Origin of the sequence: Bacteroides intestinalis DSM 17393 (genome assembly GCF_000172175.1) — a bacterium.
GTDB classification, from domain to species: domain Bacteria; phylum Bacteroidota; class Bacteroidia; order Bacteroidales; family Bacteroidaceae; genus Bacteroides; species Bacteroides intestinalis.
Window position 1 is genome coordinate 1,038,085 of sequence record NZ_ABJL02000007.1, and the last position, 57,671, is coordinate 1,095,755.

At 41.5% G+C, this 57,671-nt stretch carries 55 protein-coding genes, 1 tRNA gene and 1 pseudogene (2 of these 57 only partly in view); 25 read left to right on the top strand and 32 right to left on the bottom strand.

What is annotated here, in order from left to right; genetic code table 11:
- The 12 genes from BACINT_RS07635 to BACINT_RS07690 form a co-directional block, all read right to left on the bottom strand.
- Window positions 1-678: the 5' portion of an HlyD family secretion protein gene (locus BACINT_RS07635; protein ID WP_007661992.1), read on the bottom strand. Its footprint begins 621 nt before the window's first position; 678 of the gene's 1,299 nt are visible here — the first part of the coding sequence; it begins with the start codon at window positions 676-678; its stop codon lies beyond the left edge, outside the window.
- A gap of 34 nt (window positions 679-712) precedes the next feature.
- Window positions 713-2,899, bottom strand: coding sequence for a peptidase domain-containing ABC transporter (locus tag BACINT_RS07640; RefSeq protein ID WP_007661993.1), 2,187 nt, complete (start codon window positions 2,897-2,899; stop codon window positions 713-715).
- Window positions 2,896-4,086 carry a TlpA family protein disulfide reductase gene (locus BACINT_RS07645; protein WP_007661994.1) on the bottom strand — a complete coding sequence of 397 codons (1,191 nt, stop codon included), beginning with the start codon at window positions 4,084-4,086 and terminating at the stop codon, window positions 2,896-2,898. The genes BACINT_RS07640 and BACINT_RS07645 overlap by 4 nt, the downstream gene beginning before the upstream one ends.
- Before the next feature lie 47 nt (window positions 4,087-4,133).
- Window positions 4,134-4,340: a hypothetical protein gene (locus BACINT_RS07650; RefSeq protein WP_007661995.1), complete on the bottom strand. Its 207-nt coding sequence runs from the start codon at window positions 4,338-4,340 to the stop codon at window positions 4,134-4,136.
- An 89-nt stretch (window positions 4,341-4,429) separates the two neighbouring features.
- On the bottom strand, window positions 4,430-5,956 hold the full coding sequence (locus BACINT_RS07655) for a vitamin K epoxide reductase family protein (protein WP_007661996.1): 1,527 nt from the start codon (window positions 5,954-5,956) through the stop codon (window positions 4,430-4,432).
- A gap of 19 nt (window positions 5,957-5,975) precedes the next feature.
- Window positions 5,976-6,365, bottom strand: coding sequence for a DUF3244 domain-containing protein (locus BACINT_RS07660; RefSeq protein ID WP_007661997.1), 390 nt, complete (start codon window positions 6,363-6,365; stop codon window positions 5,976-5,978).
- Between the two features lie 135 nt (window positions 6,366-6,500).
- Complete coding sequence (locus BACINT_RS07665) at window positions 6,501-7,967, bottom strand: tetratricopeptide repeat protein (protein ID WP_232288753.1); 1,467 nt, start codon at window positions 7,965-7,967, stop codon at window positions 6,501-6,503.
- 341 nt (window positions 7,968-8,308) lie between these two features.
- Complete coding sequence (locus BACINT_RS07670) at window positions 8,309-9,859, bottom strand: vitamin K epoxide reductase family protein (RefSeq protein ID WP_007661999.1); 1,551 nt, start codon at window positions 9,857-9,859, stop codon at window positions 8,309-8,311.
- Window positions 9,860-9,898: 39 nt separating this feature from the next.
- On the bottom strand, window positions 9,899-10,294 hold the full coding sequence (locus BACINT_RS07675) for a DUF3244 domain-containing protein (RefSeq protein ID WP_007662000.1): 396 nt from the start codon (window positions 10,292-10,294) through the stop codon (window positions 9,899-9,901).
- A 121-nt stretch (window positions 10,295-10,415) separates the two neighbouring features.
- Window positions 10,416-12,116: a tetratricopeptide repeat protein gene (locus BACINT_RS07680; RefSeq protein WP_007662001.1), complete on the bottom strand. Its 1,701-nt coding sequence runs from the start codon at window positions 12,114-12,116 to the stop codon at window positions 10,416-10,418.
- 143 nt (window positions 12,117-12,259) lie between these two features.
- Window positions 12,260-13,768 (bottom strand): sensor histidine kinase, encoded by a 1,509-nt coding sequence (locus BACINT_RS07685; protein ID WP_021967229.1) that lies wholly within the window; start codon window positions 13,766-13,768, stop codon window positions 12,260-12,262.
- Between the two features lie 47 nt (window positions 13,769-13,815).
- A complete protein-coding gene (locus BACINT_RS07690) occupies window positions 13,816-15,489 on the bottom strand; it encodes a nucleoside kinase (RefSeq protein ID WP_007662003.1) in 1,674 nt (557 codons plus the stop codon).
- A gap of 81 nt (window positions 15,490-15,570) precedes the next feature.
- Here BACINT_RS07690 and BACINT_RS07695 point away from each other — a divergent pair, with 81 nt between their 5' ends.
- Window positions 15,571-17,268, top strand: coding sequence for a Na/Pi cotransporter family protein (locus tag BACINT_RS07695; protein ID WP_007662004.1), 1,698 nt, complete (start codon window positions 15,571-15,573; stop codon window positions 17,266-17,268).
- On the opposite strand, the gene rd is transcribed toward BACINT_RS07695, so the two are convergent.
- Window positions 17,265-17,426: a rubredoxin gene (rd, locus tag BACINT_RS07700; protein ID WP_021967231.1), complete on the bottom strand. Its 162-nt coding sequence runs from the start codon at window positions 17,424-17,426 to the stop codon at window positions 17,265-17,267. The genes BACINT_RS07695 and rd overlap by 4 nt on opposite strands.
- Before the next feature lie 112 nt (window positions 17,427-17,538).
- Here rd and BACINT_RS07705 point away from each other — a divergent pair, with 112 nt between their 5' ends.
- From BACINT_RS07705 to BACINT_RS07755, 11 genes are all read left to right on the top strand, one after another.
- Window positions 17,539-18,834 (top strand): PAS domain-containing sensor histidine kinase, encoded by a 1,296-nt coding sequence (locus BACINT_RS07705; RefSeq protein WP_044154831.1) that lies wholly within the window; start codon window positions 17,539-17,541, stop codon window positions 18,832-18,834.
- A gap of 74 nt (window positions 18,835-18,908) precedes the next feature.
- Window positions 18,909-21,593 (top strand): calcium-translocating P-type ATPase, PMCA-type, encoded by a 2,685-nt coding sequence (locus tag BACINT_RS07710; RefSeq protein ID WP_007662007.1) that lies wholly within the window; start codon window positions 18,909-18,911, stop codon window positions 21,591-21,593.
- Window position 21,594: 1 nt separating this feature from the next.
- On the top strand, window positions 21,595-22,212 hold the full coding sequence (locus tag BACINT_RS07715) for an HAD family hydrolase (protein ID WP_007662008.1): 618 nt from the start codon (window positions 21,595-21,597) through the stop codon (window positions 22,210-22,212).
- 25 nt (window positions 22,213-22,237) lie between these two features.
- Window positions 22,238-23,155 carry a bifunctional riboflavin kinase/FAD synthetase gene (locus BACINT_RS07720; protein ID WP_007662009.1) on the top strand — a complete coding sequence of 306 codons (918 nt, stop codon included), beginning with the start codon at window positions 22,238-22,240 and terminating at the stop codon, window positions 23,153-23,155.
- A gap of 325 nt (window positions 23,156-23,480) precedes the next feature.
- Window positions 23,481-24,260, top strand: a complete 780-nt coding sequence (locus BACINT_RS07725) for a type II CAAX endopeptidase family protein (RefSeq protein ID WP_007662010.1) — start codon at window positions 23,481-23,483, stop codon at window positions 24,258-24,260.
- The gene (locus BACINT_RS07730; protein ID WP_007662011.1) at window positions 24,257-24,913 is read left to right on the top strand and encodes a DUF2975 domain-containing protein; all 657 of its coding nucleotides are present in this window, start codon (window positions 24,257-24,259) and stop codon (window positions 24,911-24,913) included. The genes BACINT_RS07725 and BACINT_RS07730 overlap by 4 nt, the downstream gene beginning before the upstream one ends.
- Window positions 24,914-24,926: 13 nt before the next feature.
- Window positions 24,927-25,532 carry a DUF2975 domain-containing protein gene (locus BACINT_RS07735; RefSeq protein ID WP_007662012.1) on the top strand — a complete coding sequence of 202 codons (606 nt, stop codon included), beginning with the start codon at window positions 24,927-24,929 and terminating at the stop codon, window positions 25,530-25,532.
- Between the two features lie 26 nt (window positions 25,533-25,558).
- Window positions 25,559-25,768 (top strand): helix-turn-helix domain-containing protein, encoded by a 210-nt coding sequence (locus BACINT_RS07740; RefSeq protein ID WP_007662013.1) that lies wholly within the window; start codon window positions 25,559-25,561, stop codon window positions 25,766-25,768.
- A gap of 264 nt (window positions 25,769-26,032) precedes the next feature.
- On the top strand, window positions 26,033-26,620 hold the full coding sequence (locus BACINT_RS07745) for a hypothetical protein (protein WP_007662014.1): 588 nt from the start codon (window positions 26,033-26,035) through the stop codon (window positions 26,618-26,620).
- Between the two features lie 64 nt (window positions 26,621-26,684).
- Window positions 26,685-26,936 carry a hypothetical protein gene (locus tag BACINT_RS07750; RefSeq protein ID WP_044154832.1) on the top strand — a complete coding sequence of 84 codons (252 nt, stop codon included), beginning with the start codon at window positions 26,685-26,687 and terminating at the stop codon, window positions 26,934-26,936.
- A gap of 13 nt (window positions 26,937-26,949) precedes the next feature.
- Window positions 26,950-28,116 carry a 6-bladed beta-propeller gene (locus tag BACINT_RS07755; protein WP_007662016.1) on the top strand — a complete coding sequence of 389 codons (1,167 nt, stop codon included), beginning with the start codon at window positions 26,950-26,952 and terminating at the stop codon, window positions 28,114-28,116.
- A gap of 76 nt (window positions 28,117-28,192) precedes the next feature.
- Here BACINT_RS07755 and BACINT_RS07760 read toward each other — a convergent pair whose 3' ends face one another.
- The 3 genes from BACINT_RS07760 to BACINT_RS07770 are packed head-to-tail and all read right to left on the bottom strand — an operon-like array spanning window position 28,193 to window position 30,607.
- Complete coding sequence (locus tag BACINT_RS07760) at window positions 28,193-28,621, bottom strand: SufE family protein (protein WP_007662017.1); 429 nt, start codon at window positions 28,619-28,621, stop codon at window positions 28,193-28,195.
- Window positions 28,622-28,652: 31 nt separating this feature from the next.
- On the bottom strand, window positions 28,653-29,648 hold the full coding sequence (locus BACINT_RS07765) for a M28 family peptidase (RefSeq protein WP_007662018.1): 996 nt from the start codon (window positions 29,646-29,648) through the stop codon (window positions 28,653-28,655).
- Window positions 29,645-30,607 (bottom strand): S66 peptidase family protein, encoded by a 963-nt coding sequence (locus BACINT_RS07770; protein WP_007662019.1) that lies wholly within the window; start codon window positions 30,605-30,607, stop codon window positions 29,645-29,647. Before BACINT_RS07770 ends, BACINT_RS07765 begins: the two co-directional genes overlap by 4 nt.
- A gap of 244 nt (window positions 30,608-30,851) precedes the next feature.
- On the opposite strand from BACINT_RS07770, the gene BACINT_RS07775 reads away from it, so the two are divergent.
- Window positions 30,852-31,766, top strand: a complete 915-nt coding sequence (locus BACINT_RS07775; RefSeq protein ID WP_007662020.1) for a phosphate acyltransferase — start codon at window positions 30,852-30,854, stop codon at window positions 31,764-31,766.
- A 62-nt stretch (window positions 31,767-31,828) separates the two neighbouring features.
- On the top strand, window positions 31,829-32,911 hold the full coding sequence (gene buk, locus BACINT_RS07780; RefSeq protein WP_007662021.1) for a butyrate kinase: 1,083 nt from the start codon (window positions 31,829-31,831) through the stop codon (window positions 32,909-32,911).
- A gap of 319 nt (window positions 32,912-33,230) precedes the next feature.
- On the opposite strand, the gene BACINT_RS07785 is transcribed toward buk, so the two are convergent.
- The 6 genes from BACINT_RS07785 to pnp form a co-directional block, all read right to left on the bottom strand.
- The gene (locus BACINT_RS07785; RefSeq protein WP_007662022.1) at window positions 33,231-34,856 is read right to left on the bottom strand and encodes a SusD/RagB family nutrient-binding outer membrane lipoprotein; all 1,626 of its coding nucleotides are present in this window, start codon (window positions 34,854-34,856) and stop codon (window positions 33,231-33,233) included.
- Between the two features lie 12 nt (window positions 34,857-34,868).
- Complete coding sequence (locus BACINT_RS07790; protein ID WP_007662024.1) at window positions 34,869-38,294, bottom strand: TonB-dependent receptor; 3,426 nt, start codon at window positions 38,292-38,294, stop codon at window positions 34,869-34,871.
- Window positions 38,295-38,481: 187 nt separating this feature from the next.
- The gene (locus tag BACINT_RS07795; protein ID WP_007662026.1) at window positions 38,482-39,417 is read right to left on the bottom strand and encodes a FecR family protein; all 936 of its coding nucleotides are present in this window, start codon (window positions 39,415-39,417) and stop codon (window positions 38,482-38,484) included.
- Window positions 39,418-39,551: 134 nt separating this feature from the next.
- Entirely contained in the window at window positions 39,552-39,740 is a 189-nt protein-coding gene (locus tag BACINT_RS07800; RefSeq protein ID WP_021967541.1) for a hypothetical protein, read from the bottom strand.
- 89 nt (window positions 39,741-39,829) lie between these two features.
- Entirely contained in the window at window positions 39,830-40,390 is a 561-nt protein-coding gene (locus BACINT_RS07805; protein WP_007662030.1) for an RNA polymerase sigma-70 factor, read from the bottom strand.
- Between the two features lie 168 nt (window positions 40,391-40,558).
- Window positions 40,559-42,703 carry a polyribonucleotide nucleotidyltransferase gene (pnp, locus tag BACINT_RS07810; protein WP_007662032.1) on the bottom strand — a complete coding sequence of 715 codons (2,145 nt, stop codon included), beginning with the start codon at window positions 42,701-42,703 and terminating at the stop codon, window positions 40,559-40,561.
- Window positions 42,704-42,907: 204 nt separating this feature from the next.
- On the opposite strand from pnp, the gene BACINT_RS07815 reads away from it, so the two are divergent.
- The 3 genes from BACINT_RS07815 (at window position 42,908) to BACINT_RS07825 (ending at window position 45,154) form a co-directional block, all read left to right on the top strand.
- On the top strand, window positions 42,908-44,059 hold the full coding sequence (locus tag BACINT_RS07815) for a TlpA disulfide reductase family protein (protein ID WP_021967544.1): 1,152 nt from the start codon (window positions 42,908-42,910) through the stop codon (window positions 44,057-44,059).
- A 184-nt stretch (window positions 44,060-44,243) separates the two neighbouring features.
- Entirely contained in the window at window positions 44,244-44,708 is a 465-nt protein-coding gene (greA, locus tag BACINT_RS07820) for a transcription elongation factor GreA (protein WP_007662037.1), read from the top strand.
- A gap of 53 nt (window positions 44,709-44,761) precedes the next feature.
- On the top strand, window positions 44,762-45,154 hold the full coding sequence (locus tag BACINT_RS07825) for an HIT family protein (RefSeq protein ID WP_044154835.1): 393 nt from the start codon (window positions 44,762-44,764) through the stop codon (window positions 45,152-45,154).
- Window positions 45,155-45,263: 109 nt separating this feature from the next.
- Here BACINT_RS07825 and BACINT_RS07830 read toward each other — a convergent pair whose 3' ends face one another.
- Entirely contained in the window at window positions 45,264-46,349 is a 1,086-nt protein-coding gene (locus tag BACINT_RS07830) for a mannose-1-phosphate guanylyltransferase (RefSeq protein ID WP_007662040.1), read from the bottom strand.
- Between the two features lie 157 nt (window positions 46,350-46,506).
- On the opposite strand from BACINT_RS07830, the gene BACINT_RS07835 reads away from it, so the two are divergent.
- The 8 genes from BACINT_RS07835 to BACINT_RS07870 all read left to right on the top strand — a co-directional run bounded on the left by BACINT_RS07835 (window position 46,507) and on the right by BACINT_RS07870 (window position 52,460).
- Window positions 46,507-46,590, top strand: a tRNA-Leu gene (locus tag BACINT_RS07835).
- Window positions 46,591-46,828: 238 nt separating this feature from the next.
- Window positions 46,829-47,737, top strand: coding sequence for a hypothetical protein (locus BACINT_RS07840; RefSeq protein WP_007662042.1), 909 nt, complete (start codon window positions 46,829-46,831; stop codon window positions 47,735-47,737).
- A 124-nt stretch (window positions 47,738-47,861) separates the two neighbouring features.
- Window positions 47,862-48,149, top strand: a complete 288-nt coding sequence (locus tag BACINT_RS07845; RefSeq protein ID WP_004310673.1) for a helix-turn-helix domain-containing protein — start codon at window positions 47,862-47,864, stop codon at window positions 48,147-48,149.
- A gap of 5 nt (window positions 48,150-48,154) precedes the next feature.
- Window positions 48,155-49,228: an AAA family ATPase gene (locus BACINT_RS07850; RefSeq protein ID WP_044154949.1), complete on the top strand. Its 1,074-nt coding sequence runs from the start codon at window positions 48,155-48,157 to the stop codon at window positions 49,226-49,228.
- Window positions 49,229-49,391: 163 nt separating this feature from the next.
- Window positions 49,392-50,315: a toprim domain-containing protein gene (locus tag BACINT_RS07855; protein ID WP_007662053.1), complete on the top strand. Its 924-nt coding sequence runs from the start codon at window positions 49,392-49,394 to the stop codon at window positions 50,313-50,315.
- A gap of 145 nt (window positions 50,316-50,460) precedes the next feature.
- Window positions 50,461-50,844: a MobC family plasmid mobilization relaxosome protein gene (locus tag BACINT_RS07860; protein WP_007662055.1), complete on the top strand. Its 384-nt coding sequence runs from the start codon at window positions 50,461-50,463 to the stop codon at window positions 50,842-50,844.
- On the top strand, window positions 50,810-51,736 hold the full coding sequence (locus tag BACINT_RS07865; protein WP_007662057.1) for a relaxase/mobilization nuclease domain-containing protein: 927 nt from the start codon (window positions 50,810-50,812) through the stop codon (window positions 51,734-51,736). The genes BACINT_RS07860 and BACINT_RS07865 overlap by 35 nt, the downstream gene beginning before the upstream one ends.
- A 4-nt stretch (window positions 51,737-51,740) precedes the next feature.
- Window positions 51,741-52,460, top strand: coding sequence for a hypothetical protein (locus BACINT_RS07870; protein WP_007662059.1), 720 nt, complete (start codon window positions 51,741-51,743; stop codon window positions 52,458-52,460).
- A gap of 52 nt (window positions 52,461-52,512) precedes the next feature.
- On the opposite strand, the gene BACINT_RS07875 is transcribed toward BACINT_RS07870, so the two are convergent.
- The 9 genes and pseudogenes from BACINT_RS07875 to BACINT_RS07910 all read right to left on the bottom strand — a co-directional run.
- Window positions 52,513-52,845 (bottom strand): helix-turn-helix domain-containing protein, encoded by a 333-nt coding sequence (locus tag BACINT_RS07875; protein ID WP_007662061.1) that lies wholly within the window; start codon window positions 52,843-52,845, stop codon window positions 52,513-52,515.
- 121 nt (window positions 52,846-52,966) lie between these two features.
- Window positions 52,967-53,386: pseudogene (locus tag BACINT_RS07880) on the bottom strand (hypothetical protein).
- Window positions 53,340-53,579, bottom strand: a complete 240-nt coding sequence (locus BACINT_RS24525) for a hypothetical protein (protein WP_230372598.1) — start codon at window positions 53,577-53,579, stop codon at window positions 53,340-53,342. The pseudogene BACINT_RS07880 and the gene BACINT_RS24525 overlap by 47 nt, the downstream one beginning before the upstream one ends.
- A gap of 98 nt (window positions 53,580-53,677) precedes the next feature.
- Window positions 53,678-53,968, bottom strand: coding sequence for a hypothetical protein (locus BACINT_RS07885; protein WP_007662067.1), 291 nt, complete (start codon window positions 53,966-53,968; stop codon window positions 53,678-53,680).
- Between the two features lie 14 nt (window positions 53,969-53,982).
- Window positions 53,983-54,405 (bottom strand): SecDF P1 head subdomain-containing protein, encoded by a 423-nt coding sequence (locus BACINT_RS07890; protein WP_007662070.1) that lies wholly within the window; start codon window positions 54,403-54,405, stop codon window positions 53,983-53,985.
- A gap of 16 nt (window positions 54,406-54,421) precedes the next feature.
- The gene (locus BACINT_RS07895) at window positions 54,422-54,835 is read right to left on the bottom strand and encodes a hypothetical protein (protein ID WP_004294812.1); all 414 of its coding nucleotides are present in this window, start codon (window positions 54,833-54,835) and stop codon (window positions 54,422-54,424) included.
- A gap of 155 nt (window positions 54,836-54,990) precedes the next feature.
- The gene (locus tag BACINT_RS07900) at window positions 54,991-55,575 is read right to left on the bottom strand and encodes a Crp/Fnr family transcriptional regulator (RefSeq protein WP_007662072.1); all 585 of its coding nucleotides are present in this window, start codon (window positions 55,573-55,575) and stop codon (window positions 54,991-54,993) included.
- 170 nt (window positions 55,576-55,745) lie between these two features.
- On the bottom strand, window positions 55,746-56,885 hold the full coding sequence (locus tag BACINT_RS07905; RefSeq protein WP_007662073.1) for a PDDEXK nuclease domain-containing protein: 1,140 nt from the start codon (window positions 56,883-56,885) through the stop codon (window positions 55,746-55,748).
- Window positions 56,886-56,910: 25 nt separating this feature from the next.
- On the bottom strand, window positions 56,911-57,671 hold the 3' portion of the coding sequence (locus BACINT_RS07910; RefSeq protein ID WP_007662074.1) for a site-specific integrase. Its footprint extends 463 nt past the window's final position; 761 of the gene's 1,224 nt are visible here — the last part of the coding sequence; its start codon lies beyond the right edge, outside the window; it ends in the stop codon at window positions 56,911-56,913.

Genomic DNA, 57,671 nt, shown 5'->3' on the forward strand with positions numbered 1-57,671 from the left:
ATTCAGATAGGTTTGTTGTGCTTCTTCATAATCAGCTTTCGATATTAATCCTTTGTCGAAGAGTTTCTTTTCCCGGCTATGGGTAGCGGAAGCTATCTGTACCTGTTCTTCATCAAGTTCTGCTTGTTTATTCAGATGCCGGATGTACTTCTGATACTCTTGCAGTTCTTTGCAGGCGGCCTGCTCTTTCTGGGCGTAGAGGTCTATCGACAGAAAATTACGATAATCTGTCAAGCATTTGATGAAAGAGGCATAAGCATTCTGAATGTTTCCGAGTTCCGGTTTCTCTGGAAACACGGTTTGGCAGATACAACTATCCGTCAGAATGAAAGAAGTAATCCTTTCTTTCAGTTCCAATACATGGGCAGTGATGGCAGGATTCTCCAGTACAGCTATGATATCTCCTGCTTTTATGGTTTCACGGTCTTTTCGATATACCTCCTGAATTTTTCCACTTCCTCTTGCCACGATCCATACGGGCGGATGCTCTGTGGTGATGGTGATTCCGGCACTTACTATATCCGGGTATTTGAAGAAAGAGCCGCCGATGAAAAGCAGTGCCAATACCCCGAAGAATACGGTTATTCCCCACCTGATCAATGCGTGTGGCGGTCGCGTCAATATCTCCTGCACCTCCTCACACCTCAATTCTATGTCCTTTTCTTCTTGTTTCTTCATAACTCTCAACTCTCCATTTTCAACTCTCCACTTATTAAAGTTCCAATTGGTTCTTCACCAGCTTGTAATATCTTCCTTCCAGAGCAATCAGCGCTTCATGCGTTCCGGTCTCTGCTATCCTGCCCTGTTCTATGACGATGATTTGTTCCGCATTCCTTACGGTGCTCAACCGGTGGGCTACCACTACGGATGTCCTGCCTTTGAAGAAGGTTTGCAGGTTGTTCATGATAGTGCGTTCGTTGTTGGCATCCAGTGCATTGGTTGCTTCGTCGAAGAAGATGAATTCCGGGTCTTTGTACACGGCGCGGGCTATGAGTATGCGTTGTTTCTGTCCCTGACTTAATCCGTGCCCTTCCTGTCCTATCTTAGTATTGTATGCTAAAGGCAATTCTTCTATGAAATCGTGTATATTTGCCACTTCAGCAGCATGGCGCAGACGTTTCTTGTCGATATGCTCTACTCCGGGTGCAATGTTACCGGCAATACTGTCGGAGAAGATGAAACCATCCTGCATTACTACGCCGCACCGCTTGCGCCACTCGCGAATACTGTAACTTCCCAGTGGAGTATCCCCGATGAAGATATCGCCGCTTGCGGGCGGGTAGAATCCTAACAGTAGTTTAACGAGTGTTGTCTTTCCGCTTCCGCTCATACCCACGATGGCCGTTTGCTTGCCCGGCGGAATCACTAGGTTGATGTCGTCCAGCGTCGGGTATTCGCTTAGCGGATCATATTTGAAGTTAAGGTTTTGGAGTCTTATTTCTTTTCCTTCCGGTATTTCCCGCAGTAATTCGCGGGTGGGGTCTTCTTCATCCGGCTTGTCGCGCACTTCGCTGAGGCGGTCCATGCTGAGCCGTGCGTCCTGCATATCGCGGGCAAAGGCGATGAGCTCATTTACCGGACTGTTCAACTGTCCGATGATGTATTGCACGGACAGCATCATACCCAGTGTCATTTCCCCTTTCACTACCAAGCTCGCTACGAGTGCGGTAATCAGCAAGTTCTTGCTTTGATTAATCAGCACCGCTCCCGAATCCTGATACTGTCGCAAGGCAAGGCTCTTAATGTTTACTCTGAATAGTTTAGCTTGTATCCGCTCCCATTCCCAACGTTTCTGTTGCTCGCAGGCACTGAGCTTTATCTCCTGCATGCCGTTCACCAGTTGCACTACCGTACTTTGGTTGGCACTTTGCTGGGCGAAACGCTTGTGGTCCAGTTCGGCGCGCTTCTTCATGAAGAGCCAGACGTATGTGACGTACAGGGTGCTTCCTCCCATGAAAATAAGGAATATCATGCCGCTGTACACCAGCAGCACAATGCCGAAGATGATAATATTGAATACGGAAAAGATGACGCTGAGGCTGCTTCCCGTCAGGAAATCCTGTATGCGTTTGTGGTCGTTGATGCGTTGCAGGATGTCTCCTGTCATTTTGCTGTCGAAGTAGGCGATGGGCATCTTCATCAGTTTGATAAGGAAGTCCGATATGAGGGCGATGTTGATGCGTGTGCCCAGATGCAGCAGTATCCAACCCCGTATAAAATCTACGGCGCTGCTGCTGAAAGACAGCATCAACTGGGCAATCAGTACCAGATAGATAAAACCGAGATTCTGGTTATTGATACCAAAGTCTACTACAGATTGTGTGAGGAAAGGTAACATGAGTTGTATCATGCTGCCCAGTAGCAGACCTAGAAGGAGTTGTCCCACCAGCCCCCGGTACGGGCGGAGATAGGAGTAGAGGAAGCTAAAACCTTTGCGATTCACTTCGTCTCCCTCGTCTTCTATTGTATAAAATTCCGGTGTGGGTTCCAACAATAATGCTACTCCTGTGTCTTCTTCGTTCTTTCGGGAACTCAGCCAGCAATTGCAGAATTCTTCTTTGGTGTATTTCAGCTTTCCTGCTCCGGGATCGGCCACCCAAACATGCTTGTCGTTGAGCTTATATACCACGACAAAGTGTTGCTGGTTCCAGTGTATGATGCAGGGTAGAGGAGCTTCTTGTAACTTTTCATACCCCACTTGTACGCAGATACTGCGAAAACCAATCTTTTCTGCCGCTTCACTGATGCCAAGCATGGATACCCCCTCACGGGTGATGAATGATTTTTCCCTTAATCCTTCCAGCGAATAGCGTTTGCCGTAGTAGGCGGCCACCATGCGGAGGCAGGTGGGGCCGCAGTCCATGGCGTCGTGCTGGATGTAGTGAGGGAAGTGCTTCATTGTTTTGTTAAACTATCTAAGGTTTGCATCAGTTGTTCATCGTGCAAATCTTTTGCAATAATTCTGCAATTACGGTCTAATAGAAAATTCCTCGGAATCCTTTCTATTCCCAATACTTCAACAGATCGCACATTTCTACGATCCTGATCTGTTCCTATTACATGAATGAATTCTTGTGTCTGGTCTTTTTCTATTGCATTCCTCCAGGTATTATGTCCTATATCGATAGAAACGGCATAAATTTTAATGTCGTTTGGATATTTTTTTAAAACTTCTTTTATATATGGTATTTGTGCTCTACATGGTTTACACCAACTGGCCCATATATCTACAAATATGAATTTGCTTTTTAAATCGGAAAGTGATATTTCTTCTTCTGTTATAGAGGGTAATTTTAGTGATAATTTACTTCCAATTTGAGTACTCTGTTTGGTTCTTTCATATTTTTCTCTTTTTATGTCTATTTCGTTTAGTCTTCGTCGGGTATATTGGGTTCGTTCACTTTGGACAGGGGCATTCTCATAAGTCAATGCTGCTGCAGGATAGTTCGGGAACTTTAGTGCAATATATTCTCTCAAAGCCTGTAGACTATCAACTGTTAAAGAATCTTTGAAGAACATTTTAATCATTGCGCAACTCATTTTAGCAAGTTCTTGGTGGGGGTTGTTATAGATGTTTCTAATATAGAATTCCTTTAGTAAACGATTGTAGTATGAAATACTATCTTCCGATGCTTCTCCTATTTTTACCCAATAACTTCTCGCTTTTTTTTCAAAATCAGTGCAAATATTATGATATTTACCTTTTATGGCATTTTTCCATAATGTATTTCTATCTTTGGCGGTGAGAGCAAGTTCAACAGTATCATTAGGAAGTGCATGGATGTATAAACTTTGTGGACCTTCCTTGGAAAAGGCGAGTCTTAATGTATTACCATAAGGGACAAATCCATGAAGTCTGACTGTTTTTTGACCTTTCTCTATTTTGGCTGAGTCCCAAAATGCCTGTTCTGAACCAGATATCCACGAACAGAAGGACCAAAGATATACTTCTTGTTCCTCTTCTGTCATGTCATCATCTAAATGTAAAATGACTTCTATGTTTCTTTTCCCTTCATCTATTATTGAAGAGTAGAGTATGCTTAAACTACATAATATAGCGGTGAGTGGTAGAATGATTTTCATCATATAACGGTATTGTAGGAGCTCTTTTAGAGAGCTCCTGTTTTAAAGATTTAAACCTTTATGACTTCTTCACATATAGCCTTACCTTTGCCCCAAGCTGCATCTGCACCAGCTTGTGCGTCTTCAACACTTGTGTTTTCAAAAGTAGCTTCTTTCTCTCCGTTAAAGGTAGTACAGTAGACTTCAGCACCGCCAGTGATTTCATTCATTTGAGTCTTACTCATCTTGAATGCTTCAAAATTTTCAAAATTCTTCATGCTTTTAAAGAATTAAGGTCAATAATAATGTTAACAGTGGGAAGCTTAAAGTATCACCCTATTGACTTCTGTTTTGCAAAACAATATCTTTATGTCAATACATATTTCAACTCTTTTAGTTGATAGAATTCCGGTACATAATATCCGTCAATAATTATAGAAGGCGTTTGACTGATATGTTGTTGCGAACAATAGATTTGCTGTTGTTTCCATATCCTTTGTTCTTCTACAGTGATAGCATATTTGTCAACTTCTTTTATATTATGATTTTTGTACCATTCTTCCAATGCTGTTATTGCTTGCTCCCATCCGTCTGTACGGTAAGTTGCGATAATGGTTTTGGCTACTTTCTCTCCAATCCCGTCTTTTGGAAAAGTTAGGAGTACTAATGATATAGAAACATTGGAGGCAATTTCTTTGATGTGCGAATGCATTCTGGCGCAATTCTTGCAGTTGGGATTAGTTACAATCATCAACTGTGTTGTGCTTGAAATCTGGTTATGCAATGCTATTTCTTTATTGACCATTGCTTCAATCTGAGTTTCTGCAAACAATAGCTTCTGAAAGCTATCAGGATTCAATAGTTTTGAAAATTGTACTTTTAACTGCTTCCTTTCTTCTTTTACCTTTAATAGGGCTCTGATTTGTAACCACCCGGCTAAACAAATACAGGCGATTGCTATAAAAGAGAGCATGGCAGAGAGTGAAAATTCCCTATTGAATTGTCCTTGTAGAATATAAAGTGTTACGCAACTGCTCCATACAGTCAGATTAATAAGCATGCAGAGCATACATCCTTTGCGAATAATGAATAGCTGATAGATTACAGAATAGAATGTAAATCCTATTGCGATAATATTGCATGTTACGCTAATGCCGTAAAATTCATACGGACAGATAAGGGCGAATAACAATAAAACACTGAAGTAGAGTAGCGATAATTCTCCCAACCCCATTCCTATGATATGAGAACCTTTGGAATGTAGAACTTCATTGCAATCAATCATTTTGCCAATATGACAGAAACGATGCAAGAACCTACTGTTGACAGTTTCTTTATATAGTATTGCGGAAGATACAAGGACCCCTATGCATAATGTAAGCAAATAGGGTGATATTCCTGTTGAGTAATTACGCTTTGTGCTGTATAATATCAATAGAATGGCAATGATACCGGCTAACAATAGTTGGTGGCGTTGAATCCACATTGTTATATTTTTCAGCTTGCAGTTCTTCTCCTGAATGGTACTTTCCGTTACTTCTCCCACTAATACACTGCCTGTCCATTTCTGTAAGAACTGCTGTTTGCTTACTCTCAGGCGTTGGCTGTGGGATAGGGTGATATGCGTTTCTTCTATTTTTTCAATCAGGCAAAAGGGGGAATCGTTATCATTCATGATGACAATACATGGAGCTTCCAATTCATCCAGAAATTCTTTGGGAAGTTGATATGCCGCATTGTTGATGTGGAGTGAGTCCAGTGCATCACTGATGCCCCGCATGCTGTTGCCTAACGGTGTGTCGAGCAAACGGTATACGGTCGTTTTACTCACTTTTACGTGTAATGCATGTAAATAGTGGTAGAGTACTTTACCGGCGTTATCAACTTCCAACATAATGTTTCTCTTTTAATACTTAAAGTATAAATTCACCTTTTAAATAGGTCTCATCTGAAATAATTTCGATATGGTATGTATCTGAATCTTGCATATTTAAGTCAATAGAGACTACTGTCGGATTTATATATTCTTGTGAATAAACAGTTTCACCAATAGATTCTATGGTAATTTTTATGGTGACTATCTGCATTACTTCTTCAAAAGATATGGATATTACTTTATTATATAAATAGGCGTGTGCAACTTGCGGAATAATACTTCTACTTATAGGTTTGTCCGGTTTGAAATCCTTTAATGGAATTTCTCTTTCTGTATTGTTATATTCTATCATACTTCCATTTTCTTGTGCCTGAATGGAACAAATACTAATAAATACAGTACTTAATATGATCAAAAGTGTTTTCATAAAATTATTTTTTATTATTATGTGATATGTGCAAATTAAGAGATTGTTTTTTATAAAAACAACCCTAAATGTGTGTAGTTTTTGTGTAGTTTTGCCTTGTCGAGTGTAGTTTCTGTGTAATATGAGATATCTTTTTCAAATAGAAGTGATAGCTTTGACGAAATTATCATTTTTATTGAGTTTCATTTTCTTTTCAAGAATACCACTTCGTCTTTTATATATGCTATTAGGGGTTCTGTTCAAAATGATTCCAAGTTCCTGTATCGAAAAATCTGACAAGTGAATGCAACAAAAGAAAATGTCTTTATCATTCAGTGCCGGGAAGTTCTTTCTCAAGTGTGAAGTATATTCAGGAATCAAACAATTGATTTCCTTTATTAACAACTTCTGGTCATCGTTTGTTAATTCTGGTTTTTCTGTTGATTTAGGACTTATCTCATCTTGATGATTCAATATGCTTTTGGCTTTCCCATAGAAAGTCGTTTCTTGCAATTGACCTTTAACTTTTTCGATATCTATTTCTATAGGCTTTATGCTATATTTCTCTCTATCTGATGATACTTTTTTATATCGTTTTATAAGTAGATAGCACCCCGTTATAAGTATGCATATGCTGATATATGATACCCATCTTTTCAAGGGAGAATCAGATTTAGATTTGGGTGGAGTGGGAGAATAAAATATATTTGTTGGCGATATAGAGAGAAATTGATTGTGCGCGCTATCTCGATATGCTGAATAAAGTCTCTCGAGCTCTAGTGATTCTTCTAATTTATTTAATTTCTTGGCAATATCGGCAAGGCGCATATAAGCGTTGGCTTTGGTGATGTATTCTTGGGTATGCAAGGCTTTATTGAAATAGAGATGAGCAGAATCATATAGCCGAGCTTTGTAGTAGACGTCTCCTAATAAAAGATAACCTTTGGCATATAATACAGTATCAGTTAAGAGGGTGAAATTTTCTTTAGCGTATTTTATAGCCTCTTTATTTTTTTGCATTCGACTGTACAGGGCACTTAAAGAAGATGCAATGTCAGCTTTCAACATATTGTTGGAAAAATGTCTTGCTAGTTCTGAGGCTTGTAATAGTAAGGATTCAGCTTGCTGGTAATGTGCTTTTCCTTTTTCTATATTTATACTTCCGCGTTTGGATAAGGCTTCAACCAAGTTGATTGTGTCTTTCTGCAAGGTCGCTTGCTGCTGCATCAACTGATATATGGAATCCGCATTGTTATAATGGTTTTCTTGATAGTAAATGTTGCCAATATTATTATATATCAATGATAATAGTTTTGACCTTTCACTGTTCTTAGCATAATAGCTTGCATTTACATATAGGTTTAGTGCATGAGAATAGTTCCTTTGATCCCTTAAAACTCCTCCCCAATGGTAATACGCTTTCGCCTGCATCTGTACATCTCCAATAGAATCATAATACTGCACAGCCGTCCGTATCAGTGAATCATCTGTTTGTACAATGTAGTTTTTGTCTCTGGCTTGTGTCAGTAGCAGAGCATAGTAAGCGCGATCCGCGTGTACTGTCAGTTGTTGAGATTCTATGCTTTCCAGAATATGCAATGCACTGTCTGGATATTCTTCCATTAACGAATCTGCTTGTACTAACAGTATATTGTGATTGTGCTGTCGTGTACATGAGTTTAGTAAAAGAAAACTTATTAGCCATATTGTAACATAAATGCCCTGCTTCATTTTGATGAGTATTTGGTTAGTAGTATACAAAGGTATCTCTTTTGAGAAATATTACCAAGGCAACTGTATGTTTTTTGAGTTCTCTTTCTTCTTATCTTTCTCAACACGTTGAGAATCTTTTCTCACATAATTAAGAGTTTATTCTCATCGTATTGAGAAGAAACTCTCACCATATTGAGAAAAGATTCTCTATAAAGGGAGAATACTTTCTTTATAAAGCTTCTATTTGCTTCTTATCTGTTATCCGAGGATACTAATAAATACTTCAATTCGGCCAATTGATAAACGCTTGGCATATAGTGTCCGTTGACAATAACCGCTGGTGTATGACTGATATTATTTCGCTCACAATATTCTTGTTGCTGTCTCCAAAGTAGCTGTGCAACGTCATTGATGTAGTATTTCTCTACACCCGGTATTTCCTGAATCTCGAACCATTCCTCCAGTAAATAAGTAGCCTTTTCCCAACCTTCGGAGAGATAGGCGGAGAGAATTGTCTGTGCAATATGTGCTCCCAGACGATCATTGGTGTATATGACTAATGAGATGGATATATCCGCTGAGATCTCCCGAATGTGGTGGTGAACTTTGGCGCATGCCTTGCAGTTGGGATTCACAACTACCATCAGTCTGTCTTTTGTATGATCGGCAGAATTGTGTAAAGCTATATCAGGATGGATCATCGTTCTGACTTTAGGCTTTAACGCCAGTAGCTTCTGGAAAGTGATTGGATTGAGTAGACCGGATAATTTGACCTTCATGAAACGCTTCTCCTTGTCTGAAGAAACAAGTGCTTTTGCCTGTATCCAGAATATCAGGCAGATAACGCTGACTGCAATCATAGAAAAGAGAATCCGGATGGAAAATCTCCATTCAAAGTTATTCCGTATGATATAAAGCGATGCTGCTGTCAGCCAGACCGAGAAGGTGGTGAGCATACAAAATAGACAGGCTTTATGAATAAAGAATATCTGATATATAATAGAGTATAGCGTAAATGCAATTGCTATGAAAACAGACAGGGCAGCCAAAAAATGAAACTCTTCGGGACAGACGGCTGTGAAGAAGAACATAGTGGTGAAATACATCCACGATAGCTCTCCAATTCCTATTCCTGCAATACTTGCACCCTTGGATTTGAGTACTTCATTGCAATCTATAACTTTACCTATATGGCAGAAACGGTGTAGAAAATGATGGTCTACCATTTCTTTGTATAGGATTATAGTAGAAATGAGAATACCGCAAGTTAATGCAGAGAGATAGAGTGGTAATCCGGGGGGATAATTTCTGCTCCAGATTGAAGAGAAAACTAAGAGGACAGATATGATCCCGGCAATTAGTATTCTGTGTTGCCGACACATATAATTAATATTTTTGATCAGGCAATGAGATTCACAGATGGTTTCCCGAGTGGTTTCACCCAACAGGACAACTCCTGTCCATTGGTGAATAAATAATTTTCTACTTATGGGCATGTGGCTGACTTCGGAAGTAGTGATAATGAGCCGATCCTGTTCTATCTTTTCAACAAGACAGAATGTAGAATGGCTTGTTTCCAATTGGGTAATGAACGGGCCGTGCAGCTTCTCCAGATATTGGGGTTGAAGTTGGTAAACTACGTTCTTTACATGAAGTGCATCTAAAGCGTCACTAATACCTTGCATGGTGTTGCCCAACGGATTGTCGAGCAGACGGCATATAGTAGTCCTGCTCACTTTTACGGTCAATGACCGTAAAAAGTGATGGACTACTTCACTGGTGGCATAATCATCTCCCAGCATAGTCTGAATTTATAGTTAAAGTTTAGGTTAGGTTCTTTGTTAAAGAGTAAAGTATCCGCTTAAGCGAATTTCATCTGATACAATCTCTATCTGATATTCTCCGGAATTTTCTGCACTTACATTGATTGTGATAAGTGTAGGCATGGAATAAATCTCAGAATAAACGACTGCTCCTGTAGAAACATTTGTAATGGTAATACTTGCAGAAGGCAAATCCTTGTTGAAAACTACAGTGACTATATCACTATTAACATAGGCACTGGCGGGTTGGATGATGATGCTCCGAGCTATAGGACCACCTTCTTTAGATCCTACCGGGTCTAAGGGAATCTCCCTTTCATCATCATCGGCAAATGAAAAACGATCCTGGGCTTGCAATGAAATACTGCCCAATACTACAGTTAATACAAAAAATGCAAATAATAACTTTTTCATAAGATATACTTTTAATTTGTTACGACGGCAGCAAATTTAGAGAGAAATTATCCAATGAGAGTGTATAAAAAGTGTAGAAATGTAGGGAAAAGGTTCTATAATCTGGAATTTGCTCTTATTTTTATAGAAGTTTCTCCAGAATATCACGAAGTGACATTGATTTATCGGTGTATTTCATTTTCTGTTCTAATATTTTCTTAGTCTTTTTATATATGGCATCTCTGCTACATTCCATAATATATCTGAAATGGCTGGTAGGTATGTCTGTCAGATATAGACAGCAAAGGTGTATTTCATCTTGCGACAGGGGATATTTTGTAGCAAGACGGATAGTTATGTTATTCCAGCGTATATCAGTTTCTGCAATTAGCTGCCTCCAATCTTCTTCATCGAAATACTCGCTCGATTTATCTGTTTTCTTATATGATTGGATGATTCGTTTCATTTTTACATATACTTCAGAGTGTTCATAGGATTCTTTAAGTAATGCTTGACGTTCTGTTTTTAAAGTGTATAGTTCTTCTTCTAGGATTTGTTTTTCTGTTTGGCTGTAGTTATGTAGGGCGATCTCTTTTTGTAGAAAGTTGATTTGCTCATTTTTCTGTTGAAGCAGTTCTTCTGTCTGCTTGTTTATTTCTATTTCTTTTCGTTTGAAGTTGATTACTTCTTTTTTGTGTCTTTTCCATAATGCGAGAAATAGTGTCAAGAAAATCACTATTCCTATGGCTATATAATAATAAACTTGATCTAAGTTTGCTTTGAATTCTGATTGTTTGCGCTGTATTAGTATATTTTTCTCAGCTGTAACGATTTCAGCACTCTGTTGCTTTTGTTGGGCGCTATCCAGATAAGAAGAGTATTTTCTTTCCATCTCAAGTGCCTTTTCCAATAATCCCTGCTTTTTGGCAATATCAGCTAAACGCATATAGGCACCTGCTTTGGTATAGTGGTCTTCGCTATGAAGGCTTTTATTTAAGTAAATTGAGGCGGAATCATATTGAGATATTTTGTAATAAGCGTCACCCAAAACCAGATAGGCCCTGTCCAGTGCATTTGAATTATCTTGATTGTTGATATTGAGTTTTGCGAATTCAACAGCTTTTTCCCCCATGTTCATACGTCCGTATAATAGACTTAATGAATAAGCTGTTTTGGCTATCATACTTCTTTGATTCATGTTACATGAAATATTGAAAGCATGGAGTATTTTTTCTTCTGCTTTTTGATAGCATTCTCTTCCTTTTCTTATGTTTATCATCCCTCGTTGGGATAGTGCATCAGCCCAAAGGATAGAGTCTTTCTCCAATATTGCTAATTTTTCTGTTATTTGATAGATTGAATCGGCTTGTTCATTTAATCTTTGTAAATAGTATAAATAGGCTATATTGTTGTATATATGCCCTGTTAAACTATTGTCAAAGATTCTTTTTGAATAGGTTATGGCTTTAAAGAATTCTTTTAGAGCTTCTGGATGATCGTCTTTGTTTCTCCAAATGCATCCTAAATAATAATGTGCCCTTGCCTGCATGACTGTATTTTTAGTGGAATCATAATATTGCACTGCAATACGTATTAGAGAATCCTCAGTTTGATGGATGAAATTCTTGTCTTTGACTTGTGTCAATAATAGTGCATAATATGCGCGGTCGGCTGCTAAGTGTAATCCCTTTGGTTGAATACCCTGTAAGAAATGTAAAGCGCTGTCAGGGAACTTTTGTATGAGAGAATCGGCTTGTACAAGTTGGATGTTCGGGCTGGAACGAGTACAAGCCGCTAATATACAAGATGCAAGTAATAACATAGCTAAGATAGTGGTTTTCATTGATTTATCATTTGTTGTTGCAGCCTGCAAAAGTACCCGTTTCTGGTGATAAAACAATGTAATGTAGGTGTGGAAAATAAACAACCCCTATTCCTGAAAATAAATCAGAAATAGGGGCTTATTAATTTTAGGTGTATTTTTTATCAGGTATGTAGTTCCAATACAAAACGGCACCCCTTGGTATAACTGCTGTCCAGCGTCAGGCTACCATTCATTTTAGTAGCAATTAGAGAACAGATAGGTAGTCCCAAACCGTCACCTTCTGTAAGGTCTTTCACTTTAGTGAAAGGCTTGAATAGGTCTGCTTGTTCTTCTTCGGCAATGCCGGTTCCTGTGTCGCTTATGATGAACTGATGAGTGTGTGCTCCACGTTTTTTGAAGTCCAACCAGATTTTACCACCTTCGGGAGTAAACTCGGCGGCATTGTTCAGCAAGTGGAGAAGAATGCGTTCAAGTTGTTCCGGATTCGTTTTTACACTGAGCTTCGGTGCATTGACGGCAGTAGTTATGTCTGGTTTCAAGCCGCTTTTAATCTTATCCATAACACTTTCGCAGAAAGTATTGATGCTGATTTCACGCATTTCGTAAGCCTCTGATAAGGTGTTTTCCAAGTCAGACAGCTCTTGAATGTGTTCTGCAAAACCCTTCAGGGCACGAACGCCCGGTTGCGTTCCATCCAGAGTATTCAGGGTTGGCTCCATTTGTGCTGAGATATTCTGGATAAACTGGGTTTTCAGTTCATTGTGCTCGTTCGCAATCTGGATGGCTTTCTTTTGCTTCCGGGTAAGGAGAACGAAACGCAGCAATACGATGCCGGCCAGTACTAATACAGCAGCAAGGAGTCCGGCGAGGATGCAAAGACCAATGATGATGTACTGCTTGGCGGAGAGAGAGCTGTCTTTCTCTTCGATAGTTTGCAGGCTCTCGTCATACTTCCGTTTCAGAACATTCAGTTCATCCTGGGCGGTAAGTGCTTTTACAGAATCCGTCCAAAGAATGTACTTGTCATAAGTGCGGGCCACCAGTCCGGCATTATTTGCTTTGCGGGCAATGTCGATCAATGTCTTATAAGACTCGTCTACTTTAGCGTAGTTTTTCTGTTCCTTATATTGACCGATCAGGCGGTTGATATAGGCATCTCCTTGCGAATTCATGCCGAAAGTATAATAATAATTGGCCTGAGTATAGAGCAAATCATTATTGAGAGAGTCATTTTTGGCTGCTTTAGCAGTTTCTTCCAGCTTGGTCAGTTGCTCTTTGGCTCGGGCAGGGTTCTTAAGGTTGATGTACATTTGCAGGCGCTCCTTATTGATACGGAAGCGCAGATCCGGCATAGCCTTGCCACTTTTCTGTTCGCCTCCTGTAACCAATAGTTCCGCACCGCGCAACAGCTCGAAAGCTTCCTTATAATAGTTTTCCCGATGATAGAGGGCACTGGCGTTAACACCGCACTCTACAGCTTTGTCATACTTTTCTTGCGAGGAGAAAGCATTGTAAGCTTGCAGGAAAAGGTAACGGGCTTTAATATATTCTTTTTGTTTCAGGTTAGTTTGTGCCTGTTGCATTAGCTCATCGGCGCGGCTGGTGCTTTGCGCGAAAGTCACTGTGCTTAAACACAATACGAGAGATAGAATGAAAGCAAATTGTTTCATGAGCATAACTATTTATATGAATTTGCAAGCAAAAGTAAAATAATCTTTTAGTATTTGAAACTACTTCCGCCTAAAAATTCACGTAATAATGAGGTAAACGGTATTTCTTTGTCTTGTATGGGTGTAAAATATTTGATGAACTTCAACAAACGGTACGCTTCGGCATACTCAGGGCAGTTGCGAGGCACACTGGTCAATATGGGTTCGGCATGGCAGCGCAGTACGGCAAATTCAAACAACAGTGCGGAGTTGAACATCACATCAGCATTTTCCTGATAAGGGAATATCCATTTGTCTTCTCCGGCTCGTACACTGGGCCAGCGGGAAATGGTTTCCCGTGCCGAGTAGCCGCGGTAGTTGAAGTCTCGGATAATACGGCGCAACAAACGGTTGTCCGTAGTGGGAATCCAGTTATGGTCGTCCAGGGAAATAGTAGTCAGGGCGGACACATAGATTTTGTATTTATTCTCTGCCGGTATTTGCGGGGTGAGTTCAGGATTCAGTGCATGAATACCTTCCAGAATAAGGATGGTATGCTCGTCTATCCGTAACTTGTCACCTTTATATTCACGCTGCCCGGTGGTGAAGTTGAAACTCGGCAAGTCTATTTCTTCACCTCTTAACAGAGCTTTCAGGTCTTCCTCAAACTTTTTGAGATCGAGTGCGTAAAGTGATTCGTAATCATAATCGCCATTCGCATCTCTTGGGGTATCTTCCCGGTTCACAAAGTAATTATCCAAGGCTATAGGATATGGGCGAAGTCCGTTCGTCATAAGCTGTACGGAAAGACGTTTGCTGAAAGTGGTCTTACCCGAAGAAGAGGGACCGGAGATAAGTACCAGTTTCACACGATTGCCATTTTCACCACGGTGATAAATATCATCGGCAATTTGGGCTATCTTTTTTTCTTGCAGTGCTTCGGCTACGTTGATCAGGTCGGTGGCATGCCCCTGTTCACAGGCAAGATTGAAGTCTCCTACATTGCCCAATCCCATGATGTAGTTCCAACGGAGATGTTCTTTGAAGACATCGAGCATTTTTTCTTGCTTGACAACTTCTTCCAAAACATTGGGATTTGCTTTGTTGGGTATGCGCAGTAACAAGCCATCGTAGTATTTTACGATATCGAACAGCCAGATAAAACCGGTACTGGGTAACAGGTTACCATAATAATAGTCGATGGTGTCGCCTAACGAATAATAATAGGTATAGATAGAACCTGAGGTTTCCAGTAGTTTCACTTTGTCCGTCATTCCCCGTTCATTGAAGATGCGTACTGCTTCGGTGGTATGACATTCTGTGCGGCGGTATGTGATATTTTCATCTATGATTTCCTGCATACGCTTTTTAATGGCGGATACATCTTCCAGGGTAATTGGGCGTCCGATGCGGAGATTGCAAAAATATCCTTTGGAGACAGGGTGTTCCACAAAAAGTTTGCCATCGGGAAACAGTTCGCTGACAGCTTTATAAAGTACGAAACAAAGGCTGCGTACGTATGTCCGCAAGCCGGATGAGTCGCGTATATCGAGGAATTCTACATCTTTATTATTATATACCCGGAAATTCAATCCTTCGGACCGGTTATTAACTTTCGCACTGACAACCTGATAGGGAAAATTAAGATTAAAACCGTAATAAATATCCAAAAGTGAACTCCCGATGGGGAATTCTTTAGAAATATTATTATTTTTGCAACAAATTTGTAACATGTGTTTCATGACGTCTCCTTTTTAGGTGATTAATACGTTAAATATAGATATAATAACAGATGTGGCATAAAACCTTCTAATTAATTAAAGATGGAATATTCTTTTTATGATTTTTTAAAGCTGCTTGGCTCACTGGCATTATTCTTGTACGGAATGAAGATAATGAGTGAAGGACTTCAAAAGTTTGCCGGCGACAGGCTCCGGAAAATTCTAACGGCAATGACTACCAACCGGGTAACCGGGGTGCTGACGGGTGTGCTGATCACAGCACTGATTCAATCTTCTTCTGCAACTACCGTTATGGTGGTGAGTTTTGTAAACGCCGGACTACTCACTTTATCCCAATCCATTGGTGTAATAATGGGAGCCAATATCGGTACTACCGTTACAGCATGGATTATCTCGGCATTAGGCTTCAAAGTTGATATAGCCGCTTTCGCACTTCCTCTACTTGCCTTTGGCATCCCTCTTCTCTTCTCTCAAAAAAGTCATCGTAAGTCTATCGGTGAATTTATTTTCGGTTTCTCTTTCCTTTTTATGGGACTTTCTATGTTACAATCCAATGCACCGGATTTGAAAGCAAATCCGGAAATGCTGGCTTTTGTACAGAGTTATACCGATATGGGATATATTTCTATTCTGTTGTTTGTGTTTATTGGTACTATTTTGACTATGGTTGTGCAGGCATCGGCAGCGACGATGGCTATTACGCTTATCATGTGTGCCAATGGATGGATAAGCTTTGAATTGGGGGCGGCATTAGTATTGGGTGAGAATATCGGTACTACTATTACTGCCAATCTTGCTGCTTTAACCGGTAATACGCAGGCGAGGAGGGCTGCATTGGCTCACCTGGTATTCAATGTCTTCGGTGTTATCTGGGTGCTTTGTCTTTTCACTCCGTTTACGAGTGCCGTATCGTGGTTTGTGGAAAACGTGATGGGAACGAAAGACCCTGCCGTAGCAGTTTCATTTAAGTTATCAGCATTTCACACTTGCTTCAACATCTGCAATGTATTGTTGTTGATCTGGTTTGTGAAATTGATAGAACGTACGGTTTGCGCCATTATTCCGCAGAAAGAAGCCGACGAGGAATATCGTCTTCGCTTTATTTCCGGTGGTATGCTTTCTACAGCGGAGCTTTCCATATTGCAGGCACGTAAAGAAATTCATCTGTTTGCAGAGCGTACTCATCGTATGTTCAATATGGTACAGGACCTGTTGCATACGGATAAGGATGATGATTATAATAAGCTGTTCAGCCGTATCGAGAAATATGAGAATATCAGCGATAATATGGAATTGGAGATAGCCAATTATCTGAACCAGGTGTCCGACGGACGTTTGAGTTCAGAAAGTAAGCTGCAGATTCGTGCCATGCTTCGTGAGGTCACGGAAATTGAAAGTATTGGTGATAGTTGCTATAATCTTGCTCGTACTATCAATCGTAAACGTCAGACCAATCAGGACTTCACAGAAAAGCAATATGATCATATTCACTTTATGATGAAACTGACGGATGATGCGTTGGCACAAATGATTGTCGTTGTGGAACGCTCCGACCACCAAAGTATTGACGTGAATAAGTCATTCAATATTGAGAATGAAATTAATAACTATCGCAATCAGCTGAAGAATCAGAATATTCTGGATGTAAATAATAAAGAATATGATTATCAGATGGGCGTTTACTATATGGATATTATCGCAGAGTGCGAAAAGCTGGGCGATTATGTGGTAAATGTAGTAGAAGCAAGTAGTGATGTAAAAGAAAAGAAAGCGTCTTAAGACGCTTTCTCAAATTCTTCTTTTCCGACTCCACATAGCGGGCAAACCCAATCTTCAGGAAGGTCTTCAAACGATGTTCCCGGCTCAATGCCGTTTTCCGGATCGCCCATTTCGGGATCGTAAACGTAGTCACAAACTGTGCAAATGTACTTGTCCATAAAACTATTTTTTAGGTTTTCTTTATAAATAACAATAAATACCGCTCTTTTGTTTCCGGTTTTGATTTGAAAGAGATATATTTGTTTCGTTTTTATTGTAAATGAACTCTTTATGACGATACTAATTCTGATCGGTATGGCGGTACTTGTGGGAGTATTGCTATTGTATGTGTTTGAACTCGGTAGAAGTAGACGTCTGCTGCTTAAAGCAGGAAACGCCAGAAAAGCATTGCGCAGCTCAGAAGAACTGTTTCGTTCCATTATGCAAAATGTTCATGCTTTTATTCTTTTGATAAACAGGGATTTTGTTGTTACCCGGACAAACTATTATGATATCACCAAAGCCCGTAAGCCGGAAGGTAGATTACCCCGTGTAGGAGATTTGCTGCGTTGTAATAACGCATTGTCCGCCGAAGGAGGATGCGGAACGCATGAACTTTGCGGCAGTTGCCCTATCCGGAGAAAGATAGAAGAGACTTATCGTGCAAAAAGTAGTTTTACAGACTTGGAGGCTACACTCGATATACGGGATAGGCGAGGAGAGGTATCTGAATGTGATACGTATGTTTCCGGCGAATATATGGAGATAGATGACAAGGAAGGCATGGTAATTACTGTACATGATATTACACGCTTGAAGAAAGCAGAAGTGGAATTGCATAAAGCTCGTGAAAAAGCGGAGAATGCAGATCGTTCCAAATCTGCTTTTCTTGCTAATATGAGCCATGAGATACGTACGCCACTGAATGCTATCGTCGGCTTTTCCGAATTGCTGGCTTCTGCCAGTACGGAAGAGGAGAAGACACAGTTTTTGGAAATAGTTCATTCTAATAACGAGTTATTGCAGCAATTGATTGCTGATATTCTTGACCTTTCTAAAATAGAAGCAGGTACATTGGAGTTTACGTTCTCTGAGGTGGACGTCAAGCAACTGATGCTTGATATAGAACAATTGTTCCGTATGAGACTGGAAGATAAAGCTGCTGTTATCCAGATTATCAGAGAAACTCCTGCGGATGAATGTATTATGTATACAGACAGAAACCGTTTGCAACAGGTCGTTTCCAATTTCATGACCAATGCTGTGAAGTTTACAGATGAGGGTAGCATTACTTTTGGCTATAACCGTTGTGCTGAAGGTCTTTATTTCTATGTGAAAGATACCGGTAGCGGTATTCCGGAAGACAAGGTTAATCATATTTTTGAACGCTTTGTTCGGGTGGAACAGAATAAAAAAGGTACTGGTCTGGGATTGGCTATTTGTGAAATGATTATCCGTAAACTGGGGGGGAAGATTGGTGTGGAATCTGAATATGGTAAGGGATCTACATTCTGGTTTATACTTCCGATCAATGGTCGTCAGATTAAGGAACAGGGCACAGAGATTGATGGTAAGACTAACCTATAAAAAGATTTAATAACATTCGGTATCCCAAATTAATATTGTACTTTTGTGGCTCTTAATTAAAGCTAACAATTTGCATGACTGCAATGAAGGATGATTTTTATCATGGCGGACTTACTGACGACGAAGTAAGAAAAAGCCGCGAGAAGTACGGAGTCAATCTGTTAACGCCTCCCAAGCGTCCCTCCCTATGGAAGTTATATCTTGAAAAGTTTGAAGACCCTGTTGTCAGGGTGCTTTTAGTTGCTGCACTATTTTCTTTGATCATCTCGATCGTAGAGAATGAATATGCCGAAACAATCGGTATTATTGCCGCCATATTGCTGGCTACCGGAATCGGCTTCTTCTTTGAATATGATGCTAATAAAAAATTTGATTTGCTGAATGCGGTCAATGAGGAAACTTTGGTGAAAGTTATCCGTAATGGTCGCGTGCAGGAGATTCCCCGGAAAGATGTGGTAGTAGGAGATATTATCGTTCTGGAAACAGGAGAAGAAATTCCTGCTGACGGTGAACTGCTGGAAGCTATTTCTTTGCAAATCAATGAATCCAATCTGACTGGTGAACCTGTAGTTAGTAAAACGACTGTAGAAGCAGATTTTGATGAAGAAGCTACATATGCTTCCAATCGTGTGTTGCGTGGTACTACGGTTGTAGACGGTCATGGAACAATGCGGGTGCTTAGTGTGGGGGATGATACGGAAATCGGAAAGGTAGCCCGGCAGAGTACGGAACAGAGTACGGAGCCTACTCCGCTGAACATACAGCTTACCAAGCTTGCCAATCTGATTGGTAAGATCGGTTTCTCGGTAGCCGGATTGGCATTTGCCATTTTCTTTATTAAAGATGTAATACTGGTATATCCTTTCTCTACTTTCCATACTTTTGCAGACTGGCTTCCGGCATTGAAAGCTACCTTGCAATACTTTATGATGGCAGTAACCCTGATTGTGGTTGCAGTGCCCGAAGGGTTGCCGATGAGTGTGACATTGAGTCTGGCATTGAATATGCGCCGTATGCTTTCTACCAACAATCTGGTTCGGAAAATGCATGCTTGCGAGACGATGGGTGCCATCACTGTGATTTGTACGGATAAGACAGGTACATTGACTCAAAATCTGATGCAAGTTTATGAACCGAGTTTCTATGGTTTGAAAAATGGCGGAGAAGTCGGTGAAGATGATATCAGCAAATTGGTGGTGGAAGGTATTAGTACCAATTCTACAGCTTTTCTGGAAGAGATAGCCGAAGGTGAAAAACCGAAAGGAGTAGGGAATCCGACAGAGGTAGCCTTGCTTTTATGGTTGAACAGCAGGAACAGGGATTATCTGGAATTACGTGAGAATGCTCCGGTTGTGGATCAGTTGACTTTCTCTACCGAACGTAAATTCATGGCGACTTTGGTGAAGTCTCCTTTGATGGGTAAGAAGGTATTGTACGTGAAAGGTGCTCCTGAAATTGTTTTAGGCAAATGTAAAGATGTTATTCTGGATGGCAAACGGGTCGATGCGGTAGAGTATCGCTCTACGGTAGAAAAACAATTGCTGGGTTATCAGAACATGGCGATGCGTACCCTTGGTTTTGCTTTCAAGATCGTAGAAGATACGGATACAAGAGATTGTGTGGAATTGGTTGCCGATCATGATTTGTCATTCCTGGGTGTGGTTGCTATCAGTGATCCTATTCGTCAGGATGTGCCTGCGGCGGTATCGAAATGCCAGTCGGCCGGTATCGATATCAAGATTGTAACGGGAGATACACCGGGTACGGCTACGGAAATTGCACGCCAGATTGGTCTGTGGAAACCGGAAGATACGGAACGTAACCGGATAACAGGTGCTGCCTTTGCGGAACTGGCAGATGAAGAAGCACTCGACCGTGTGATGGATCTGAAAATTATGTCGCGTGCGCGGCCTACAGATAAGCAACGCCTGGTACAGTTGTTACAACAAAAAGGTGCGGTGGTAGCCGTAACGGGAGACGGTACGAATGATGCCCCTGCATTGAACCATGCACAGGTGGGTCTGTCTATGGGTACGGGAACGTCAGTGGCCAAGGAAGCCAGTGATATAACTCTGCTTGACGATTCTTTTAATAGTATCGGCACTGCCGTGATGTGGGGACGTTCGCTGTACAAGAATATCCAACGTTTCATCGTTTTCCAGTTGACTATTAATTTTGTGGCCTTGCTTATCGTTTTGCTTGGCTCCTTGATAGGTACGGAATTACCGCTTACTGTAACTCAAATGTTATGGGTAAATCTTATTATGGATACTTTTGCCGCTTTGGCTCTGGCTTCTATTCCGCCCAGCGAGAGTGTCATGCAAGAGAAGCCTCGCAGTAGCAATGACTTTATTATTTCGAAAGCCATGCGCTCCTATATTTTAGGTGTAGGTGGTGCTTTCCTGATTATACTCATGGGAATGTTGTACTGGTTTAATCATGCCGAGGGCGGTATGACACCGGAACGCCTGACCATATTCTTCACATTTTTCGTGATGCTGCAATTCTGGAACCTTTTCAATGCGCGTGTGTTTGGTACTACAGACTCCGCTTTCAAAGGGATTTCCAAATCGTATGGTATGGAACTGATAGTACTTGCTATCTTAATAGGACAGTTCCTTATTGTACAATTCGGTGGTGCCGTATTCCGTACTGTGCCGCTTGATTTAGTCACTTGGGTGATTATTATTGCTTCCACTTCACTGGTATTATGGGTGGGTGAGGCGATACGTTTCATCCGACGTTTAACTCAGAAGTAAAATGAAAGAAAAAGGAATTAAAAACCTTATTATTGATTTTGGCGGTGTGTTGATCGACTTGGACCGTCAGCGTTGTATCGAGAATTTTGCAAAGTTAGGCATGCCTAATGTAGAGGCTATGCTTGATGTTTGTCATCAGCAAGGTTTCTTCTTGCAGCATGAAAAAGGATTGATTACCAGTGCGGAGTTCCGGAATGAGATCCGCGAGCAAATAGGGAAGATTGTGACCGATGCCCGTATAGATGCTGCCTGGAATAGTTTTTTGGGAGGTATTCCTACCTATAAATTGGATTTGTTGTTGAAACTGCGTGAGAAATATGTGGTCTATCTGTTGAGCAACACCAATGAAATTCACTGGAAGTGGTCGTGTAAGCATGCTTTCCACTACAAGGCTTTCCGGGTAGAAGATTATTTTGAGAAGATTTTCCTTTCTTATGAAATGAAGATGGTAAAGCCGGACGTTGCTATTTTTGAGAAACTGTTGGAAGAAACAGGCATAGATCCGAGAGAGACTTTCTTTATAGATGATTCTGCCGAGAATTGCCGTGTGGCGGAAACATTGGGTATTTCTACCTATACGCCGAAAGCATGTGAAGACTGGAGCCATTTATTCAATTGACAATTGATAATTAATAATTAAAGTAGTGCAGTTGCTTCGTAACATACCGGAAGTGCTTCCTCAGCCTTGTGTTGCTACCATAGGCTTTTTTGACGGAGTGCATCGAGGACATCGCTACCTGATAGAACAGGTGCGTGAAGCAGCTGTTGCATGCGGTTTTGCTTCGGGGGTGGTGACTTTTCCGGTGCATCCGCGCAAAGTTGTGCAGCCGGAGTATCGCCCCGAACTACTGACTACATATGAAGAAAAGGTTTCCTTACTTGCTGAAACCGGTTTGGATTACTGCATGATGCTTGATTTTACTCCTGAAATTGCTATATTGTCGGCACGGGAGTTTATGCTTTTCCTTCGTAATCATTATAACATACGTGCTCTTGTCATAGGCTACGACCATCGTTTCGGACACAACCGTAGCGAAGGGTTTGATGACTATGTGCGCTATGGACAGGAATTGGGGATAAAAGTTATTCTTGCGCGTGCATATATAAATAAGGAGACTACGGTAAGTTCCTCTGTCATCCGCCAACTGTTATTGGAAGGTAATGTTTCGGAAGCGGCCGATTGTCTGGGTTATGATTACTTTTTGAATGGCTCGGTGGTAAGCGGTTATCGCGTCGGACGTAAAATAGGTTTCCCCACCGCAAATCTTCGGGTGGATGATCCTGATAAATTGGTTCCTTCCGATGGGGTATATGCTGTCCGTGTCATTGTTGCGGGGCAGACTTATGGCGGTATGCTTAGTATCGGCTACCGTCCTACAATGGCTAATGGCACCGACCGTAGCATTGAAGTGAATATCTTTAATTTCCATTCGGACATTTACGAACAGCATATTCGCCTTTTTTTTGTCCGCTACCTGCGCTCCGAATTGAAGTTCGATTCCATAGACGAACTAATTGCTCAGCTCCATAAGGATGCTGAAAATGCTTCCCGCTATCTTTAATATCCGTAAAGAATAGTCTTTTACCTCTATATTTTTTGCATTATTATCGAAAAACGTACTTATTTTATTGTTTTTCGATAAATATTTTCTGTTTTTCTTGTTAGTCTCAAAAAATACCTTTTTATTTGCATATCGAAAAACGATAAATTATTATTGAATAACAAAACATATAAAGGTTGACGATTATGAAAAAGGCATTTATGAGTATCTCTTTGTTAGTGATTTCCCTCTCCATGTTGATGGCAGTTCTTTGTGGTATAGGAGCTACAGTTTGATGGTTTAATAGAGAAAATATATCTTTGTAGACTCTAAAAGGACAACAACGATGAAAACTGCAATAAAACTGGCTTTTATCTACTTGGCGATGCAAATTCTCGGGGCATTGGCAGTGGGGCCGTTTACTATGATTTATGCGTACGTAAAATACGGTACTATAGACAGAGCAAATGAATTTGCTTTAGCTCCTACTCTGCTGGCAGGATTTGTTTTTATGCTGATCTATTTATGGAAAAAAGGTTATCTGACGAAAGATAAGCAATTGTATTCACCTGTGTCTGCAAGCTATTTATTCTGGAGTGCCATAATGGGGATTTCCATGATTTACCTGATTGACTTTCTAATGTCTCATCTCACATTTTTGCCTGACTGGCTGAGTAATACTTTTGACTTACTGCAATCCGGTTGGCTAGGTATTCTTTGTGTAGCTATATTGGGACCCATTTTGGAGGAGCTGCTATTTCGTGGAGCAGTCACTAAAGTTCTTTTGAAAAAGTATAATCCGTTGACAGCTATTCTGATATCCGGTTTGATATTCGGTATCTTTCATATGAATCCGGCACAGGTGGTAGGAGCGACGCTGATCGGTTTTATTCTTGCATGGATCTATTACAAGACACATAGTCTGATACCTTGTATCTTGATTCACATTATGAACAACAGTCTTTCTGTTTATCTTGCTCTCAAATTTCCGGATGTGGAATATAGCAGTGAATTGATTGGAGAAAAAGCTTATCTGACAGGTCTCGTAATTACTTTCCTTTTGTTTATATTGTCCTGGCGAATGATGAATTCCTATAAATTATCTAATACAACTATTGAAGTATGAAAAGAAGATTGAATATTCTTTGCGTGATCGTATTACTTGTGCTGGGTTATTCGGTTTTAGAGACTACTTATTATGTCGGCTTGGGAATTAAAACCGGGATCGAGAAAGGTATTGACTCCAAGATTGATGCAAAAGCTAAAGAAGAGATTAGCAATGTGCAAGTCGTGCAGCTGGTACCAAAAGATTTGGGTGGAGATATCTTGATTGACTCTGTTTACAATGAGAAATCCGGTAAATATGTGCCTGCTGCTTACGGACAAATGATTGTAAGTGTGAATACTCAACCGAGTGTCTTATCAAGAATTGTTTCTCTCCTGATTCTTATTGTAAACTATGTTGCTATTGTCTGGGCTGTAGTACTTTTTATCCGTCTTATTGTGTCAATTAATAAATCCGACATATTCAACTGGAAGAATGTCCGCCGGCTTAGACGTTTAGGAGTACTGCTTATTATTGGTTTTGTATGTACCTTCCTTCTTGCGTTTCTGAGTTTTCATAACGTGGAAAAGGTCTTTTCAGTGACAGGTTATTCATTGAGTATGGCAGATATGGTGCATATTACTTCGCTGGTATTGGGGATTTCGGCCTTGATTGTGGCAGAAGTATTTGCTATTGGACTGAAGATGAAGGAAGAACAGGATTTGACGATTTAAATAAAGGTAAGTTATGAAAAAAATTAGAATATTAGCTTTATTGGTGATAGTAGTGTTCGTTGCCGAAGTGATAATGTCAAACGGAACAGCCGATTTCAGACGTGGCTGGAACAGTGCAGGTAATAGTAGGGAACTTAAATTCTCAACCGTAGATATTTCGATTAAAGCTGAAAAAACCATAGCAGTTGATTCCTTGTTTAATAGTGTCATTCAACAGAATGTACCTTGCAGGATGTCTTCTCTGGAGACGGAAATACAACCGTCATTTATTAATAAACTGATTTTGATGTTGGCTTTTCCTCTTGTACTTTTTGCTCTTTATGGATTTTATTGTATGATTAGGGTGGTTATTTCAGTGAGCCGTGGGAAGGTATTCACACGCGAAAATGTAAACCGCATGCATCTTTTTGTCTATTCGATAATACTCCTCGGCATTTGTATGGAGACTTACGAATATCTTCTGCACAAGGATGCTGTATCCCAGATTCAGTTTAGTGGTTATGAGCTGACATCTTATGCGTTAACGTTCTCTTGGTTCTCGTACTTGATACTGGCATTGTTTACCGAGATATTTGCCGTGGGTGTGAAGATGAAAGAAGAACAAGACCTGACCATTTAATCCTAACCTTGATAAAAGTGATTTATATGATTATAGTAAACCTTGATATAATGATGGCTCGGCGAAAGATATCTTTAGGAGAGCTGGCCGAAAAGGTGGATATTACACCCGCTAATTTATCTATTCTGAAAACGGGAAAAGCGAAAGCTATCCGTTTTTCTACACTGGAGGCTATTTGTAAAATTCTGGATTGCCAACCGGGAGATATTCTGGAATATCAGGAAGGAGACGAATAAAATAGCATTTTAGGACTGATATAGGTGTTTGTTAAATAGAAGGAGGATTTGGAATTTCTGAATCCTCCTTCTATTTATGTATAGCTAGTGTCAGTTTATACTATTTTGTGGGTGTATTTGTCCACCATAATTATGGTGATAAACTTGTATTTGATTGATATATAAAAGATTGTGTTATAAGTATAAAAGAGAATTTGTCCATCTTGATAATGATGATTTATTGAGGAGAGATACCTATGTTTGTAATTTATAAATAGTAAATGGATGAGAATAAAGAAGAATAGTATTCTAATTACATTATTGTTTGTTCTTTCAATAGGGCTGATAGTAATGATTAGAAATAACTATCAAATTAATAGTAAGTTAAAGGAGTGCAATCTGAAACTGTTGGAGAAAAAGATTGCATTGGGTTCTGCTATTTGGGCAATAACTCAATGTCATAAATACACTAATGAGAGAATTAAAGATTTAGATCTGATAGTTGATAGGCAAAAGCGACCTTTTAGTCTTGAATTGAATGATGGATATAAGCTTTTCTATAAATTTTCTCTTTCGGATTGCAGTAGCTGTATTGAATCCGAATTGAAGAATATTAAGGGAAAAATGAAGTCTGTTAATATTCTTATTGAGACTCAAAGTTTGAGAGATTTTAAGGCTTTCATAGCCATTAATCATATTGATACAGCTAAAGTATTTCAAATAGAAAAACCAATATTGGAAGAGGCGGAATTGCCTTTCTATTTTGTTACGAATAGAGAATTATATATTAAGGATCTTTTTTTCCCGATGTCAGAATTACCAGATTTGGCAGTTGAATTTTATCAAATAGTACAAGATAAATACCTGAATTAATGTTTAATTTTAAATTTTAGTTATTATGAAAAAGAAGGTTGTTGTTTTATTTACAATTTGTTTTATGTTCGCATTTCTGCAACAGTATTTTAATCGGAACTCAGAGTTGGCGGATTTTATTAATTCTACATTGGCGAGTGTAGAGTCTCTTGCGCAGGATGAGATCGGACCTGATGATTGTTGGCTACAACCTGAAACAAAACGCTGCACACTTCAATTGGGAGGTGGCTGGTTTACAAGTAGTGTAGAAAGGGTTTGTGTGTTTTGTGCGGTTCCTTATTCCTGCACTCCTGTACAATGTGGAGAACGGTTCTAGTTTGTAATCCATTATGAAACATATCTATTGTATTATAATACTCCTTATTTTCTTTTATTCCTGCCAAAGCAAGAGTAAAAAAGAATATGGATTGTCTCAAATAGAGAATATCGTTACAGAGAATCTGCAAACTATAGTGGTGGAAGTAGAAGATTTTGATTTTGAGAAATTAGGAAATTTTCTTGAGACCACTTCTTATATTCAACTGGCTGCTGAACCGTTACTTACCTCCATACAGGAAGTGCAAATTAAAAACGAGAAAATTTACGTGCATGATAGACTTTCCAGAATTATCTGTTATGATATGCAAGGCAATGTTATTTATATAATAGATGCTAAAGGAGCCGGTCCTGGTGAATATACGAATGTTAATGCTTTTGTTGTCAATGAGCAAAATAGAGAATTAGTCATATTTGATAATTTCAGGCAATCTCTTTTTTATTATGATGCAGATAATGGAGCATATATTAAAATGCAAAAGCTTGGGAAACCTGATCCTACAGCAATGGCTTCATTGAGAGGAGTTTATTATTATGATAATAGATATCATAATAATTATGCGAATGATACGACTCTTTATTATTCCTTATTGATATCGAAAGATGGTACTCGTATGGGGCAACGTTATTTTCCGCATAATGAAGCAGAGTCTTCTTATCATTTTACTCCGGGGCAACCATTTAGTTATAATGATTCAGTATTGTATTATTGCAAAGCCTTTGATTCGGTGGTCTATGAATTAAGTCCGGAGGGCTTGAAAGCTCTGTATGAGATAGAATTGCCTAATCCTTTGCCCTTTTCTAAAATAGAGGATAAAGCGGATGAGTGGAACTTAATGAAATCGGAGTATTCTATAGGATTAGAGAAAATATGCAGGTGTAATGATCTTCTTTATTTTCAATTTTCTAAAGATGGCTTCTTACAGTTAGGGCTCTATGATTTAGCTCAGAAAAAACAAATCTATTGTGGTAAAAGGTTAACGGATAAAGTTGGTAAGTCAGTCCCTGTTTTTCGCTTAATTGATGGGGTATATAAGGGTAAATTTTGGGGGATTATCACTCCTGAAACTGTTGATTATGCCTTGTCGGAAGAACCGAATAAGGACTATCCTGATATAATTCGTAATTATAATCCCGATACAGATAACCCGATTATCGCGTTCTATAATGTGGCTAAATGATTGTGCTAGGCTATTAATGAGATTGCCTGAATATACTATATAGTTATTCGGGCAATCTTTTATTTAGGTTTTCACTTTATTTACTGCTATCTTTCGCCTTGAAAGCCAGCGCATACATTCGCATCTGCTTCACCATAGACAGCAAACCATTGCTACGAGTAGGTGAAAGATGTTCTTTCAATCCTATCTTATCAATAAAATAAAGATCGGCATTTAGAATTTCGTCCGGTGTGTGCCCGGAAAGGACTTTCATCAGCAACGAAATGATACCTTTCACAATCAAAGCGTCGCTTTCTGCTTTGAAGATCACTTTTCCATCTTCTTCATCAGCTTGTAACCATACACGGCTCTGACACCCTTCAATCAGATTCTGTTCCGTTTTATATTTTTCGTCGAGCGGTTCCTGCTCGTTTCCTAAGTCTATGAGGAGTTGATAGCGATCCATCCAGTCGTCAAAGTCGCTGAATTCGTCAATCACCTCGTCTTGAAGTTCGTTGATACTCATGCTTTGTGAATTATGAATTATAAATTATGAATTATTTCTCGTTGTAGATGACTTGCATTACTGTTTGTCCTACTGCTTGCAATGTAGCCTTATCAATGGCATCCATGTCATCTTTCACGGTGTGCCAATGCTCAAAGAAATCACCTTCAGGATAATAAGGAACAATATCAATGGTCGGGACTTTGGAATATTTGTTGATGAATGTATGGTCATCTGTTACGAAGCCACCTTCTTTCTGTGCAAAATAACGTCCGAAGCCTAAAGCATTGGCCGTTTTCCAGACTTTTTCATTCACGTTAGGAGCCACATTATGAGACAAACTTTCATAGCGGAACTCCGGGTTCTTGCCTCCTACCATATCCAGCAGTATACCGAAGCGTGCAGTATATCCTTGCACATGTGGATTGCGTGCCCAATATTGTGAACCGAGCGCCCAGTATTCCTCTTTATGCGGACCGTTGTAAGCACGGTGTGTCCCATAATCTTCAGCATCTACAAAAATGATATCGATACCCATTTCCGGTAACTGTTTCTGCAAATGGCGTGCTATTTCCAATAATACGCCTACACCGCTGGCACCATCATTAGCACCTAAGATCGGAGTATTATGATTTTTAGGATCCGGATCAGCGTCCGCCCATGGGCGGCTGTCCCAGTGAGAAAAGAGGGCGATACGCTTTTTCGTATCCGGTTTGTAGGAACCAATAATATTCCGGGCTTTTAGTAACGTACCGGTATAGGCAGGTAAGTCTACATATTGGTTAGTAACCTTTGCACCGAATTCGGTCAGTTTGTCTGCCAGATAATTGCCACAATCCACATGTGCCTTCGTATTGGGAACGCGTGGTCCGAAGTCAACCTGTGCTTTTACATACTGATAAGCACTGTCTGCATTGAACAGTGGGACCTTGACTGCGTTTTCGGCAGTTGCTTCCGTGTCGTCACTTGCCTTCTTGGTGTTGTTGCTGCATGCTATGAATGCAAGCAATACCAGGCATAAAGGGATGAGAGTATAATTCCGTTTCATTCTTTATCTAAATTAATACTTAGTTTCACTTCTTTTTTTCCGGTCTCCAACGTAACTTCTGCTCCGTTTATCATGGGTAGGTTCATACTGACATGCCCTACCGGGAAATTAAAGCAGACGGGGTAATCGTACTCTTTTACAAGATCGGCAATGGCACCATACAAATCCTTACCGAGCGACTTATTTTCTTCATATTCCGTAAACTGGCCTATGATGAGTCCGGAGAGTTTTTCTAATATACCGCCCAATTTCAGGTTGTAGATCATACGTTCTACCGCATGCGGACGTTCGCCTACATCTTCTATAAAAAGAATGGTTCCTTTGGCAGGAATATCGTAAGGTGTGCCGCGCAATCCATAAAATACGGACAAGTTACCACCTCGTAAAATACCGTTGGCAGTTCCTTTGTGATTTAGTTTATGTCCCGGACAAATATAGTTGAAGCCATTTTCCAAGGTTTCTACAGATTCTGCTGTTTCCGGATTAAAATGTCCAAACAGAATATCTTTGAGTGCCAGTGCACAGAAATCATCTTCGGGTTCCACCGTCAGATGGCGTGCCATCAGCGCATGGAGTGATGCGAAACCTTCTTTCTGCAGTACATTGTGCAATGCAGTGATATCACTAAAACCAATCAGCCATTTGGGATGTTTACGGAAACGGGTAAAATCAAGTTTCCCTAACAAGTGCACTGCCCCGTATCCACCACGGCTACAGAGAATGATTTTGGCTTTTTCATCATCCAGGGCATCCTGCAAGTCCTCCACCCGTTGCTTGATGCTACCCCCATACGTTCCGTGTGAACTACCGGCATGTTTAGCCATTACTACTTCCAGTCCCCAGGACTTCAAACGTTTTTGGGCTCCTTTCAAAAAAGACTTGTCTATCTTGCTGGAAGGAGAAAGGATGATGACGCGATCACCTTTTTGTACGTATGGTGGAAAAATAAGGCTGCTCATAATTCAATATTTTGCGTATGGGGACAAAAGTACATAAAATAACTCAAAACGAAATTTAGTTTACACTACAGATTACACAGATTAACACAGATTTATTCTAATAGTGGGAAAAAGTGATAATCTGTGTAAATCGATGTAGTCTGTGATAAAAACTATCAAAATGAAATTGAGATTATGAAATTTCCAAGGATGTTATGCTGTATTTCTCGACATTTTTTCAGATATTTGCTAAAAATCTAACGTTATGGAACCTATTCGAAGCTTTGATCAATTAACCTCACACTTGAAATCCTTAAACAAGAGGAAACGTATTGCCGTAGTTTGTGCCAATGATCCCAATACGGAATATGCCATTGCCCGTTCTCTGGAAGAAGGAATTGCGGAATTCCTGATGATCGGTGACTCTGCTATTCTTGAAAAATACCCTACATTGAAGCAATATCCCCAGTACGTCAAGACGGTGCATATAGAAGATCCCGATGAGGCGGCGCGTGAGGCTGTCCGCATTGTACGCGAGGGTGGGGCTGATATCCTGATGAAAGGGATTATCAATACCGATAACCTCTTGCGTGCTATTCTCGACAAAGAAAAGGGTTTGTTGCCTAAAGGTAAAATCCTCACCCACCTGGCTGTGATGCAGATTCCTACGTATGATAAGTTACTTTTCTTTTCGGATGCCGCCGTAATTCCACGGCCTACTTTGCAGCAGCGCATAGAGATGATCTGGTATGCCATACATACCTGCCGCCATTTCGGTATCGAACAACCTCGTATCTCTCTTATCCACTGCACGGAAAAGGTGAGTGCCAAGTTTCCTCATTCGTTAGATTACGTCAACATCGTGGAATTGGCAGAGGCCGGAGAATTCGGAGATGTGATAATCGACGGTCCGCTGGATGTGAAGACTTCCTGTGAGAAAACAAGTGGTGACATTAAAGGCATTGCATCTCCCATCAATGGAGAAGCGGACGTGCTGATATTCCCTAATATAGAGTCGGGAAACGCCTTTTATAAGGCTGTTTCCCTGTTTGCTCATGCCGATATGGCGGGCTTGTTGCAAGGCCCTGTTTGTCCGGTGGTACTGCCTTCACGCAGCGATTCCGGCCTGTCTAAGTATTATAGCATTGCTATGGCATGCCTCACTTGTGCCTGTGACTAAGGTGGCAGGATGATAAAGCGGTCAATCCCAATCGTAAATTGTAAATCGTCAAATTGTAAATTATGAAAATCCTCGCTATCAATCCCGGTTCTACTTCAACGAAGATTGCGGTATATGAAGACACAACTCCGCTTCTGGTGCGTAACATCCGCCATTCGGTAGGAGAACTTTCCCATTTTCCTCGTGTCATCGACCAGTTTGAGTTCCGCAAGAATCTGGTGATAGAAGCCCTGAAGGAGAATGGTATTCCTTTTGAATTTGATGCCATCGTAGGGCGTGGAGGATTGTTGAAACCCATTCCGGGTGGAGTATATGAAGTGAATGATGCCATGCTGGACGACATTGCCCATGCCATGCGCAGTCATGCCTGTAACTTGGGGTGTCTCATTGCTGCCGAACTGGCTGCATTGCTTCCCGGTTGCCGGGCTTTCATTGCTGATCCCGGTGTAGTGGATGAATTGGATGAGATAGCTCGCATCACAGGTTCGCCCCTGATGCCGCGCATCACCATCTGGCATGCGCTGAATCAGCGAGCCATTGCCCGCCGCTATGCTGCCGAACTTACAACCGCTTCTCCCGACCATCCGGTCCGCTACGAAGACCTGAATCTTATAATCTGCCATTTGGGTGGCGGCATATCCGTTGGCGCTCATAATCACGGTCGCTGCATCGACGTGAACAATGCGCTTGATGGTGAAGGCCCTTTCTCCCCCGAGCGGGCGGGGACGTTGCCTGCCGGCCCATTGATTGATCTTTGTTACTCCCATCGTTTCAGGAAGGATGAATTGAAGAAGCGTATTTCCGGTCATGCCGGTCTGGCGGCACATCTGGGCACTACGGATATACCTGCTATTATCAAGTCCATAGAAGGTGGAGATACGAAAGCGGAACTGGTGCTGAATGCTATGATTTATCAGGTTGCCAAAAGTGTGGGTGCCGCCGCTGTTGTGCTTTACGGTAAAGTAGATGCCATCTTGCTGACGGGCGGCATAGCCCATTCAGAGTATGTCATTTCCCGTTTGAAGGAACGGGTTTCTTTCCTTGCTCCGGTGCATGTCTATCCCGGGGAAGATGAACTGGAGGCACTTGCTGTGAATGTTTTGGGAGCATTGCGCGGGGAGTTGCCGATACAGGTTTATAAGTGATAATTAAAGATACGAACCCAACGATTGTTTTCATTCCATGAAGATTCTGCTTACCCCAAATGGTAACTCCATTTACACGCCGAGGTAAAGGCCGTTACATACCGAGGTAAAGAGCGTTACAATAGGTGGTAAAGGTCGTTACATCCTGCGGTAAATGCTTTTACATCTTGCGGTAAATGATCGGTAAATGTAATGCACTGATAGAAAAGGAGTAAAGCCCCCCAAATGACTTTACTCCTTCCAATCTTTTTCCCTCGTAACTAATACGGAGAAAACACCACTAATCAAAATTCTATACCTTGGTTTTCTTTTATTAGGATTAGAAATTGTTCTTTCCGGTATCCCACCAAAGACGGGTACCACCAGTATCCAGACCGCCTAACTTGCTAACCAATGCATCATATAACGGCTTGTTGTTCGTAATATAGTCTTGGTTGAAGAATACACGACGGATCATATCATCTGTACTAATGGCGTTACTACTGTTATTTACTACTACTTTGAAGAGTTTCGGATAGCCGGTGCGGCGTTGTTCTGCCCAAGCCTCGCAACCTTCGGGGTAGATAGCCAACCACTTTTGGGTGATGATTCTTTCCAGTTTTGTTTCATTATCGGCGGTATTATCCCATTTTGGAGTGATACTGGTAGTTGCTTTGGCATCAAAGTTCTTATCGAATGTATCTACGTAATCAGCAGGAGTGTTTTCACTTTCCAAATATTCACTTACGCCACTGGCATCCCATTGTGCAAAGGAAGTAGTGACACCTTGTTTGTAGCAACTCTCCACGTCTTCAGACGTGAAGCCTCTCAAGGCAGCTTCTGCGCGAAGGAACCATACCTCGGCAGCAGCCATTACTATAATCTTGCTACTGGTGGTGATGGTGGTTCGTGAGTGGGTGGAGTAACGGTTGTCTCCTACACCTGTTCCCTGGCGCACACCTTTAAACTTGCCTTCGATGCTGGTCAGTTGTTTCACACCCGCCACAGTTTGCGTGATGTTGCCATCATTGTCTCTACCATCTTGTGCGGCACTGAAGTAGGACTTCAAGCGCGGGTCGTCATATCCTTTCAGGAAAGACTCCAGGCTGGCGTTCATAAATACTTCTCCCCAACCGGAAACACCACCCAGCGGGTTGCGGATTCCATATTGGCCTACTGTCTCGTTAGATGTTTCCAATACACCGCCATTCTGTGCGTCTAATGCAGCCTGAGCTTGTTCTTTGGCTAAGTCGGGATCCACATTGGATACACGCATTGCCAGACGCAAACGGAGAGAGTTGGCAAACTTCAACCATTGTGCAGGCGTGCGTTTGCCTTCCGGCATCATGAAGTCGGCGCTTTCAAAAGATACGCCGCCTTTATAGTCCTTCAGAATATTGATGGCTGTTGCCAGGTCTTCGAAGAAACGCTTGTAAACTTCCTGCTGGGACTGGGGAGTTTGTGCGGCAGTGCCGAAACCGTCATAAAGAATAGGACCATAATAGTCGCTTACACGATGGAGGAGGGTTACTTTCAGCACTTTGGTAAGAGCATGATACAAGGGCCAGTCTTCGGCTGTGTTCAACTCTTCGGAATCAGCGATGGAAGGCATGACGTTGCCGTAGGAATAGGTCCACATGGCGCTTGTCCAACCATTGTTCAGATTGTAGGTAGAGTTGTTCTGGTTGAACGCACCATTCATGTCGTGGAAGAATCCGCCATACATATCGGCTACCAGGTTCTGTATCACTTGATATTGCCAGTCGGTTCCTTCTACACCCGTCTGGTAAATAATACCTTTTTGGATGGTAGAGAAAGGTACTAGGTTAGTCTGGTTGTCATATTTCTGCAAATCGTCTGTATAAGCTCCTTTTGTATCGTTGAATCCGGCAAAATTATCGGTGCAGGATGAAAGACTTAAAAGTCCACCCAAAAGTAGTACGGCTGTATATTTTATCTTATTCATATCGTTCAGGTGTTAGAAAGTGAGTTTAATATTGAATCCAATGTTTCTCGTTGAAGGCATACCATAGGTATCCAAACCTTGGTTATCATTACCTACGGACATTGTTGCGTCCGGGTCGAACGGGGCATCTTTGTAGATGAAGAACAGATTGCGGGCCACCAGTGAGAGGTCTACACCTTTGATGAATCCTGTCTTTTCGAGCATCTGCTGCGGGAAGGAGTAGCCCAATGACAGCTCACGCAAGCGGATGTTAGTTCCATCATATCTGTAGAATTCGGTAGTACCGTTACCGCGGTCGCCTACCATTTGATAGAAACCTTGTACGTTCTTGATTTCCTGACCTTCCAGCATGTAGCGCTTTGCTGCGCGTGCATCACCGGTTGCTTTGCTTACACCTGCATAATCCAGACCGGCTTGCGTCAGTGAGATAACGTCGCCACCCATGCGGGTATCAATCAGGAAGTAAAGTGAGAAACCTTTATAAGTCAGAGTATTGCTCCAGCCAAGGGTCCAGTCGGGATTGAAGTTACCAATCTTGGCAGCCTTGTCAGTGGTTACCTGCGGCAGGCCGGCTTTTTTGTTCTCATTACCATCTTTGTCCGTTGCCGGCTCCAAAAGAATTTTGCCGCTTTCATCGCGTACAAATACGTTGCCGTAGATGTCGCCCAATGAACCACCTTCTACAACCATCATCTTATAAGGCATACTTACGTTGCCGGAAGCATACTGGAAACTGGGTGTTCCGCCCAGAGATACAATTTCATTCTTATTGGTAGCGAAGTTGAATTGAGTTTTCCAACGGAAGTTATCGTTCATCAGCGGAGTGGCTCCTACAGTGACTTCAATACCGGTATTGCGAATCTTACCTGCATTAATCCAACGGAAACGGCGCTTTTCGGCAGTCGTGTTCACCCGGATCAATTGGTTCTTGGTATCGGTGCGATAGAACGTAAAGTCGAAATCCAAGCGACTGTTGAAGAATCTCCACTCGGTACCAAATTCGATAGAGGTACTGATTTCCGGTTTTAGGTCTTCGGCAAAGTAATAGTCGATAGGATTGACTACGCCACCGGCTGTAATAGTCTGTGCCGGGCTGGTGATGCCGATGGGAAGGTCGTTACCTACTTGTGCCCAAGATGCGCGGACTTTACCGAAGCTGATCCATGACGGGAGGTTGAGTGTCTGGTTCAAAATCCAGGATACACCTACTGAGGGGTAGAAGAAACCGGAACCTTCGCTCTTCGTGTTGGCCAGTGTAGACGACCAGTCGTTACGGGCGGTCAGGTCTAAGTAAAGGCTTTCTTTCCAGCCGATTTGTGCTGTTGCAAAGAGGGATTGGATGGTGCGTCTTTGATCGTTCAGTTCGTCGATGAAGGAAGTTCCGGCGCCGCCCAGATTCATGTTGGCGACTGTAAATACGTTTGCTTTGTACAAGCCGGATTTTCCGGAGTCGAGGCTTAGTGAGTTCACTTTCGTAGTGTTGATGCTGCTACCGATGGCTGCATTCAGTGACCAGTCGTTCCAGGTTTTGTTGAACATTGCCATCACGTCGCCGTACATCATGAATTCCTGACGGTTCAGCTTGATGTAACGTCCGTTTTCGTGGGCTACATCGGCTGCTGTACCGGCGTACATTTTCTGGTCGTAGTTATCGTTGATATAATCTACATTGCCACGTGCCTGGATGGTGAACCAGTCGTTTACCTTCAGGTTGGCGCTCAGTGAAGCCATTGTGCGGAAGCGTCTGTCGTTGCTGGTAACTCTGTTGTTTAACCAATAAGGGTTCTGAGTGAAACCACTAATGTCTGTATACCAGTTCTGTAAGGGCATAGCTCTGTTGGCATCATATCTTTCGAAACCGTTGTTGTCGCGGTAAACACTCATGTCTTCGCCACGCGGAAAGGAATATAAACCTACCAATGGGTTCATATAGTAACCACCGGAAGTAGGGCGGTTCTTGATTTTCTGGGTCATCAGGTTCACGTTGGCATCCAGTGTCAAGCGTTCGTTGAAGAGGGAAGCTGTTTCGCGGAAAGTGATGTTGTGCTTCTGAAGTTTGTTTACATCAACAATGCCGCTGGCGGTGGTGTTGGCATAAGAGAAGTAGGTTTGCATCTTTTCTTTTCCTGCTGTGACGGATAAGGAGTTTGTGGCTGTCACTCCGTTACTGAAATAGTCGCCCACATTGTCATAAGCTTTCATACTTGCGTTTTCTGCGCCCCAACTGGTTTCGCCACTGGCGCCGTATCTGTTTTGGAATTCGGGCAGGCTGATGGCATGGTCTACAGTGAGGTTGGAAGAGAAGGTGATGCGTTGCATGCCGGCTTTTCCTTTCTTAGTAGTGATAAGGATTACACCATTAGCAGCTTGCGAACCGTAAAGAGCGGCAGCGGAAGCACCTTTCAGGATGCTCATGCTTTCAATGTCGTCTGGATTGAGGTTGGAGATACCGTCACCGGAGTCGCGGTTACCGGTATCATTATTGCCACCCATGGCGGAAAAGGCTTGTTCTGATGTGTTATTCAGCATAGGCACACCATCAATGACATATAATGGCTGGTTATTACCGTCGGCGTTGGCAGAACGAATACCACGGATGGAAACCTTGGCAGAACCCCCTAAACCGGAGGAGTTGCGTGTAATAGATACACCGGCGGTTTTTCCGGCCAATGCATTAATCATATTCGGATCTTTGGCACGTGTCAGTTCGTCGCCGCCCACCTGTTGGGTTGAGTAAGTCAGTGAAGCAGCTTTTTTCTTGATACCCATAGCGGTTACTACAACCGTTTCCAGTGACAGGGCTTCTTCCTGCATCTGTACATTGAGAGTTTGCTGCCCGTTGAGAGCAATCGTTACAGGCTGGTATCCGATAAAGCTGATAACCAGCGTTGCATTGGTTGGAGTGTTTAGTGTAAACTCACCGTCTATATTGGTAATGCAACCGTTTGTAGTTCCTTTTTCCACGACATTGGCACCGATAATGGGCTCACCTTTCGTATCGGTAACAACACCTTTCACAGAGATATTCTCTTGTTGTACGGCAGTAATGATTTCACTTGCCTTTTCATTTTGTTTGGTCAGCACAATATTCTTGCCTTCCATTACATATCTGATGTCGGTACCATTAAAGATTTCGTCCAAAACTTCGGACACCGGTTGATTGTCTGCATCTATATTTACGGTGCGGCGCACGTCCACACTTTTCTTATTGTAGACAAACAAATATTCGGTCTGAGCCTCGATTTTATCGAGGATTTCGCCTACTCGTAACTCAGAACGGGGGATGCTGATTCTTGCACTCTGAGAGTAGGTAGCGTGGCTGTATGCCTGGAACGTTACAAACAAAAGAAGGAATAGTGTGATCTTCATAGTTCGTAATATTTGCTTAAATACTAAACTTTTTGGGCAAAAAAGCCCATTCAAAGAAATTTTTCTCATATCTTTGTAATGTGTTAAGTTAATAAATTGATTAAGGTCGATTTTTGACTGTTTCGGATCGGAAAGTATGGGGGTACTTTCCGATCTTTTTTGTGGGGGTAATTAGTAGACTGTTTCTTCTATTTCATAATGCTTTTCTATTTAAGGGGTTAGTACTAAATTTTAAGGTTTTATCTTTGATATCAAATTATTTCTCGTAAATAAAAATCGAGTCTTTTTCTTCATTGATGCTGAACTCAAAAGGATGATCTTTTGAAATGGTTCGAAGAATATGCTCTACGCCGTCCTGCTCGCGGAATTTTCCGGTGCAACTATCATAATTCAGCAGTTTGGGGTCGGAAACGGTTATTTTTACATTATAGTATTTTTCAAGTTTGGTAAGGATGCAGCTGAACGGTACATCATCAAAGCAATATAATCCTTCTTTCCACCGTAAGTATTCATAAGAAGGAAGTATAACCTTTTTGCATTTCCCGTCATAGTTTCCAAAGAATTCATCTTTTTGCAAACGGGTGATGACTTTGTTGTTATTGGCGGGATAAATGTCTACAATACCTTCTACGAGGGTAGTTTCGAATTCTTTACTGTCTTTATAGGCACAAACATTGAAGCAGGTACCTACTACCTTTACTTTATTCATTTCGGTGTGTACATAGAAGGGGATATCTTTATTCTTTGCTACTTCAAAGTAGGCTTCACCATCCAGTTCCACATTTCTTTCACGACGTCCGAAGTTGGAAGCATAAGTTAATGTAGATTGTGCATTCAACCATACGCGTGTACCGTCAGCAAGGGTGATTTGTGCACGCTGTCCGGCAGGGACAGTAATGGTTTGCGGTTGGGCGAGTTTATTATAGAGGTAATCGTTTGTCATGAAGTAGCCGCATACACCTATGATGATAACGGCAGCTATGCGCATTCCCCATTTGAGTATCGGAGCCAGACGGAATGTCTTTTTCTTGCTGCTCTGTCTGTCAGAGAATAGGGCCACATCAAATATCATACGCTCTTTCAGGAAAGCTTCTCGGTTTTCCTCCGAGGCTTCCACCCAATCAAGGATGCGCTTTTCTTCTTCAATGGTGGCAGTTCCTCTAAAATACTTATATAATAGTTCTTGATTCATGACGTACTTAAATGGTTAATTAAATAAGGGAGGTTTTTCCTGTCCTTCTATAATTAATACAGATAAGTTCGTCACTACCCTAACGGGAAATGAAACTTTTTTTGTTTAATGAAATAATAAAGCTATTTACTGCATCAATCTACTGCGTTGGGAATGATGGATACAATGTAGCATTCGTCCGAAGCTTCGGCTTTAAATAGATTGTAAGCAATGCCTATGGCTTCCTCCGGGGAGCTTGCTTCAATATTCTTGTTGACATTCAGGGTTTCAAAAATTTGTTCTCCCTCGATAAGCACGTAGTATATTATTACAATATATCTCATAACTACCATGTTTAATAGCCAGCAATATTACTGATGCTGCAAACATATGCCTTTTATTTATATTATCAAAGAAAAGCAGAAGAGTTTTATCAGAGAAGAATAGAAGTCAGATAATCTTTTAGTTCCACACGAAGAATACGTAAAGCTTTAGTGATATGAAACTCCACTGTTTTGAGGGAAACGTTCAGTTGTTCCGCTATTCTTTTATTCGGTAGGTTGCTATAACGGCTGAGCATGAATATTTCGCGGCTTTGAGGTGGCATCTTTTCCAGAGCTTTATTTACGATGTGCTGTATTTCTGTGCTGAATATTTTGTCGGGTTCGCAATCCTTTAAAGTAGCAATGCGCAAGTCCAGTTCGCGCTGACGGTGCGAATGCAGATCTTCCTCAATACGTAGACGTGTTTGTTCACGTTCCAGGTAGTTGAGAGCTTTATTCTTGATAATGGTAAGGAGCAGGGAATGCAAACCTTTATCTTCTTCCCAACGGTCGCGACATTCCCACAGAGAGATCATGGATTCCATTAAAATATCCTCTGCTTCTGCCCAACTTCTGGTATAGGAGTAGGCAAAGGCAAGGAATTTTTCCTGGTTCTCCCGAAAGAAACGAGAAAATAAATCCATAGTATGTAGGCTTCCAGCTAAAGGCATTTTTATATATTCTCTTTCTTATTTAAGGTTAATATTGTAAAGTAACATAATCTTTTCGGAATACGCAAAAGTATGAAAAGATTTTTCTGGTTTCCCTCTTTCTTTTTTGCAAAAAGAAAGCCCGGCGGATTTCCGTCGGGCTTTGTATACTAAAGAATAAGGAATTTCTTATTTCTTTTCAGGTCTTTCCTGTCTTTCTGGTCTCGGAAGCAATACTTTACGGGAAAGCTTGAACTTACCGGTCTTCGGGTCGATATCGAGTAATTTCACTTCGATTTCGTCACCTTCTTTGATACCGGCTTCTTCTACTGTTTCCAGACGTTTCCAGTCGATTTCAGATATGTGGAGTAAACCGTCTTTACCCGGGAGGAATTCTACGAAAGCACCATAAGGCATTACGGAACGTACCTTGCCTTTGTATACTTCGCCAACTTCCGGTACAGCAACAATGCCCTTAATCAGACGCATAGCGTCATCAATGCTCTTCTTGTTGGTTCCGGAGATTTCGATTCTTCCGATATTGTCTACCTCTTCGATAGTGATTGTAGCACCTGTTTCTTCCTGCATACCTTGGATAATCTTTCCACCAGGGCCGATTATCGCACCAATGAATTCTTTAGGAATAGTCATCGTTTCAATACGTGGAGCATGAGGTTTCAGTTCTTCACGTGGTTCCTGAATGGTTTCCAGAATCTTACCGAGGATGTGCATACGTCCTTCTTTGGCTTGGTTCAAGGCACGTTCCAGAATATCGAATGACAGACCGTCTACCTTAATATCCATTTGAGTGGCGGTGATACCATTCTTGGTTCCTGTTACTTTGAAGTCCATGTCGCCCAGGTGGTCTTCATCACCAAGGATATCGGACAATACGGCATATTTGTCTTCACCCGGATTTTTAATCAATCCCATAGCGATACCTGATACCGGTTGTTTGATCTTCACACCTGCATCCATCAATGCCAGTGTTCCGGCACATACGGTAGCCATGGAAGAAGAACCGTTAGATTCAAGAATATCGGATACTACGCGTACTACATACGGATAGTCTGCTGGAATTTGACCTTTCAGTGCACGCCATGCCAAGTGTCCGTGACCAATTTCACGACGGCCTACGCCACGTTGTGCTTTTGCTTCTCCGGTAGAGAATGGAGGGAAGTTATAGTGAAGCAAGAAACGTTCTTTGCCATGTTCCAGTACATCGTCGATGATCTTCTCATCCAGTTTGGTACCCAAGGTGACAGTAGCCAGAGATTGAGTTTCACCACGAGTGAAGATTGCAGAACCGTGAGGTCCGGGCAAGTAGCTGATTTCGCTCCAGATAGGGCGGATTTCGTCAGTCTTACGTCCGTCAAGGCGCTTGCCTTCGTCCAAGATGCTACGGCGCATAGCCTCTTTCTCTACATCATGGTAGTAACGGTCGATCAGTGCTGCTTTTTCGCTCAATTCTTCTTCGCTGAACTGTGCTTTGAATTCTTCGCGGATAGCATCGAAAGCGTCCATGCGTTCGTGCTTATTTTTGTTGCCGGAAGCTGCGATGGCATAAGCCTTTGCGTAGCAAGCATCATGAACGGCTTTACGCAGTTCTTCATCATTTACTTCGTGGCAATATTCGCGTTTTACGGTAGAACCCACTGCTTCTGCCAATTCTTTCTGAGCTTGACATTGTACTTTGATTGCTTCGTGAGCTGCTTTCATGGCGTTCAACAAGTCAAGTTCGGAAACTTCACTCATTTCACCTTCTACCATCATGATGTTTTCATAAGTGGCACCTACCATAAGGTCCATGTCTGCTTTTTCCAACTGATCGAAAGTCGGGTTGATAACGAATTCTCCGTTGATGCGTGCTACACGTACTTCGGAAATCGGTCCGTTGAAAGGAATATCTGAAACAGCGAGGGCAGCAGAAGCTGCAAGTCCTGCCAAGGCATCAGGCATATCAACGCCGTCGGCAGAATAGAGGATGATGTTTACATATACCTCTGCGTGATAATTATCGGGGAATAAGGGGCGGAGAGCACGGTCTACAAGGCGGCAAGTCAGGATTTCATAATCCGAAGCGCGTCCTTCACGCTTGGTGAAACCGCCGGGAAAACGTCCGAATGCGGAGAATTTTTCTTTGTACTCTACCTGTAACGGCATGAAATCTGTTCCGGGAACTGCGTCCTTAGCGGCACAAACAGTAGCAAGAAGCATGGTGTTACCCATACGAAGCATTACAGAACCGTCTGCCTGTTTTGCCAGCTTTCCCGTTTCGAGTGTGATGGTTCTGCCATCAGGAAGCTCGATCGTCTTAACAATTGGGTTAATCATAAAAAATGTTTTATCTATATTTTCTTTCAAAATTCGTGCAAAGATACATATTAATTCATGTAATCAGGTGGGAATGAGATAAAAAAGTTTATAATTGACTATTTTTTTGAGTTTCCGTGTGGAAGATGCAATGAAAATGCTTTGACTAAACTTGAAAAGAGCTATATTTGCACGTTCGTTCTAATAGAAATTAAGAAGCTAAATATGAAAAAGATCTGTATTGTTGCGCTTGCCGCTTTGGCTTTGAGCGCATGTAATTCTAAACCGAAATTCAAAGTTGAAGGCGAAGTTTCAGGTGCCGACGGTAAAATGCTGTATCTGGAAGCTGCTGCTTTGGAGGGTATCGTACCCTTGGATTCTGTTAAATTGAAGGGTGACGGTTCTTTCAGTTTCAAACAAACACGTCCGGAGTCTCCGGAATTTTACCGCCTTCGTGTGGACGACAAGGTTATCAATTTCTCAGTAGATTCTACGGAAACTATCGGATTGAAAGCTCCGTATGCTGATTTTGCTACTGCTTATACAGTGGAGGGATCGGCAAATAGTACCAAGATAAAAGAACTGACATTGAAACAAGTGCAGTTGCAAAATGAGGTGAATGAGTTGGTGAAGAAGATGCAAGCTCATCAGATAGGTGCTGATGTGTTTGAAGAGAAACTGGCTACCTTGATGAAGGACTATAAAGATGAAGTGAAAACAAAATATATCTTTTCTGCTCCCAACACGGCGGCTGCTTATTTCGCTTTATTCCAGAAGCTGAATAATTATCTTATTTTCGATCCTTTGAACAATAAAGAAGATATCAAGTGCTTTGCTGCTGTAGCAACCAGCCTGAATAACTATTACCCGCATGCCGTACGCTCTAAAAACCTTTATAATATTGTGATTAAGGGAATGAAAAATACCCGTACACCGCAACAGAAAGTTCTGGAGTTGCCGGAAGAGGCGATTTCTGAAACAGGTATCATTGATATCGCTCTCCGTGATATGAAAGGTAACACTCATAAACTGAGTGAACTGAAAGGCAAAGTCGTATTGCTTGACTTTACTATTTACCAGAGTGCAGCTTCTGCTCCCCATAATTTCTTGTTGAATGACCTTTATACTAAATATAAGGACCAGGGACTGGTGATTTATCAGGTTTCACTGGATGCAGACGAACATTTTTGGAAAACAACCGCTGACAATCTGCCCTGGATTTGTGTGAGAGATGCCAATGGAATTTACTCAAATGTGGCCGGCATGTATAACGTTAAGGAAGTTCCTTCGTTGTTCCTGATTAACCGGAATAGTGAGCTGAGTGCCCGTGGAGAGACTATAAAAGACCTGGATGCTGCTGTGAAAGCACTGCTGTAACTTGTTATAAATTAGAAGTTTTTATTTAAATATGTTACATAGCAGCAATTTTTGCTTGACACGCATTGTTTAAAAGGCTATCTTTGCAAAAGAAAAATCGAAAGAGGGTTCCAGCATGCTGACCATGTTGGAATTCTTTTTTGTTATATAATACCATTTAGAAACTAAAAAGGAGGAAAAAAGTATGGCTTATATGTCAGAAGATGGCTACAAGAAATTGATGGCCGAACTGAAAGAATTGGAGACGGTAGAACGTCCTAAGATTTCGGCTGCAATAGCCGAAGCACGTGATAAAGGTGACCTGTCGGAGAATGCAGAGTATGATGCTGCCAAAGAGGCTCAGGGCATGCTTGAGATGAAAATCAATAAATTGAAGACGATTATAGCAGATGCCAAGATTATTGATGAGTCTAAGCTGAAAACAGACTCCGTGCAGATATTGAACAAGGTAGAACTGAAGAACGTGAAGAACGGCATGAAGATGACCTACACTATCGTTTCGGAAAGCGAAGCCAACCTGAAAGAAGGTAAGATTTCTGTTAACACGCCCATTGCACAAGGCTTACTTGGTAAGAAGGTAGGTGAGGTAGCCGAGATCAAAGTACCGCAGGGTATGGTTAACCTTGAAGTAATGAACATATCATTTTAATGTAAAGGCAGGTCCGCATGCGGGCTTGCCTTAATTTATATATCATAAAAGTTATGGCAACAATATTCAGTAGAATTATCGCAGGTGAAATACCGAGCTATAAGGTGGCAGAGGATGATAAATTCTTTGCGTTTCTGGACATCAATCCGTTGGTGAAAGGTCATACGTTGGTCGTTCCCAAACAGGAAGTGGATTATATCTTCGATTTGAGTGACGAAGACTTGGCAGCAATGCATGTTTTCGCCAAGAAAGTGGCACGTGCCATCGAGAAAGCTTTTCCTTGTAAGAAAGTGGGTGAAGCAGTGATTGGCTTAGAAGTACCTCATGCGCATATACATCTCATTCCTATCCAGAAAGAATCGGATATGCTGTTCTCTAATCCGAAGCTGAAGCTTTCTGATGAAGAATTTAAAGCAATTGCCGAAGCGATTCGTACAGCACTCTAAAAATAAAACTCCTTCCTTTTGATAATAAGAACGGGGACTGAAGTAAATTCAGTCCCCGTTTCCTTTATTCTGATTTGAAAGTCTGTGCTTTCAATTCTCCATTTTCCGGTTAAATATAATCTTCACCTAATTTTATTTGTGCATCGTTTACATATTTACGGATGGAATGTTCTTCGTCTTTTTTGCAGATGAGCAGCACATTGTCTGACTCGGCAATAAGATAACCTTCCAGTCCATCGATGACAGCGAGCTTATTTTCTGGGAGTACTACAACATTTCCTTTGCTGTTGTATAATAATGACTGGCATTTCAGCGTCACATTTCCTTCCTCATCTTTTGGGGACAGATCGTAAAGAGAGCCCCATGTTCCTAAGTCGGACCAACCGAAATCTCCTAATGAAACATATACATTGTCGGCCTTTTCCATGATGCCAAAATCAACGGAGACATTGGGGCATGCAGGGAAGTTCTCATCAATAAAGGCCTTTTCGGCTGGAGTGCCATATACGTCTTTACCCGGAACCAATTTAGAAGCCAGTTCGGGAAGTAATGCTTCTACAGCTTTAATGACAGAGTTTACATTCCACATAAAGAGTCCGGAATTCCAATAAAATTCTCCACTTTCTACGAATACTTTAGCTAATTCTAACTCCGGTTTTTCGGTGAAGGTTTTCACTTTGTAGAAATTATCTCCGCTTTGTTCGGCTATCTGTATATAGCCATAGCCTGTTTCAGGACGATTTGGTTTGATGCCGAGGGTAAGTAGTTTTTCAGATTGTGATACGAAAGATAAGCCCCTTTCGATAGCAGCAAGGAATTCACCCTCTTTCAGAATCAAATGGTCGGATGGGGCTACCACAATATTTGCATTCGGGTTCAATGCGCGGATGTGATAGGCTGCCCATGCAATGCACGGAGCTGTATTTCTACGTGTAGGTTCCAGTAATATCTGTTCAGGATTCAATTCGGGCAGTTGCTCCTTTACGAGGTCGGCATACAGGTCGTTTGTAACAATAAGTATGTTCTCCGTAGGAATAACTTTGTTGAAGCGGTCGAAGGTTTGTTGAAGCAGTGATCTGCCTGTACCAAAGAAGTCTAGAAACTGTTTTGGGAGCGTTTTTCGACTGAATGGCCAGAATCGGCTACCGATACCTCCACCCATGATAACGCAGAAGTTATCCTTATTTGTTGTCATATCGTTTGTTTTAAAAGTTTCTGCTAAAGTACACTATATTTTGGAAACACGGAATGTTTGCAGAATGTTTTATGACTTTTTTCTCCTTTTTTTAGGAAAAGTATTGCAGGTTTAGAAAAAAGCTGTATCTTTGCACCGCAATTGAGAAATCAAGCATGCCCAGATGGCGGAATCGGTAGACGCGCTGGTCTCAAACACCAGTGGATTCACTTCCATCCCGGTTCGACCCCGGGTCTGGGTACGAATAAATCCTGATAATCGCTTGATTATCAGGATTTTCTCTTTCTGTAAGGCGTACTAAATGTGTACTGATTGACGAAAACAAGAATAGAGTGTACTTTTATAGTTCTCGCCCCTGCATCTTTATAATTTCTTAACTCTTATACTTTCCTTTCTCCCTTATTATTGCCAATGTTTTCTCGGAAAATAAGATTTCCAGCTTATATTTGTAGTGGAAACGATTTTATAAAGATACGGTTATGGAAAATTATATAGAAACCAATTTCAGAGAGATACAGAAGATTTTAGATAGTTGCATAGCACATGACTATAAAACCAAAGTAGATGAACTATTTTTAAAGCGTGAGTATTTGACGCAAGCCCAACTAAAGGACTATTTGCGCCAAGAAATTTTCCGTGTGACTGAGAATATTGTAACCATTCAACAAAAATACCGTGTATTGCAATACATTGTGTTGGATATAAATATTCCCGATTTCCTGTGGGAAAGCAGTTTCTTTGAGGTCTTAAATCCTGATGAAAAAAGAAAGTATGTAGGTTTCCGGTGTTCTAATTTCGATATGGATGCATATTTACGTGAACCATCCTGTTATGAAGAACAACTTCCCTACTTTTCTATCATTATTAATTTTGTCGTATTTTCTAAGTATTTGACCCATCTTCAAGAACAAGAAAGCAAATACTATACAGATACGGTTGCCATCCAAGAACAGACCTTGCCAAAAGAGAAAAAAGAAAGTACGGAAAATAAGCCAGTCAAGATTGTAGGCAAAATCAGCCCTTTCAAATCCGTACTTACCCCGAAGGAAATCAACTTGCTTGCCGACTGTATTAATGAAGCTCATGTTTTTACTACCACCATAAATGCTAAAATACTTACCGATTTTTTCAATTGTAAACTTGACGGAGTCCTGAAAGTCAATAATACACGTTTGTTTGCCTATCTCATGATGCAGCTTGGTTGCTATAATTACATTGTTTATGAATGGCAGTCCGTCATAGCAAACAATAAGCTGATATTGGGAAAGATAAAAGGCGAACCACTTACACGTACTGATTTGTCAAGCGCGACAGACCAAGCAAAATCTATCTATCCGAAAGGATATGAAATCATAGACAAATACATCAAACAACTGAAAAAAGGTTGAGCATAGATTGAACGCTCAAACAAAGGTCAATTAGACTTCATGTTCAAGCTCTTAACTTTGCCCCCGTTAACAAAAAAACGAGGGTGCGCACCTTCATATTGTTTCACCTAAATTCCTAAACAATATGGAAAGAGATTTAGAGTTAAGAGTTTCCGAACTCGAAAAGATGTTGTTCCTTTCAAAGAATGTGCTTAGCTTCGATGAAGCGAGCAAATTCTTGAATCTTTCAAAAAGTTACCTGTACAAGCTGACTTCGGGTAACTTGATACCTCATTACAAACCGCAGGGCAAAATGCTTTATTTTGAGAAAGCGGAGTTGGAAGCGTGGTTGCGTCAGAACCCGGTGAAGACGCAGGCGCAGATAGAGCAGGAAGCGCAGAAGTATATCCTTAACCGTCCTCTAAAGAAATAATGGCTATGGAAAACAAGAAGAAAGAGGAAACCGGACAAGGTATAGCCATGACGAAAGAGGATTTTGCGACCCTTTGGAAAACCATTCATTTAAAAGTGACGGACACTTATGAAGTACCGCCCGAAATTCTTTGGGTGAACGGTTCTACCATTGGCACGTTGGGTAATTTCAGCGCATCCACAGGCAAAGCCAAGAGCAAAAAGACATTCAACATTTCCGCTATCGTTGCGGCGGCGTTGAAGAATGACGAGGTACTGAAGTATTCTGCATGCCTGCCACCGAACAAGCGGAAAATTCTCTATGTTGATACCGAACAGAGCAAGTACCATTGCCATAAGGTCATGGAGCGTATTTTGCGCCTTGCCGGACTGCCGACAGATAAGGATAGGGAGGATTTTGTTTTCATCGTGCTAAGGGAGCAGACCCCCGACAAACGGAAGCAGATTATCGGCTATATGCTTGAAAATATGCCCGATGTGGGGTTGCTCATCATTGACGGAATCCGTGACTTGATGTATGACATCAACAGTCCGAGCGAATCGACTGACCTAATCAATCTCTTGATGCGCTGGTCAAGCGGCTATAACCTGCATATCCACACCGTACTGCATTTGAACAAGGGGGATGACAACACAAGGGGGCATATCGGCACGGAACTGAACAACAAGGCTGAAACCGTCCTGCAAATCACGAAAAGCCAGCAGGACGGTAACATAAGCGAGGTAAAGGCGATGCACATACGTGACCGGGAGTTTGACCCGTTCGCATTCCGTATCAATGACAACGCATTACCCGAAGTCGTGGACGGTTATGTATTCAAGCAGCCCAGCCAAGACAGGGGCTTTCCACTGGCGGAACTGACGGAGCAACAGCACAGGACGGCTTTGGAAAACGGTTTTGGCAAACAGGTTATATATGGTTACGAGAATGTCCTAAAGACCTTGAAACAAGGCTATGCGAGTATCGGCTACGAGCGTGGGCGCAATATCCATGTGGAACTGAACAAGTTCCTTGTGAACAAGCGCATGATTGTGAAAGAGGGTAAGGGCTACCGCTACAATCCCGATTTCCATTATTAAAAGTCAGTTTGGTTTAGTCCGGGTGTATATATAAGCGTAACGGACTGTTTGTTTCCCGGTATCGGAGCAGGCAGGTTTAGTATGGTACGGGTGTATATATAACGGACTAAACAGGACTGGCGCACTTTTCAACTATTTTTTTATCCCCAAAAAAGAAAATGTTATGAACATCGAAGATGTGAAACAAATACCCATCGCAGACTATCTGCACAGTTTAGGTTACCCTCCCGTCAAGCAGCAGGGTAACGGTTTATGGTACAAATCACCGTTAAGGGAGGAACACGAACCGTCTTTCAAGGTGAACACTGACCGCAACCTTTGGTATGACTTTGGCGCAGGCAAGGGCGGTAACATCATCGCACTGGCAAAGGAACTCTATTGCTCCGACAGCCTACCATACCTTTTAAACCGGATAGCGGAACAGACACCGCACGTCCGCCCGGTCAGTTTTTCTTTTCCCCAGCGTAGGACAGAGCCGAGTTTCCAACATTTGGAAATCCGGGACTTGACCCATCCGGCATTGCTCCGTTATTTGCAGGAACGGGGTATCAATATCGAACTGGCAAAAAGAGAATGTAAGGAACTCCATTTTACCAATAACGGCAGACCGTTCTTTGCTATCGGTTTCCCGAATATGGCAGGAGGTTACGAGGTTCGCAATTCCTTTTTCAAAGGCTGCATCGCCCCGAAAGACATCACCCATATACGGCAGCAGGGAGAGCCGAGAGAGAAATGTTTGGTATTCGAGGGTTTTATGGACTATCTTTCTTTCCTCACGCTCCGGATGAAGAACTGCCTGACTATGCCCGACCTTGACAGGCAGGATTATGTTATTCTTAATTCGACTGTCAACGTGCCGAAAGCCATTGACGTGCTGTACCCGTATGAACGCATCCACTGTATGCTTGACAATGACGAGACAGGGTATAAGGCGACACAGGCTATTACATTGGAATACTCCTACCGTGTGCGTGACTTCTCGGACAATTATAGGGGTTATTCGGACTTGAACGATTACCTGTGCGGCAGGAAGCAGGAAACCGGACAACGTGCCGCCCCAAGACAAAAGAGAGGCAGGGGCATTTAATCCGGCAGGACTACCAACGGCTGGCGGTTTATTTGGAGAGCAAGGTTATGTTTCGGTAAACCGAAACTACCTTGCTTTGCTCACCGCAAAGAAAATTTCTCCCGTTGGTCGCAATCTTTAAGACACCATTCAAACGTAAAAAACCATGACGAGTATAAAGGACAAGCCGGGGGGACGTCCGGCAAAGAAACGGATAGAGAAGCAGCAACGGGTTGTCAGTACGAAGCTGACCGAGTTGCAGTATTACGCTATCAGAAAGCGAGCCGGGGAAGCCGGGTTGCGTGTCAGTGAGTATGTAAGGCAGGCGGTTGTTTCGGCAGAGGTCATACCCCGGCTGAACAGGCAGGATGCGGACACCATCCGCAAACTGGCAGGGGAAGCCAACAACATCAACCAGTTGGCGCACCGGGCGAATGCCGGAGGTTTCGCACTGGTGGCGGTGGAACTGGTGAAGCTCAAAAACCGGATTATTGAAATCATAAACCATTTGTCGGATGATTGGAAAAATAAAAAAGGGAAGCGGTTTTAAAGGCTGTGTGAACTATGTGCTTGGCAAGGAACAGGCGGTTTTGCTTCATGCGGACGGGGTTCTGACTGAAAGCCGGGGCGATATAATCCGCAGCTTCTGTATGCAGACCGGGATGAATCCCGATTTGAAGAAGCCTGTCGGACATATTGCATTAAGTTATTCGGCAGTGGATGCGCCCAAATTGACAGACGGAAAGATGGTACAGCTTGCGCAGGAGTATATGCGTGAAATGAAAATCACCGATACGCAGTATATCATCGTGCGCCATCAAGACCGGGAACACCCACATGTGCATATCGTATTCAACCGTATTGACAACAACGGCAAGACCATTTCGGACAGGAACGATATGTACCGTAACGAGCAGGTATGCAAGAAGCTGAAAGCCAAGCACGGGCTTTATTTCGCTGGTGGAAAAGAACAGGTGAAGCAGCACCGCTTGAAAGAGCCAGACAAATCGAAATACGAGATTTACAACGCTGTAAAGAATGAAATCGGGAAATCCCGAAACTGGCAGCAGTTACAGGAGCGGTTAGCGGAAAAGGGTATTACTATCCGGTTCAAGTACAAGGGACAGACAGGCGAGATACAAGGCGTTTCCTTTTCCAAAGGCGAATACACGTTCAAGGGTTCGGAGATAGACCGTAGTTTCAGTTTCTCCAAACTGGATAAATGTTTTGGGGATGTAGGGCAGACGACAGTCGGAAGCAATAAGCAGACGGTTACCGCACCTGTTCAGAAATCAGTACCAGCACCCGACAAAGCGGATAATTCTTTTATAACAGGTTTAGGCGGTCTGTTTTCCGGTTTGTCAGCCCCGGCTGATGAAATGCCCGATGATTCCTTTTTGAGAAAGAAGAAGAAAAAAAAGAAAAAACAACTAAAATTATAAGCGTATGGAGGAAAATTTGATTTTAGAGGGGCTTCTCTCAATGGTTACAGAACTGAAAGAGAAGCAGGAAGCACAGGTAACGCCAGCCAGTCGGGGGGAAACTCTCGAAAGGCTGAACGCAATCGAACAGGCATTGTCAGAACTGCACAGTAACCCGGCTGTTCCCGAAAAGGATTTGCAGGCTATCCGAAGCCAGCTTGACGAGATAAGGAACAGGATGCAAGGTCAGCAGAAACATATCGAGGACACCAAGAAAATAGTATTGGAAACCTATCGTTGTTTCAAGGTTATGATTGACGCTTTGGGCTCTTGCAAAACGGATAAAGAGGAAGCTGCACCCTTACCGCTCTATCAACGGATTTACAACAAGGTCGCTTCTTGGATTCGTCCGGGATTGTTTCTTTTTTCGGCAGTGCTGATTCTCTGTTCCGCTTCCATATTCTTGAATGTCCGTTTGGCTGAACGTATGCGGCAGTTACAGGACAACGATATAAAGTATCGCTATTTGCTGATGCAGGGACAGACAGACGGAGAAACTTTTGATATGCTGGAAAATAAATTCAAGTGGCAACGGGATAACGGTTTTATCCGAAGTCTGACCGATTCAGTGATAGATTTTGAATATCGCATCCAAAAGCAGGCGGAAGCACTGGAACGTGCAAGGCTGTTGAACGAGCAAGCTGAGCAACTAAAAAAAGAAGCCGATAAGTTGGGTAAGCCATAAACAGAGAAAGCCGGAACGGATGAAGCACATTCACCGTTTCGGCTGTTTTAATTCACTTCTTTTTCTTCGTGCAGTGTGCTTTCTCGAACTGGCGTAGCGTGGTAATGCTGAACCTTTCTTTAATAAACTCTCGGACATCGGAAGCCTTGTAATACACTTTTCCGCTGATTGTGAAGTACGGCAGCACACCGATAGCCCGGTAACGTTGAAGGGTTTTGATACTTACTTTGAACAACAGACACAAATCTTGATTATCCAACAGGTTATCATCTTCGGGCAGCACCTTATCGGCGTTACGCAACACCCGTACATCTTTGCAGAGTTCTTCCAGTTTGGCGTACAACTTCTGCATCCATTCGCCAAATTTATCATTCTCTAGATACATAATTGCTTCATATTTCAGATTGTACTTTTTGTGATTTGATGAAGCAAAGTTCAGAAAAAGAGTGCAAGGATATTACAGGGGTACTCATGGAATCCATTATGAATAAATCGCAAATCGCTGATTATCTATATCCTTTTTTATCATGTTCCTTTCGGATAAGGTCTACCAGTCCATTAAGAAACTCGGTAAGTTTGCCCGGTTTTCGTTTTATTACGTCCTCATGTTTTTGGTGACAGTCGCTTATCTTGATATTAAACAACCATTCAAACCCTTTGGATAAGTCCACCAAATAGGCAGGTTTTCCGTTCTGATAGACAATGCTTTTGGAGAGGAACAGACCGCTTACCATTTCCATGATGTTGATAAGGGCTGTCTTGTCTGCGAGATAGAGAGGGGAAAGTGTTTGTTTGCCAATCCGTTATTTGAATTGTTCCGGGTACTTGATGCGCCATTCGATAAGGCGATTTTCATTATTTATTAGCCCTATTGCTTCATCAATTAGATGCAAATAAGGCATTTTTTTCTTGCTCAAACCGTACACGATACGATTTAAGACGGTGTAAGCCAAAGGAAAAGCAACGCAATAAAACGTTGTAATCCTGTTCGTTGATACTAAAATTGGCTACATGAATAGCCAACTCTTCAATAGCTTTTGTAAACTCCGATGCAGAAACTTTACGTTGTGAATATTCCGACAATAAGTGGAAAAATCGCTGTTCTAAAATTAGATTCATGTATGTATTCATATAAAAAATAAGCCTTAGCGAGACTTCGGAAAAGGCTTATTTCAATTCATAATATTGTAATCTGCAAGTTGTTGTGTTTTGGGTATTTAGAAAAATAGTTTATAGCAAAGTAATCCCAATAAAAATAGCACTAAAAGGCATATTGTAAGAAATATATATATCTTAAACAGATATATTTGGTCTGATTGCTCCTTTTCTATGGTTTTTTTACGGATTTCTTCTATCTTTTCAATGGAAACATTGGATAAATCAGCATTTTTACCTTTGCCTACAAGATATTTGTGATGTTCTTTCATCCTGTCTCTATTCAACTTGCGAAGCTCACGGTTCTCTTTATCCCGTTGTAGCATATCATTTATGCAACCTAATGTTCCCATTTTCCAGTTAATATTTAATGTCCAAACCTTGATGTATCAATTTCTTTTTGTAGTTCCCTAAAGATACGTTCCAAATCATATCCATGCGGATTGGAAATTTGGAAACATCCGCTTTCTATGGAACTATTAACCTGAGGAGCAGTTATCACCGTGTCATTGAAAACGAAAGCGATGTACTTTCCTACACTCTTTGTTGTGGCTTCTCTCCATATAGGCAATTTATCTTGGAGGAAGACACCGGTAATGACCGAGTGTCCAAAAGCATCAGTTCCCAAACGTAAAGTATCGAAATCCTTAACAGTAAGGAAAGGTGTTTGTGAAAGGCTGTCTGTAGTCTGTGATGTTACGTAGTACCAGCCGTTTATCCGGTGAAAGGATTTTGTCTGCATACAAGCTGTCATTAGTAGGCAGAAAAAGAGAATCGTTGAAATCTTCATATCCGCTATTTTTAGGTTAATACATCTTCTCCAATGTCCACACCATCTTATTGGGATTATAGGCTTCCATTACGAGGTGTGTTCCTGTGTATTCCAGCACCGTCCATGGACCTGCTATGTTGTCGAACGTGATGATTTTTCCATTTACTTGGTAAGTAAAATCTGTGTTCCACATATATCCGTCTTCTTCGTTCGTTCTTGTATAAATGCCTTCTGATTCGTTGGTAAACTGAAGAATGGATTGTTTTGTGTAGTCTATTTCATCTTCGATATTGTACACGGTCATTTGCGCTTGCCAAGTAGTTTGCTTCAGGGCTTCGGGGGTGAAGACAGAAGTAGGGGCATCGTCGTTACTACAATTTGTCAGACATAACATGGCGCAAATAATGAATGTGGAAAGCACCATACATAAAGTAATTTTCTTTTTCATCTTGTCTTTTTTAATCTCTTGTTTAACTCATTCAATCTTTATTTTGTCTCTTCGTTGAACCAACCAAAGATAAGACAAAGATAAAAAGAAGAATCCTTTGGCAGATTAAGATACTCCTGGAATATTGTTATGAATGTAAATTTCTAAACCTATGTTTATTTTTTGTTGTCAAGACTTTGCTTGCGTCTGATTCGGCTCATGTGTACGGGTGTAATTTTGAGGTAGGATGCTATTTCTTTTAGTGATACCATTTGAAGGATTGCAGGGCATTTTTTTAAAAGTTGGAGGTAACGCTCTTCCGGTGTGAATCTGAATAAATCCAAATAACGTGAATATGATTGGAAAAACATCTGTTCGGCTGCGATACGGGCTATCCGTTGGCTTTCTTTGTTCTCCTCGAATTTTTGCTGTAAGAATGCAGAAGAACAGATGTAAATCTCGCACGGGATTATCGCCTGTATATTCAATTCTGATTTCATGCCATATAAGCAAGTGGGATAATCGCCTATAAATTCATTTGGAAAGGAAAAACCGACATTATACGGTTTGTTTTCTGTCCGGTTGGTGCAACTGTATTTGACTACGCCTGACAAGATAAACCCGAAGAAAGAACATGCATCACCTTCATGGAGAATAAACTCATTCTTTTTATAATGTCGTAATTCTCCATGTTTCAGACACAACTCCTTGAAGAAGTCTATGTCTATGTTACTCATATATGAATTGAATTCGGTTATCATTTGTATATAAGAGAAATGTATAAAAAATATCTGAATTTCCAGGTTTAAAGTTTAGTCTGTTTTTTGTCTATATATCCAAACCGTACTAAACTATTTTCTGTTGACTGTAAGATATAGGTACTGGCGAAAAGAGTAAGAATAAAGGGTATTTCTTTTTGCCAGTATTACTTTTAACAATTTGAGGAAGAAATGAATGCTTTTATTTCTTCTTCGCTTGGAAGTTCTATCATGTACTTCTGTACGAAGATGTTCGGGTCTAATCCGGCAGTGGCATACTTTACTAATGTATCTCCCTTTTCCGTACAAAGTAGAATACCGATAGGTGGATTATCGTCCGGCTGCATTACTTCCGCTTTAAAGTAGTTAAGGTACATATTTAGTTGCGAGGCGTATTCATGGCGAAATTTGTCTATCTTCAATTCCACAATGATATGGCACTTCAAAATGCGGTGATAGAATACGAGGTCGGCAAAGAAATAATCTTCATCAATCAAGATACGTTTCTGCCGGGCTTCAAAGCAGAAACCATGTCCCATTTCCAACAGGAAGTGTTGCAGGTTATCAAGAATGGATTGTTCCAAATCGTTTTCCGTCACTAATGCACGTTCATTCAATCCTAAGAACTCTAAAGTAACAGGAGTGTTGATAACATCTTTGGGTTGCAATAAGGTTACTTGTTGCTGGACTAAAGCGGAGAGGGCTTCTTTGTTTTTGGATAGTCCGCTACGTTCGTAATATAAAGATGCGATTTGCCGCTCTAACTCTTTTACAGACCAGCATCCACGAATAGTTTCCATTTCATAGAAAGCACGTTTTATCGGGTTCTCAATTCCTGATATAGTATTTAAATGGGTGGAAGATAATCTGTTGAATAATCTATCAGCTGGAATCATCCATGTTTCGGTTTGTGGGTATTTTGTTGATAGCTTCCAAACGCCATTTTCAGATCCGGCGGTCACCAACCGCCGAATTGGTTCAGTGAATTCGGCGGTCAATGACTGCCGAATTTGTATTTGTGATGCTATATATTGTGTGACAGACTCTTTTAGCTGTGGATAAACAAGGTACAGTCGTCTAAATTCCCTGAATCTACGTTCATTCAGACCTTTTGTTTTCAGTCGTTGCTCCAGCTTCTTCAACAGTTGTTCACCGTATGCGGCACGGTCTTCTCCGTTCTGCTCAAATTCCACGATATAGCACCCCATAAGCCAGTTACGGGAAGTAAGGGCAAGGTTTACAGCGTGTGCGGCTTGTGCCTGCAACGTGTTCTGTATCGTGCTGATATGTTTTACTAATGCTTCAAAGTTCATAGTTACAAAGATAAGTCTTTTATGGTTAAAACTTTAGTTCGGGCAAACTGTTTATTGCTTCCTCTTTTAATTTATCCACCGCACGGGTGTATTTTTCTGTATGTTTCAATCCGCTATGTCCTAAAAGGCTGGCTACGGTTTTTATATTTGCCCCATTGTTCAGAATGTTCACGGCAAACGAGTGCCGGGCACAATGCCAGCTTATATGTTTGTCTATCCCGGCTCTCTTTACCCAACGCTTTACTGATTTACAGCAGCTTTCGTAAGTAGGCAAATCGAATATCAAACAGTTTTTGTCTGCCGGGGCTTCGCCAATGATAGACAATAGACCGTCATTCAGAGGAATAACCACACCGCTACTGGCTGAATGTCCCTTTGTTTTGCTTTGCTCAAACTTCAATAACCGATTAGCATAATCCACATTCTTATAGGTCAGGTCTTTTACATCACAGAAGCGTAAACCGCAGTATAGGCAAAAGATAAAAGCCCGTCTGACATTCGGGTTCTCGTTGTCATAATGGCAAGCCGCCAGCTTTTGTATTTCTTCGGGAGAAAGAACATCTTTCCGAAGCATTTGGCTATCCACTTTGCAGGTAACACTTTTGCATGGGTCTTTCAACATTACATCGTGGTCAATCGCATATCGAATAACTTTCTTAAAACGCTGGTAAATGCTTTTAGCTCCCTCACCCACACTTCGGGATTGCAAATAGGCTACAAACTGCTCCATCATTTCTTTGGTAATAAGTTCCGGTTTGATACTAAACTCATTCATGGGGTATTGCT

Coding starts and splice junctions, on each gene's coding strand:
- BACINT_RS07675 (WP_007662000.1), bottom strand. CDS start 10,294: ATGAAAAAGTTATTATTTGCATTTTTTGTATTAACTGTAGTATTGGGC.
- BACINT_RS07735 (WP_007662012.1), top strand. CDS start 24,927: ATGAAAAAAATTAGAATATTAGCTTTATTGGTGATAGTAGTGTTCGTT.
- BACINT_RS07860 (WP_007662055.1), top strand. CDS start 50,461: ATGACGAGTATAAAGGACAAGCCGGGGGGACGTCCGGCAAAGAAACGG.
- buk (WP_007662021.1), top strand. CDS start 31,829: ATGAAAATCCTCGCTATCAATCCCGGTTCTACTTCAACGAAGATTGCG.
- BACINT_RS07800 (WP_021967541.1), bottom strand. CDS start 39,740: ATGAGATATATTGTAATAATATACTACGTGCTTATCGAGGGAGAACAA.
- BACINT_RS07840 (WP_007662042.1), top strand. CDS start 46,829: ATGGAAAATTATATAGAAACCAATTTCAGAGAGATACAGAAGATTTTA.
- BACINT_RS07750 (WP_044154832.1), top strand. CDS start 26,685: ATGTTCGCATTTCTGCAACAGTATTTTAATCGGAACTCAGAGTTGGCG.
- BACINT_RS07870 (WP_007662059.1), top strand. CDS start 51,741: ATGGAGGAAAATTTGATTTTAGAGGGGCTTCTCTCAATGGTTACAGAA.
- BACINT_RS07770 (WP_007662019.1), bottom strand. CDS start 30,607: ATGAGCAGCCTTATTTTTCCACCATACGTACAAAAAGGTGATCGCGTC.
- BACINT_RS07760 (WP_007662017.1), bottom strand. CDS start 28,621: ATGAGTATCAACGAACTTCAAGACGAGGTGATTGACGAATTCAGCGAC.
- BACINT_RS07905 (WP_007662073.1), bottom strand. CDS start 56,885: ATGAACTTTGAAGCATTAGTAAAACATATCAGCACGATACAGAACACG.
- BACINT_RS07830 (WP_007662040.1), bottom strand. CDS start 46,349: ATGACAACAAATAAGGATAACTTCTGCGTTATCATGGGTGGAGGTATC.
- BACINT_RS07725 (WP_007662010.1), top strand. CDS start 23,481: ATGAAAACTGCAATAAAACTGGCTTTTATCTACTTGGCGATGCAAATT.
- BACINT_RS07745 (WP_007662014.1), top strand. CDS start 26,033: ATGAGAATAAAGAAGAATAGTATTCTAATTACATTATTGTTTGTTCTT.
- BACINT_RS07775 (WP_007662020.1), top strand. CDS start 30,852: ATGGAACCTATTCGAAGCTTTGATCAATTAACCTCACACTTGAAATCC.
- pnp (WP_007662032.1), bottom strand. CDS start 42,703: ATGATTAACCCAATTGTTAAGACGATCGAGCTTCCTGATGGCAGAACC.
- BACINT_RS07710 (WP_007662007.1), top strand. CDS start 18,909: ATGACTGCAATGAAGGATGATTTTTATCATGGCGGACTTACTGACGAC.
- BACINT_RS07730 (WP_007662011.1), top strand. CDS start 24,257: ATGAAAAGAAGATTGAATATTCTTTGCGTGATCGTATTACTTGTGCTG.
- BACINT_RS07640 (WP_007661993.1), bottom strand. CDS start 2,899: ATGAAGCACTTCCCTCACTACATCCAGCACGACGCCATGGACTGCGGC.
- BACINT_RS07755 (WP_007662016.1), top strand. CDS start 26,950: ATGAAACATATCTATTGTATTATAATACTCCTTATTTTCTTTTATTCC.
- BACINT_RS07670 (WP_007661999.1), bottom strand. CDS start 9,859: ATGCTGGGAGATGATTATGCCACCAGTGAAGTAGTCCATCACTTTTTA.
- BACINT_RS07875 (WP_007662061.1), bottom strand. CDS start 52,845: ATGTATCTAGAGAATGATAAATTTGGCGAATGGATGCAGAAGTTGTAC.
- BACINT_RS07865 (WP_007662057.1), top strand. CDS start 50,810: ATGATTGGAAAAATAAAAAAGGGAAGCGGTTTTAAAGGCTGTGTGAAC.
- BACINT_RS07740 (WP_007662013.1), top strand. CDS start 25,559: ATGATTATAGTAAACCTTGATATAATGATGGCTCGGCGAAAGATATCT.
- BACINT_RS07805 (WP_007662030.1), bottom strand. CDS start 40,390: ATGCCTTTAGCTGGAAGCCTACATACTATGGATTTATTTTCTCGTTTC.
- BACINT_RS07655 (WP_007661996.1), bottom strand. CDS start 5,956: ATGTTGGAAGTTGATAACGCCGGTAAAGTACTCTACCACTATTTACAT.
- BACINT_RS24525 (WP_230372598.1), bottom strand. CDS start 53,579: ATGAATCTAATTTTAGAACAGCGATTTTTCCACTTATTGTCGGAATAT.
- BACINT_RS07665 (WP_232288753.1), bottom strand. CDS start 7,967: ATGGAAGAATATCCAGACAGTGCATTGCATATTCTGGAAAGCATAGAA.
- BACINT_RS07765 (WP_007662018.1), bottom strand. CDS start 29,648: ATGAAACGGAATTATACTCTCATCCCTTTATGCCTGGTATTGCTTGCA.
- BACINT_RS07885 (WP_007662067.1), bottom strand. CDS start 53,968: ATGGGAACATTAGGTTGCATAAATGATATGCTACAACGGGATAAAGAG.
- BACINT_RS07900 (WP_007662072.1), bottom strand. CDS start 55,575: ATGATAACCGAATTCAATTCATATATGAGTAACATAGACATAGACTTC.
- greA (WP_007662037.1), top strand. CDS start 44,244: ATGGCTTATATGTCAGAAGATGGCTACAAGAAATTGATGGCCGAACTG.
- BACINT_RS07895 (WP_004294812.1), bottom strand. CDS start 54,835: ATGAAAAAGAAAATTACTTTATGTATGGTGCTTTCCACATTCATTATT.
- BACINT_RS07850 (WP_044154949.1), top strand. CDS start 48,155: ATGGAAAACAAGAAGAAAGAGGAAACCGGACAAGGTATAGCCATGACG.
- BACINT_RS07650 (WP_007661995.1), bottom strand. CDS start 4,340: ATGAAGAATTTTGAAAATTTTGAAGCATTCAAGATGAGTAAGACTCAA.
- BACINT_RS07690 (WP_007662003.1), bottom strand. CDS start 15,489: ATGAAACACATGTTACAAATTTGTTGCAAAAATAATAATATTTCTAAA.
- BACINT_RS07795 (WP_007662026.1), bottom strand. CDS start 39,417: ATGAATCAAGAACTATTATATAAGTATTTTAGAGGAACTGCCACCATT.
- BACINT_RS07645 (WP_007661994.1), bottom strand. CDS start 4,086: ATGATGAAAATCATTCTACCACTCACCGCTATATTATGTAGTTTAAGC.
- BACINT_RS07680 (WP_007662001.1), bottom strand. CDS start 12,116: ATGAAAACCACTATCTTAGCTATGTTATTACTTGCATCTTGTATATTA.
- BACINT_RS07785 (WP_007662022.1), bottom strand. CDS start 34,856: ATGAATAAGATAAAATATACAGCCGTACTACTTTTGGGTGGACTTTTA.
- rd (WP_021967231.1), bottom strand. CDS start 17,426: ATGGACAAGTACATTTGCACAGTTTGTGACTACGTTTACGATCCCGAA.
- BACINT_RS07855 (WP_007662053.1), top strand. CDS start 49,392: ATGAACATCGAAGATGTGAAACAAATACCCATCGCAGACTATCTGCAC.
- BACINT_RS07825 (WP_044154835.1), top strand. CDS start 44,762: ATGGCAACAATATTCAGTAGAATTATCGCAGGTGAAATACCGAGCTAT.
- BACINT_RS07790 (WP_007662024.1), bottom strand. CDS start 38,294: ATGAGAAAAATTTCTTTGAATGGGCTTTTTTGCCCAAAAAGTTTAGTA.
- BACINT_RS07685 (WP_021967229.1), bottom strand. CDS start 13,768: ATGAAACAATTTGCTTTCATTCTATCTCTCGTATTGTGTTTAAGCACA.
- BACINT_RS07695 (WP_007662004.1), top strand. CDS start 15,571: ATGGAATATTCTTTTTATGATTTTTTAAAGCTGCTTGGCTCACTGGCA.
- BACINT_RS07845 (WP_004310673.1), top strand. CDS start 47,862: ATGGAAAGAGATTTAGAGTTAAGAGTTTCCGAACTCGAAAAGATGTTG.
- BACINT_RS07815 (WP_021967544.1), top strand. CDS start 42,908: ATGAAAAAGATCTGTATTGTTGCGCTTGCCGCTTTGGCTTTGAGCGCA.
- BACINT_RS07660 (WP_007661997.1), bottom strand. CDS start 6,365: ATGAAAACACTTTTGATCATATTAAGTACTGTATTTATTAGTATTTGT.
- BACINT_RS07705 (WP_044154831.1), top strand. CDS start 17,539: ATGACGATACTAATTCTGATCGGTATGGCGGTACTTGTGGGAGTATTG.
- BACINT_RS07715 (WP_007662008.1), top strand. CDS start 21,595: ATGAAAGAAAAAGGAATTAAAAACCTTATTATTGATTTTGGCGGTGTG.
- BACINT_RS07890 (WP_007662070.1), bottom strand. CDS start 54,405: ATGAAGATTTCAACGATTCTCTTTTTCTGCCTACTAATGACAGCTTGT.